Origin of the sequence: Legionella sp. 27cVA30, assembly GCF_024160945.1 — a bacterium.
GTDB lineage: Bacteria > Pseudomonadota > Gammaproteobacteria > Legionellales > Legionellaceae > Legionella_A > Legionella_A septentrionalis.
Map to the genome: position 1 here is coordinate 576,715 of NZ_JAMYXK010000001.1, position 57,671 is coordinate 634,385.

Here is a 57,671-nt window from a genome sequence, read left to right on the forward strand (position 1 = left end):
CCCGGTTGCAAAAATGGAATTAGTAGAAATAGTCAGTGGCTTGAACACTGCAGAATTGGTACAAAAACAAGCGTGCACATTTGTCGGCCAAATTGGGCGCCTGCCTTTACCGGTTAAATCGAGCCCCGGGTTTTTAGTAAACAGAGTCCTGATGCCTTATTTAATGGAGTGCGTGCAGTTATTGGATGAGGGTTACCGTGCGGAAGTCATTGACGAGGCGGCGAAATCATTTGGCATGGTTATGGGGCCTGTGGAATTGGCTGATACGGTTGGTATGGATGTGTGCCTTGCCGTCGCAGAAAACTTGACTGCGCATTTTGGAGGAACCGTTCCGCAAAAATTGCGCGACATGGTGCAAGCTGGTAAGCTGGGTCGGAAATCCGGTGAAGGGTTTTACCGTTATAAAAATGGAAAACCCGTTAAGCAGAAAATAAGCCAGTCCAGCAGTAATCAAGAAATTGCCGATCGATTAATTTTACGCATGGTGAATGAAGCTGCTGCTTGCCTACGCGAGGGTGTAGTTGCCGATGCTGATTTATTAGACGGCGGTATGATTTTTGGTGCAGGTTTTGCTCCATTTCGCGGTGGGCCCATGCATTATGCAAAACAGTTTGGGCACGATAAACTCAATGAGTTGTTTGCTAAGCTCGAAACCCAGTACGGGGATCGTTTTAAGGTAGACGTTAATTTAAATTAATACTCTATCAGGATGGGCAATCAAAGAATTGCCCATCATTCCTGTTAAGTCCCTATGAATAATTTTAACTTCAAGAAATTGTTTACGAATCTTTGCTTTATGGTTTCCCTGCTGCATTGTAAAGCAATGTTTGCACTCACTTTTATAGTCCACGATAATGAAAACGCAGTCGGGGAGATAAAGTATGTTCGTGCGCAAGCTGGAGAAACCCTTGAGGAAATAGGATTGCAGCATGACATAGGTTCTCATGAAATTGTGCGGGCAAATCCTAGGTTACTTCCCCACGCTCCCTTACAGGCAAATACTCGCATCATGATTCCCTCACGATTTGTTTTGCCTAAAATTTCCCGTCCGGCTCTGGTAATTAATTTGGCAGAGTTCAGGCTTTATTTTTTCCCGGCACAGGATAATGTTGTACTTACCTATCCAGTCGGCATAGGACGTAAAGGATGGAACACTCCTACTGGTTTAACCAAGATCATCGCCAAGGAACGTGCGCCTGCTTGGCGGCCTTCTTCCAAATTACGCGCAGAAAATGCTAAAAATGGTGTTTTACTCCCGGAAACATTTCCTCCTGGCTCTGCAAATCCCTTAGGGATGCATGTTTTACGCTTAGGTTGGCCTTCATACCTCATCCACGGCAGCAACAATCCGTATGCCATTGGAAAACGCAGTACTGCAGGTTGCATCCGCCTCCTTGCTGAAGACATGGAATATTTATTTAGCAAGGTGCCTGTAGGGACGCCGGTTAAGATAGTTAATATCCCTCGGCACAAAGCAGGATTTCAGCATAAACCGGATGCATGGGGCTGAGCTTGAGTAGACTCTTGTCACGTCTTGGACTCGCGCCTGAAGTTATGGCAAAGATAATGAAGAAAGTGAGTGATTAAGATAACAATTACAGAACCCAATAAATCGATCGGATAATGCCAGCCCAATAGGACACAGGAAAGTGACAAAAAGAAATTAATGGGTGCAAAAATATAAAATAAGATGCGCCACTCACGTAGCATATACAAGCAAAACCAAGCCCAAATGACATGAAAGGAAGGCAGCGCAATTAAGCCACCTTCCAGTGTTGATGGTTTTATATGGTGATGAATTTCCCAAAATTTCAAGCCAGTTGCTTGTTGGAATTGGTTAAAATATGGGCTTTTAAGGACGCTGGCTGGCGCTGTGGTAGGGAAGAAATAATAAAAAGTAAGGCCTATGATGGCGCTTGTTAACAAAAAAAAATAATATTCGCGAATTAGATGGTACCGTCCCGCAGCAATGATGATGAGCGGAAAAACAATCATTTGATCCAGTAAATTATAATAGAGAAAATTGAGCATGGCTTTAAAAGCAGGATGCGCACTTGTCCATGCCATCCATTCAACCAGGTTTATGCCCATCGAGGTTTCTAAAAATACAATGTACTCATCAATGGGGGGAAAGGGAGTATACTGAACTGCATTACTGGCAAACGTGAGTATTAAAATAACCAATAAGTAAAAAATGACTTCTTTAAGTTTTTTTAAGAGCCGTGTTAATCTGGTTGAATTCCCGAATTGTAAGGAAAGCCCGCTATAGACGAGTAATAAAGTTAGAAAAATAACAGGAGTATGAGGAGGGAAATAATTGTTGCCGGGGTAGCGGTAATAAAAGAAATTAACTCCCATCGCCAGCAGCGATAGAACCATGAGCAGGGCAGCCGCATACAAGGTGCATCGAGAACGTGTTATATGCATTAAAAAACATACCTACTTAAGAATTTGCACGCGTTTTATTTATTAAGTGTATTCTATAATCGCAGGTGGGACTATTCTACCGAAATTTCCCGTTGCTTTATGGCATGATAAATTTCTTCTCTGTGCACATTGATGGAGCGAGGTGCATTTACTCCAAATTTTATATTGCCATGTTCCTGCGTTTGAAAAGCAATAAGCTGTACAATTTCGCCGTCAATACAGATTATTAAGGGTTCTTCAAAAGGGATTGTGACAATACGCATACGAAAAAACCTCTTTATTTTTTAATATCTTATAACTTATTGATAACACAAATGCAAATGTAATTGTATTTTTTTCTTGCTTTTTCAGTTTAAAAAAGGGCTGATATCAGTAAATTATTGTCTTTTTTTGGTTCTATTAGAAATAAATTTGCTCTAATGTTATAATTTAATGAAAGAAAGATGACATTGAGGCCATATGCCAGACAAAGACTTAAAAGAGCGATTTAACAATTGGCGTCAGGCAAAAGCAGCAAGCGAAGAAACGGTATTTAACACAGTCGAGCTAATTGATGGTTATGTGACAAGCCATTCATTTCAAAACATGGTGAGCCTTACGGAAAAATCTTCCGTATTTATGGGAATTAATCAATATAAGGAACCTTTACGAGGGGCGGTTGCCTATGGTTTCCTGGAATTAGATAAACATGCAAATGCTTTTGCAGAAAGTAGCGAAGAACGGGCGATATTAAACAAGGTAAAAGATACTTTTACCCCACTCTATCAGAATTTAATTACCGACGGACCAAGATTAATTCCCATTCTGATTAAACAATGTAATGATTGGCTGGATAAATACGCCAATGTCAATGATGATAAAAAAGCGCTGAGATTGGAATTGTTCAAATCTCTTTTTGCGGTATTGAAATTTATAAAACTTTATATTGATTCTTTGCCGCGCTTAATCAAATGGTCTGCAGGTAAGGCGATTGATTTTAAGCAAATGGATACTTTGCTTGATCGGGTTCAAAAAATCCTGGCTGCTCAAGAACACTCGCCAAATAAGGAGCCTAAAGAGTTCATGCCGCAGGAAAGCGGTGAACAAGATGCTGGTACAAAGATCAGCATTGAAAAACAAGAATTATCAAGCCCAGAGGAAACTTTGGAGAAGCCCAAAGAGCAAGAAGTTCCTCCACTCAAGTTGTTGTCGGTTAAATTTCTCAGTCAAGACGAACTTAAAGAACAATCTACAGCGATATTAAAGCAACAAGACAAAACAATTTCGGCAAAAGCAGGCGAGATCATTACCCTGTTAAAACAAGAAAACGACAATCGAGCTAAAGTATTGGATAAGGCTAATGAGATAAAACGCCTTGAAGAAGAAAAAGCCAATATCCAGCAATTTATTAATGCCTTAAAGAATCCGTCATCAGCAGATGAAAAATACCTGAGTTGGGTTAAAGAGTTTTCTGGAAAAAATGAAGAAATAGATAAACTTAATCAGTTTAAAGCAGAGTTAAACTCTCCAAAAAATATTTATTCGTTGCTAAACGATAATGAAGAATATAGGAAAATCGCCGATTTAAAGAGAAATCAGCAATTGCATAATAAAATTATGCAGATTAAGCCAGCAGTCCAGCATGCGCCCAATAAACCCTTAATCTCACCGTCGGAAACCGCTACGACATTTTGGGGAATTTTCACCGGGATTGCTAACACCCTTGATAAAACAATGAATCAATGTGAACAATTCGTTTTTGACGCTGCCCAGACAATTGTAAATGTTTTAGTGCAGCATGATCCTGTTGAAATTGAAAAACAGTGTAGGCGAGAGCTTCTGACGATTGTCAATCAAAAGCTAGAAGCCATAGCTTGTCAATATCAGCAAGGAATAGATTCACAATTGGCACAGGCCCAATCAATGCTTGGAGAAGCCCAACATGATGCAACAGAAGCATTGGAGCAATCCATCAAAGCCAATTCACTACAGATAAACGCCTTAAATTCCTTTAAAGAATTGGCGGAAAAAATTGAGCAAAATTCGGCAAGCCTGGCAAAGGTTAAAAATCTTGATACTGAGGTTAGCCTATTTATCCAAAAACATGATACATGGCTGCTGCGGTTGCAGACCCTTTTGGTTAAGTGGCTGCCTAAATTTTGGTCCGAGGAGGTCGGCGCTTTTTACAAAATAAAGGATTTTCAGCAGGAGCTTAAAAAAGCTGAACAAAATTATAGTGAATCCTTGGCAGAGTCTTTAAATAAGCTATCCGCTATTGAAAATGATGAAATAAAGCCCGCGATTGATGAAGTACTAAAAAATGCAAGTCAGGGAATTGATGTCAAGCCTCAGCAAATATATAAGAAAGAATCCAACATCACGTTTTTTGCCCGGGTTAGTACGCAAAGCAAAGATTTTGTAAACAGTTTAGAAAAAGAAAAAAGTAATGATCCTGCCGGATTTAAACCATCCAGTTGAATAGTCATCTCAATAAAATAAGCGAGCGCCTCTTTTAGTCTATTTTCTCCCCCTCATTTTGACCAAAAAAATTGCTCCTGTGTCTTAAATAGGTTATGATTGAGCGTTTTTTTAACCTTGTCTTACCGTTAATCCATAAGCGGAAGACTTTAATCCACAAGGAGAAATCATGAGACATTATGAAATTGTGTTTCTGGTACACCCTGATCAGAGCGAGCAAGTTCCAGCGATGATTGAGCGCTATGAGGGCATTATCAAGAAGCAGGAAGGCATTATTCATCGTAAGGAAGACTGGGGCCGAAGACAATTGGCATACACCATCAATGATGTTCATAAAGCCCACTACATTTTAATGAATATCGAGTGTAATCAAGCTGCACTAGACGAACTCAAAACTGCATTTAAGTTTAACGATGCCATATTAAGATATTTGGTAATCAAGCAAAAACATGCAGTTACCACCGAGTCTGTCATGATGAAAAAAGAAAAAGAAACACGTGCAGCCTAAGGGAGAATAATTATGTCAGCCTATTTTCGTCGTAAAAAAATGAGTCGTTTTTCTGAAGATGTAAGCAATATTGATTATAAAGATATTGCCACGCTGAAGAACTACATTAGTGAAACCGGTAAAATTGTTCCCAGTCGCATTACTGGCGTGCAAACCCGCTTTCAACGGCAACTAGCTAAAGCAATAAAACACGCAAGATATATTGGTTTGTTGCCTTACTGCGATAGCCATAAATAATTAAAACTAAAATGATTCGGCTAAGTCGCTTAATACGTAATCAAGGGAAGTTTCTGCTAGAGAATTACTGGCATGCTTTGATAGCTGCAATCGCTCTTGCATTGCTTCCTTACACGGCTTGGTTATCCGTGGCTATAATAGCATTGATTACCTTAAGGCGCGGAGTGCGTGACGGCGGTTTTGTACTGATTGTTACCGTGCTTGCCTATTTTATTTCTTTAACTACGCTGTCTTATAAAAATGCTGCAATCAGTTCTTTGCTCACTTTTTTGCCTTGTTACCTGGGGGCTTGTGTCTTACGGTTAACGGCGAGCTGGCGCGCTGTTGCAGGTGCATTTTTTCTACAAGTATTTTTAGTGATGCTGCTTTTGCAAACCTGTGCACCCGATTTTATTCTGGCGCAATATCACTACATATACACAGCAATTAAGGAAATGCAAACAGAAAGCGTGCTTCTGGATTTCATTAATGATAACGACTTGAGTCCTTTGCTGCTTGCCAATTACTTATTAGGCGTGCAAGCTGTGGGGGTCTTGTTTTCAGCCGTTTTATCATTATTCCTGGCACGTTCTGTGCAATCTCAACTTTTTTATCCGGGTGGTTTTTCACGGGAAATATTAGGTTTTCGTGCGGAAAAAATAGGGCTTTTACTGCTGGCAGCCTTCTTATGGGCGGCCAGTCAGGAGAATGCTCTGGCTATGAATGTTTTGCCCGCATTGATTGTTTATTTTCTGGCTGCAGGGTTGAGTTTGGGATTTGCTTTGTTTGGCAGGAAACCAATAGGCGCTTTATTGCTAATTGTTCCTATTTTTTTGGTACCGTTGGTGATCGTGCCCGTGTTCGTTTTATTCGGATCATTGGATAGTTTGTTTAATTTCAGATTATATATATCAAATCAAGCAGATAAGAGAATATGAGAGGTTAGCGATGGAAGTAATTTTATTGGAGAAAGTTAGAAGTCTGGGTAATTTGGGCGATAAAGTTTCTGTAAAGCCCGGGTATGGTAGAAATTATCTTATTCCCCAGAATAAGGCGGTATTTGCCACAGAAAAAAACATTGAAATGTTCAAGGAGCGCCGCGCTGAGTTGGAGAAAAAAGCCCAACAAGCTTTTGCCAATGCAGAGCAACGCGCTGCAAAATTAAACGATATCACTGTGGTAATTTCGGCTCAGGCAAGCGATGAAGGTAAGTTATATGGTTCTGTAGGTGTGAATGAAATTAAAGACGCCTTAACAGAGCGATCCATTGAAGCCAGCAAACGTGAAATCGTTTTACCTGAAGGACCGCTGCATTCAGTAGGCGAATACGTTGTTGAAGTTCATTTGCACAGCGATGTCATTGCCAATTTAAAGATTGAAATTGTTGCTGCCAAGTAATAATGTATATGCCCGGTTATGCATTAAGCAGCAACCGGGTAATTTCTTACTAGTCAGGATGGTTAAAATTCCTTATCTCAGGCTTCATTAAAAAGGTTCCAAGCGGATGACCGCATAGGCTGGCTCTTCATAGGGATGTACTTCAATTAACTTCTGTACGGCCAGATGAATTAATTCATCACTGCAAAGTATTTCTACTTTGTATTCGTTCACAAAATTAAGCTCTTGCTTTTTCCCGATTGCAGGGTTGGCGTCTTCCAGAGGGCGAAACTGTCCGCGTCCCAGAGATTGCCAGCAGGTTTGCTCGTAATTCCCCAATTTTCCTACACCAAGCTCAAATAATGCCTGTTTTACTTCTTCCAGGTTTGCTTCAGGTACGTAGAAAATTAATTGATAATTCATAAAACCTCAGGATTTCCATTTAATGTTACAGCCAATGCTGGGCTTTTGTTCCGCCGACACAGATTTACCCTCAATTAAGGCGTCCAAAGCTTTGCGTATTGAATGGCCATCGACCGCAACGCCATTTCCCGGGCGGGAATCATCCAACTGGCCACGATAAACCAAAGAAAGATCGGCATCGAATACAAAAAAATCCGGAGTGCAAGCAGCATGATAAGCTTTAGCAACTTCCTGCGTTTCATCAAATAGATAAGGGAAGGGATAACCTTGCTCTTTTGCAACTCTTTGCATATTTTCCGGTGAGTCATCCGGATAACTTTCCACGTCATTGGAATTAATAGCAATAAATTTCACTTGCTTGGGGATATAATCAAATGCTAATTTCGTCAATTGTTGGTTGACGTGTTTAACAAAAGGGCAATGATTGCAAATGAACATGACGACAGTAGCAATATACTTTGAATCAACGTTTAAGTTGATTTTTTGACCGCTTGTGACATCCAATAAAGAAAAAAGCGGTGCTTGTGTTCCCAACGGTAACATAGAAGATTCTGTCCTGGCCATAACTCTCCCGATTTGATTAATGACAACAAACTAAAAAATAATCTTAAAGGCAGTACCAAAGGTAAATACCAAATTCAAAATAGCCCATAGAAGCGCGATGTGTCTACCTTGATAAACATTGTACATTGCAAATACGGCAATGCTTAGGCTGCCAAAGAAAAAAATCCAAGGATCGGCGTATGCAAAACCAATGGATAGCAAAGCGATTCCGGTAATGCCAATGAGTCTAAAAATACGCAATTCGCCACTTAATAAATAATAAACTAATAATTGCAGCGATAGCATGATGGGCAGACTAGCTTGCAGAACTGGCCCAATGCCAAGCAAGATAGCCCCGTGCCCGGCAAGAAGAATAAGCTCGAGGGCTATGTAATAGGTCAATTTAAAGTAAACTGCGGTAGTTAATAATAAACTTGCCCCTGCAACGTAATAAATCTGTGCGGCGGTAGGGGGTTGTTTAAAACCTAACAAGATAATCAGTGCACCAATGATACCTAAAAAAATAAAAAAAATTGGCTTGATTGTTTGCACACTCAAGTTACCAGCGGAGTAAAATTCCCTTGGCAGCGGCATCTTTAATCACCTGATTTTGTGGTTTGTTCGTTGAAACCCAGTAATTGCCCATATTGCTCAGGGCAAATTTAACGCGCGGATATTGGCATACTTCAAGAACATCGCTGCAATTTACCAATGAGGTATTATTCGCATCCTGGTGCGCATAACATTTAAAGTGTAAATTTTGGACATCTGAGGCAAACGCAGACCAATTTTGTGCATCAATTTTACTTTGCAGCTTTGGACTCATGAACACATCTCGTATTTCATAACGCTCCAGTTCAATTTGCATGTTGGAGCGGTTTTGAATTAAGTAAAAGGTTTGATCTCCTTTTTCATTTAAGACAAGGTAATTCGTATTAAATCCAAAACCCGTGACTTCGCATCCATGCGGAAAGGTGGCAGCGAAACCAATATCATTAAATGAAAGCAATATTAAAAAAGAAACGAATATTTTATTTATGTTGTTGCCCATTTTAAGCCTCAAATCATTGAAAGGCGCTATTTTAATTAAAATTGGAAAAAGGAAAAAGCTTTACTTGCTTAATCTTAAAAGGAATCCAAAAGTTAATCCTTATGGGCAGCAATTTTTGCCATAATCATCGGTGAGTAAGTGCGGTAGCCGCTTAATATTAAATACATGGCAACATATCCCAGGGAAATCGTCAGCCATAAAGGGTGGCTATAGGGATATTGCCACAATAGAAGAATAGAACTTATGCCAAATAACAGTGAGCAAGTGTGCATAATTATTTTTAATGTTTTGGATTCGGTTAAATAATCCAAACGCGAAGGATAGACATATTTTATAGGTACGAAAATTAAAATGCTGAGAATGAGTAAGATCAGGGTGTTGGTGTACATATTAGTATTAAAAATAAACATGTAAAACACAACAAAATTCCAATAGCAGGGGAAGCCTTTAAAAAAGTGATCCGCAGTTTTTGCATCAGCCTGACAGAATTGATAGGAAGAAGTAATCGTGACTGCCAGAACGATCCAATAAGCATAGTTTTCGGGGAGCATCCCGGGTTTAACTAACAAGAAAAAAGCTGGAGTAATTACATAATTTAAATAATCTACAATATTATCTAAAAGTGCTCCGTCTATTTGCGGCAAAATTTCCTTAACACCTACAAGCCTGGCGAAAGTTCCGTCTACTGCATCAATAAAAACGGTAATAGCCATCAGGCATAAAGCGTCAATATATTCATGCTGAAAAATCTTATAGAGAGAGAGTAAGCCTATGAACGCTGCACTTGCTGTAAATACATGCACAGACCAGGCTATGAAATGCCAAAAGTAAGAATTTTTTTTCTTATTATTCATCAGTTATCCTACTGGGATGGTTGGTATTTTTTCAGTTCCGCAAGGCAGAATCAGGAAAATCAAGGAATAGTAACAACAATCAAAAGTCATGTGCAACAATTGCAAAGCCGGTTAACAATGTGCAGCAAGTAATTTATGCTTTGATTTTTTATAAAAACCGGTTGGCTGCTGTAGTTTAATGCAAGTTATTCACTATAAGTTATCAGTTGTATAAAAATAAGGAATGCATGCTTTAAACAGCATGAAATATGCTGAGTTTATATCTAGTGTTTGCTCGGCAGCAAAATAAACTACACTTTTACCAGGCGACTAAAGGGAGTTACCATGCAAATTACGACGATGAACCCGGCAACTGAAAAACCATTGCAAAGCTATCCTTTGTTTACGGCGGATCAAGTGAACGCCTATATTGATGCTGCCCACCTTTGCTATCTCTCCTGGCGGAAAACAGATTTTGCACAGCGTAAGCAACGCATGCTGACTTTGGCTGAACTATTGCGGAAAAAGCAAGACAGTTATGCTGAATTAATGGCGAAAGAAATGGGCAAGCCCATAAGCGCAGGTAAGGCTGAGATGCAAAAATGTGCCTGGGTATGCGAGCATTTTGCCGAGCAAGCAGAATCCTACCTGGCTGCGCGTACTATTAAAACAGAGATGCAAAAAACAATAGTAAGCCATCAGCCTTTGGGTATTGTATTTGCCATCATGCCGTGGAATTTTCCATTTTGGCAGGTTTTTCGCTTTGCAGCGCCAACCATTATGGCAGGCAATGCGGCTATTTTAAAACATGCGCCGATTTCTACCGGTGCCGGAAACGCCATTGCAGATTTATTTTTGCAAGCGGGTTTTCCTGAGCATTTGTTTCAGCACTTTATATTAGACAATGACTTGGCCGCCAAAGTCATTGCTCACGAAAAAATCGTGGCAGTTACGTTAACAGGCAGCGAACAAGCGGGCAGTATCGTTGCGTCCAATGCTGGGAAACATTTAAAAAGAGTAGTCCTGGAACTTGGCGGCAATGATCCCTATCTGGTGCTCGCTGATGCAGATCTGGATTTGGCGGCGGAAAATATTGTACTTTCGCGTTTAAACAACAGTGGCCAAGTCTGTATTGCAGCAAAACGAACTATCGTCGTACACGAAGTATTCGATGCTATACTCGAAAAAATTTTGCAGCGCGTTAAAGGCTATCAAATGGGAGATCCACTGGATCCCTCTACCAATTTTGGTCCCATGGCACGCGAAGATTTGCGCAACACATTGCATCAGCAAGTGATGGAGAGCAAAGAAAAAGGTGCAAAGGTAATCGTTGGCGGTGAAATACCTCATTGCCAGGGGTTTTATTATCCCCCCACCGTGTTAACGGATGTGTGTCCAGGCATGCCGGCTTTTGACGATGAATTGTTCGGCCCTGTCATTGCTATTACCAAGGCTGAAGATGAGGCACATGCGATCCGCCTGGCCAATCAAAGCCGTTATGGGCTAGGAGCCGCTATCTTTACTCGTGACCTTAAACGCGGTGAGCGAATTGCCACTCATGAAATTGAGACGGGAAGCTGTTTTGTTAATGCTTATGTTGCTTCTGATCCTAGAGTTCCTTTCGGTGGCATTAAACGCTCTGGATATGGGCGAGAGTTATCGCAGGAGGGAATTTTGGAATTTGTTAATATTAAAACGGTTAGTATCAGGTGAAATTATTTAATAATCAACTTATCCTTATCTCGGCAAAGGAACAAGCCATGCGTTGTTATGCTGGTGATGACCTCCATAAAACCTATCCGGTATCTACGGGTAAAAATGGCTTGGGCGAACAAGAGGGAAGCGAGTGTACGCCACGCGGCTGGCACCAAATTCACAGCATTATCGGCTTGGACAATGCCGTAAACAGTGTATTCATTGCGCGCCGGTGGACAGGAGAAATATACACCCGAGAACTGGCGGCGCAATATCCGGGTCGAGATTGGATCTTGACCCGAATTTTGCAGCTGGATGGCTTGGAGCCTGGAAGAAATAAAGGAGGAAGCGTAGACAGTTTGCAACGATACATCTACATTCATGGCACTCCTGATATCACGCCTTTAGGTACACCAGGCTCCAGAGGCTGCATACGCATGAATAATGCCGATATTATCGAGTTATCCCTCTGGGTTAAAGTAGGTAGCGTAGTGTGTATTGAATAAAAAATATGCAAAAACCAGTAGAACCATTTCCGGCATTAATGCAAATAAACAAAATGCTCTTAAATATCGCAAAACCAGCTACAATGGGTATATAATTCACCACAATGAATTACTATTATCATGCTAAACGGGGTGATGCATGTCTTATAAATTTGAAGAAGGTAAAGATTTAATCATCGACGCGGTCGTTAACAAGATAAAACAAAAAATGAGTAGCGATCAAGCCAAGTTGTGCGCTGAATTTATACGGCAGTTTTTTGGTACAGTGGCCTTGGAGGATTTACAAGATTGGACCATTGACGATCTGTACGGTGCTGCAATTAATTTCTGGCCCCTCATCCAACACCGTGCGCCCGGCGAAGTAAAAATTCGCATCTATAATCCTGATTTTGAGCGCCATGGTTGGCAGACTACTCACACTGTAGTGGAAATCGCTTGTGAAGACATGCCCTTTTTGGTGGATTCTATTCGTATGGTCGTCAACCGTATGGGATTGGCTTCTCATTTGATCATGCATCTTGGTGGTTTGCGTGTAAAACGGGCAGCAAATAATGAAATAACCGCTATTTTACCGCAAAATGGCGAAACTTCGGACGATGTTCAGTTTGATTCCACCATATTGATGGAGATTGATAGGCAGACCGATCCGAAAGTTTTGGATGAACTGCACCGAAATTTTGAGCGTGTCCTTGAGGATAATCGTCTTGTGGTTGAAGACTGGTTGCCTATGCGTAAAAAAGTGAAATCCATGATTGAAGAGCTGGATAGAGCTCCTAAAAATCTGGATCCTAACGAAGTAGAAGAAACGAAAGCTTTTTTGCATTGGATTGAAGATCACCATTTCACTTTCCTGGGCATACGGGATTATGAATTAATTCATAAAGATAAAGAAACTATCCTGCAAGCCATACCGGAAACAGGTTTAGGCGTATTAAGATCAGGCTTGAGCAAGTCCAGTGCGCGCAGCATTTCAGCGATGACGCCCGAAGCCCGCGAACTTACCTTATCGCCCCGAATTTTGGTAATGTCCAAAACCAATACCCTAGCCAGTGTACACCGGGATGCATACACCGATTATATTGGAGTTAAATACTTCAATCAAAAAGGTGAAGTAGTAGGTGAGCACCGAATTATCGGGTTATATACGTCTGCTGCATACAATACCAACCCGAAACATATTCCTTTTCTACGGCATAAAGTGGCCTTGATAATGAATAATTCTTCATTAAATCCACGCAGCCATGCGGGCAAAGTATTGTTAAATATTATTGAAACTTTGCCACGCGATGATTTAATCCAGGCAACTGATGAAGAATTATTGCAAATGGCCATGGGTATTTTCCACATGCAAGAGCGTCGCCGCATCCGCATGTTTGCAAGGGTGGATGTGTACCGTCGTTTTATTTCATGCTTGGTGTTTGTACCAAGAGACCGTTTCAATACAGAGCTTAGAGAAGCAATGCAGGAAATTCTCCGCGAAAGCTTCAATGCGCAGGAAATCACTTTTTCTACCCGGTTTTCCGAATCTATTCTGGCTCGTATTCATTTTATTATTCGTATCAATCCGCACGAAAGCAAAGACTTTGATTTCAAGGCGGTCGAGAAAAAATTAATCGAAGTGGGTCGCTCCTGGACTGATGATTTGCAGCAATACTTGTACGAAGCATTCGGAGAAGAAGAAGCCAACCATCTTTATGCACGTTACAAAGATGCTTTCCCGGCAGTTTACATGACGAATTTTTCAGCCCGGACTGCAGTTTTCGACATCAAGCACACTGAGCAATTGTCGGTGGATAATTCATTGGGGATGAATTTTTATCGTCCATTGGATGAGCTTTCGGGCAGCTTTAAATTAAAAATCTATCAGCATGACACCACCATCCCATTGTCTGATGTTTTACCCATTCTTGAAAATTTAGGAATGCGCGCCATTAGCGAGCGTCCGTATTTACTTAAATTTAACGATGGAAAAATTACCTGGATTAATGATTTTGCATTGCATTATACCCGCGACAGCGAATTCAATTTTGATGATATTCGCGATTTATTCCAAAATGCATTCACCAAGATTTGGTTCGGCGATGCAGAAAACGATGGCTTTAATCAATTGGTACTGGCGGCAGGGCTTGACTGGCGGCAAGTGACGGTATTGCGCACTTATGCTCGCTATTTCAAGCAGATAGGATTTACCTTCAGCCAGAATTACATTATTTCAGCCTTAAATAATAATGCATTGATTTCTAAAAAATTGGTGCGATTATTTGAATTGCATTTCAATCCAAAAACAATAAAAGACCGGGAAAAGAAGATACACGCGCTGGTCGCTGAAATTTTGTCGGATCTGGATGCTGTGGATAATTTGGACGAAGATAAAATTATTCGCCAGTATGTGCAGGCAATTACATCGACTCTGCGCACTAATTATTACCAGTTGGATAAAAAAGGCCAGCCTAAGAATTATGTATCTATCAAGTTAAACAGCAAGACCATTGCCGGGGTGCCTCGTCCTTATCCCATGTTCGAGATTTTTATTTATTCTCCAAAATTCGAAGGCGTGCATTTGCGTTGTGGAAAAGTGGCCCGTGGTGGAATTCGTTGGTCGGATCGGAGAGAAGATTTCCGCACAGAAATCCTTGGCTTGATGAAAGCGCAACAAGTTAAAAATGCTGTGATTGTGCCAAGTGGTGCTAAAGGCGGTTTTGTGGTTAAACAATTTCCGGTTAATGCCACACGCGAGGAAATATTGGCAGAAGGCATCAATTGTTATCGTTTGTTCATCCGCGGTTTGCTGGATATTACTGATAACTATAAAGATGGTCTCATCATCAAGCCAAATGATGTAATCACTTATGATGAGGATGATCCTTACCTGGTCGTAGCAGCAGACAAAGGTACCGCTACATTCTCTGATATTGCCAATGAAATTTCGGCAGAATATGGATTCTGGCTGGGAGATGCGTTTGCATCCGGCGGCTCTATTGGTTATGACCATAAAAAAATGGGCATCACGGCAAGAGGGGCCTGGGAATCCGTAAAACGTCATTTCTACGAAATGGGCGTAGACATTCAAACTACAGATTTTACTGTGGTTGGTATTGGCGACATGTCAGGCGATGTGTTTGGAAATGGGATGTTGTTATCCAAACACATTAAATTGGTTGCTGCGTTCAACCACATGCATGTCTTTATCGATCCAGACCCTGATCCTGCACTGAGTTTTGCAGAACGCCAGCGGTTATTTAATTTACCGCGTTCAACCTGGGCGGATTATGATAAAAAACTGATTTCGAAAGGTGGTGGCGTGTTTAACCGCAATGCCAAATCAATCGTCGTCAGCAAGGAAATGAAGCAATTATTTGGCATTAAACAAGCTGCCGTTGAGCCTAATGAGTTAATACGCATTGTGCTGCAAGCGGAAGTGGACCTATTGTGGAGCGCAGGCATCGGTACATTCGTGAAAGCATGCTCCGAACCCAATGCAGAAGTTGGCGATCGCACCAATGACGCAATCCGCATCAACGGCAAACAGCTTCGTTGCAAGGTCGTTGGGGAAGGCGGCAACCTTGGCCTTACCCAATTAGGGCGGATGGAGTATGCCCTGCATGGAGGATTGATTTATACCGACTTTATCGATAACTCGGCTGGGGTCAGTTGCTCCGATAAAGAAGTAAACATCAAAATTCTGCTTAATTCGGTCGTGGCTGCGGGCGATCTTACGACGAAGCAGCGTAACGAGCTACTGGGTGAAATGACGAATGAAGTTGCGCAGCTGGTGCTCCGGGAAAATTATTTACAAACACGTGCTATCAGTTTAATGGCAACCCAAGCTGCTCGCTCGCTCGGGTTGCACAGCCGTTATATCCATGAACTGGAGCGCACAGGTAAATTGGACAGGGCGTTTGAATTTTTACCGGATGAGAAGGCGCTTGTCGAGCGAAAAGCTGCTGGCAAAGGATTAACAAGTCCTGCCATTGCAGTCTTGTTCTGCTATAGCAAAATTGTGCTGAAAGAAGCTATTTTGGCTTCCGATGTGCCTGAAGATCCTTTCTTGAAGCAACTCTTGCTGCAGTCTTTTCCCAAACCGCTGCAAGAAAACTTTAGTAAGCAAATGCAGCAGCATCCATTGAAGCGAGAAATCATTGCCACAAAATTAAGCAATATTATTCTCAATGAAATGGGCTTTAATTTCGTCTACCGTCTACAGGATGAAACCGGGGCCCCAATTTCTGCTATTGTGCGTGCCTACATGATAGCCAGAAGCGTTATTAATATGAATGCCATCTGGACGGAGATTGAAGCACTGGATGGCCGCGTTGATGCGCAAAAGCAGACTGAAATGATGATGCTTTATGTAAGATTACTGCGTCGAATTTCGCGTTGGTTCTTGCGTAATCGCCGGATGAAATTGGATATCAGCAAGACCGTCAAATTGTATGCGCCAGGTTTTGAGGAAATAAAAGCCGCTCTGCCGAAAGTTCTCGGTGAGCAGGATCGTAAATTGTATGACGATACTTATCAGAAATATTTACAATGGGGCATTTCGGAATTTCTGGCTCATGAGTTAACCATAACCAAAGGCTTGTTTGCCGTAATGGATATTATTGAGGTAGCTCATCAGCTGGATACGAGCATCACCAGAGTGGCAGAAGTCTATTTCAATATTGGTTCTTTTCTGGATTTGGAATGGATACGTTTACAAGTAATTATTCATCCAACAGAAAATCACTGGGAAGTCTTATCCAGAGAAGCCTTGCGTGACGATTTGGATTGGCAACAACGTCAGTTAACAGCCAGTATCATTCAAGCAGATAATAAGAAAGATTCTGCAAAACTGATTCAATCCTGGTCTGAAAGTCATACGGCGCTTATCGAGAGATGGCATCAAGTTTTAGCTAATTTGCGTTCATCGGGCGGACTTAACTATACCATGTTTTTCGTTGCCATACGTGAATTGTTGGATTTGACGCAAACCACTATCCAAACGTCTGAGAAAAAGCCTCTGTTGGAAGAAGCCTAATCTTGTCTGTTTCCCGGATAACTGCGCGTTAGCGGTTATCCGGGCTTACATAGGCGTGTGGCAGGGTGCAACATTGTCTAGCGCTTGGGTTTGTCTATAACCATTAAAATGAGTAAGATAAGTTCTTTTGAGTGTGTCATTATAAGGAAGTAAACGTGCTTAAACATCGAAGTAAAATTTCTCAAGACTATAGCAATCCGGAAGAATATGTTCGGTATTCAACGGGTTCAAAGTGGCTGCATTGGTTAATTGCCAGTCTCGTAATTATCTTGCTCGCGGTTAGTTTTTTCCTGGAAGATGTGCCGGAGCAATACCAGCCTGTTGCTTATATGATCCACAAATCCTTGGGTCTAACAGTATTATTTTTAATGGTGCTTCGTTTATTTTGGATTTTGTATAAAGGTAAACCGCCATTGCCGCAAACGGTTCCTGCTTGGCAAAGACTACTGGCAAGGGGCGTGCAATACAGTTTTTATGTGTTTTTATTTGCAATGCCGCTAAGCGGCTGGATTATGTCGGTTGCTGCCGGCAGAACGCCGGTGTACTTTGGTTTATTTTCAGTGCCTTTGCCTATTTCGCCCGATAAAGAATTGGCCAAAACAATGAATGGCGTTCATGAAACCATTGCGTGGGTGTTGATAGCGTTAGTGATTTTGCACGTGGCAGGTGCATTGAAACACTATTTTATTGATCGGGATAAAGTAGTACAAAGCATGTTGCCCTAGCCAATGACAACTTTCGTTGCCCTGGCCTAGGGCATGCATTTTAAGAATTCTTGGAGATGCGGCTTATCTTTTTCTGCAGCAAGATAATTGCCTAGCCGCATTATTTCCTTATCATATTCTGGTTTGGTGATGCAGCCGCGCATGAGTTCGAAGCGCAGATAAACACAATACGTGTTGAGTACATCCGTTTCGCAATAATCGCGGATGCCTTGGATGTTTCCTGCCAAATATTCTTCCCAGACTTTCTCGCCACTCATTCCCATTTTCCCGGGAAAACCCAGCATAGTGGCAATTTCATCCAAAGGGGCGCTTGCTTTCATTTGGTAAGCGGATAAAACATCCATCAAATCCAGATGGCGATAATGATAGCGGTTCAAATAATTATTCCAGCGAAATTCCTGCTGGTTGTCGCCCGCCTCCCAATACGTGGATGCAGTTATGCCATGAAACAGAGCGCGATAATGCAGAACCGGCAGATCAAAACCGCAGCCATTCCAGCTGACCAGCGTAGGCGTGTGTTTATCAAGCCCATTGAAAAAACGTTGGATCAATTCCTGCTCATCAGCATGCACATCGCCTAATGACCAGACTTTTAACTGGGAAGAATTACAAAGCACCAATGAAATCGCAATAATTTTTTGCAAATAATGCGGTAAAAAATCATGGCCTACTTTCGCGCGGCGCAATGCAAATAATGCACGGGCGGCATCGCTATCGGCAAGATTCTCCAGCCCGTAGAGTTTACGGCCGCTTTCAAGATCAGGAATGGTTTCAATGTCAAATACTAAAATGGTCATAAAGGTATGAATATGAATTTTATCGCAGTAAAAATATCACACGCTTTTAAAGAATAGTAGGAAAGTTTTCTAAGATAGCGGCCTTATTTGCTGTTGCCATTTAGTTCGTTACCATGTTAAAAATGCTGTTCACGCGTTGCAAGGAGCAATCGATGTCAGCTTCCATGGGAAAGAAGTTTCGGGATTTAGTCAATACGCAGCCACCCGTGCAAATTCTAGGGGCAATCAATGCTTATGCTGCGATGTTGGCTGAAACAGCCGGGGCGAGGGCGCTCTATCTTTCCGGTGCAGGAGTGGCAAATGCCTCTTATGGTTTGCCGGATTTAGGCATGACCGGACTTGCAGAAATACTTGAAGATGCAGGGCGCATCATTCAAGCTTGTTCGCTTCCCCTCCTCGTTGATATCGATACTGGATTCGGGCATGTATTTAATATCGCGCGCACGATTAAATTGATGGAACACGCCGGAGTGGCTGCCGTTCATATCGAAGATCAAGTGACCGCCAAACGTTGCGGCCATCGCCCCAATAAATCCATAGTGTCCATGCATGAAATGGGCGATAGAATCAAAGCAGCGGTCGATGCCCGTTTGGATGAAAATTTTGTCATCATGGCTCGGACTGACGCTTACGCAAATGAAGGTTTGCAAGCGGCCATAGAACGTGCACAATTTTATACAGAACTTGGTGCGGACATGATTTTTGCGGAGGCATTACCGAGTCTGGACGATTATCGTGAGTTCACCATGCAGGTGAAAGTTCCCATCCTTGCGAATATCACCGAATTTGGTAAAACCCCAATGTTTACAAAAGAAGAATTAAAAAATGCCGGCGTAAAGTTAATTTTGTACCCATTGAGCGCTTTCCGAGCCATGTCGTTTGCGGCATTAAACGTCTATCAAACTATTCTGGGGCAAGGGACGCAACAAGCCGTATTGAATTCAATGCAAACGCGTAATGATCTCTATCAAGTGTTAAAGTACAATGATTTTGAAAAAAAATTGGATGAGTATAAGGGAGAGCAGGATGGCAAATAAATCAGCAGGGTTGGAAGGTGTGATTGCAGGTCAATCTGCCATAGCTACTGTAGGGCAAGCAGGAGCTGGATTAAATTATCGTGGCTATTCCATTGAAGATTTGGCCGAAAATGCAACTTTTGAAGAAGTGGCTTATTTATTAATTTATGGGCAGTTACCCACCCGCACCGAATTGGCTACTTATGTGAATAAGTTAATCAGTCTGCGTTCTTTGCCTGAGCATTTAAAATCTGTTTTGAAACTGATTCCAAAACAGACGCATCCCATGGATGTTTTACGCACCGGCTGTTCCATGCTGGGGACCCTGGAACCTGAAAAGGATTTTTCCGAGCAGTATGATATAGCTGATCGTTTATTGGCTATATTTCCAGGTATGTTGTGCTATTGGTATAACTATCATCAATTCGGTAAGGAGATAAGCGGGGAAAGTGATGAAGAAAGTGTCGGTGGGCATTTTTTAGCTTTGTTGCATGGAAAAAATCCGCCTAGCTTGCATCGCGATATGATGAATGTTTCATTAATCTTATATGCCGAGCACGAATTCAATGCCTCCACCTTTGCCGCACGCGTAACTGCGGCTACCCTATCCGATTTTTATTCAGCCATCACCAGTGCCATCGGTACATTAAGAGGGCCGTTGCATGGTGGGGCCAATGAAGCCGCGATGGAGCTTATTGAGCGCTTTAAAAGCCCTGATGAAGCCGAGCAGCAGTTAATGGTGATGCTCGCCAATAAAGCTAAAATCATGGGGTTTGGGCACCGTGTTTATAAAGACTGCGACCCTCGTTCCGATATCATCAAGGAATGGGCAAGAAAATTGGCTAAATCCCAAGAAGAAATATTGCTGTTTAAAATTTCTGAACGTATTGAAGCAGTTATGCGACGTGAGAAAGATTTATTCCCGAACCTTGATTTTTATAGTGCTTCCGCTTATCACTTTTGCGGGATCCCAACCTGCCTGTTTACACCCATTTTTGTCATGTCAAGGATTACGGGGTGGTCAGCACACGTATTTGAACAACGAGCAGATAATCGCCTGATCCGGCCAACTTCAGAGTACACCGGGCCGGAAGCGCGTCCTTATATTGCCATCGATGCGAGGTAAAATTGATGCACACATTTGTAGAAGATAATATCAAACCGAATTACGACCAAGTAATGAATGACATTGCCGATTATGTGCTGCATACCCCGATTAAAAGTCACGAAGCATTTGAAACAGCACGTCTTTGTTTAATGGATTCATTAGGCTGTGGCATATTGGCCCTAAGTTTCAAGGAATGTACCAAGCTGTTAGGCCCTGTTGTACCGGGCGCATTCTTGGCGAATGGTGCGCGGGTGCCGGGAACGGATTACGAATTGGATCCGGTACAAGCTGCGTTTAATATCGGCACCATCATTCGCTGGCTTGATTTTAATGATACCTGGCTTGCAGCTGAATGGGGACACCCATCGGATAATTTGGGAGCCATCCTTGCTGTTGCCGACTACGTCAGCCGACAAAATTTAAAAAAAGGAAAACCTTCCTTGCTTATGCAAGATGTGCTGACTGCCATGATTAAGGCACATGAAATCCAGGGATGCCTGGCATTGGAAAACAGTTTTAATCGCGTGGGGCTTGATCATGTTTTCCTGGTCAAAACAGCCAGTGCTGCCGTTGCAGCTGCTTTGCTGGGTGGCGATAAAGACATGATACAGCGCACGCTCTCGCAGGTTTTTGTGGATGGTCAAAGCTTAAGGACTTATCGGCATGCCCCAAATGCAGGCTCGCGTAAATCCTGGGCCGCGGGAGATGCTACAGCTCGTGCTGTACGATTGGCTCTTATTAGTCAAACGGGTGAAATGGGTTATCCTAGCGCATTAACCGCCCCCAAATGGGGCTTTTACGATGTGCTATTTGCAGGAAAGCCGTTTAAATTTCAGCGGCCCTATGCGAGCTATGTGATGGAGCACGTCCTTTTCAAGCTTTCCTACCCTGCAGAATTTCATGCACAAACTGCAGTGGAATGTGCGGCAGCCTTACATCCTTTACTGAAAAACCGTTTGCAAGACATTGCCCGCATCGAATTAGTTACGCATGAGTCGGCTATTCGTATTATTAGCAAACAAGGGCCGCTCCATAATCCTGCAGACAGGGATCATTGTTTGCAATACATGGTCGCTGTGGCTCTTTTACATGGCGATCTGCGTGCCGAACACTACGAGGATGAAACCGCTTCTGATCCACGCATTGATCTATTGCGCGAAAAAATGACTGTATCCGAGAACAAGCAGTTTTCCAGCGATTATCATGATCCAGAAAAGCGTTCGATTGCCAACAGCATGAAAATTGTATTTAACGATGGCAGTGAGAGTGAATTGGTAACCGTGGAATATCCCATCGGGCATAGAAGGCGCCGGGAAGAAGGGATACCTGTCCTCTTGTCTAAGTTTAAACATAATGTAAGTACTCATTTTTCTGCGGCTCAAGTGGAAAAAATCATGCAAGCCATGAGCGACACCAATTCCTTGGCAGCAATGTCTGTGGTGGATTTTATGGCTATGTGGGCTTTTGCCAAGTAGAATATTTTAGCCCGGTTATTGCTGTTGCTCTAACTGGGCCTTATCTTTTCGCCAGGCATGCTGTTATTCTCAAATTTTTCGTTTAATGCCCGCCGTCGCCATGATTTTTGTGGTAATTTCTTCAATTGAATAACGGGTGGAATTGATAAAAGGAATATTTTCTTGTTTGTACATGGCTTCTACCTCAGCAATTTCACGGCGGCATTGCTCTGTGGAGGCATATTGGCTGTTGGGCCTGCGTTCCGTACGAATATGCTGCAGACGTTGCGGATCAATCGTTAAGCCAAATAATTTATGTTTATAGGGTCTTAACACATCCGGCAGGCGAAAGTCAGCCAACTCTTCTTCGGCAAAAGGATAGTTTGCAGCCAGTATACCGAATTGCAGCGCCATGTATAAACAACTTGGAGTTTTACCACAGCGGGATACTCCAATTAAAACGATATCAGCCTTGTCATAATCTTTAATTTTTATGCCATCGTCATGAGCCAGGGTATAATTTACCGCTTCAATGCGCTGGTTATAGGATTGCGTATCACTCACTCCATGCGTGCGTCCCACCGTATAAGAAGATTTGGTATTCAATTCCTGCTCCAGAGGTGCAAGAAAAGTATTAAACAAATCATATATACTGGCTTTGGAGTTTTTTATATGGGCACTGATTTCCGGGTTGACCAATGTCAAGAAGACAATGGGCTTTATACCGGTTTCCTCATAGCAATGGTTAATTTTATTTATTACCGCTTCTGCTTTTTCAATAGAGTCAACATAAGGAATGGTTTGTTTTTCAAATTGTATTTGCTCAAATTGGGTTAACAAACTGTTGCCTAAAGATTCTGCAGTGATCCCGGTGCCGTCTGACACCATAAAAATGTATCGTTTCATTTCCATTCTCGTTAAGCCTGACATGGCAATTATAGGTCTTATCTGCTATGTTGTTTAAAATCAAGTGGTTGGAGGAAATCCTTATGGAAAAAGATCGCTACCAGCAAAGTCATGGATGGTATATTACTGGCATGATATCGCTTATTTTAAGTCTTGTCTTGTTTGCATTTTGTTTTTATCTCTTGCCGTTCTTGTTGTTTGGATTTGTTTATGATGTACCCGAGTTTATTTTGTACCTGCGGGAATTTTTTGAGGATAAATACCAAATTACTACACGCGCTGCGGGCTTGATCATTTTTTTTATTTTTTTCTTACTGGCGGCCCTGGCAGCCTTTGCAGCTTATTTAGCTTCCAATCGCATTGAAAATCGTATTTTTAATATAAAGCAGGAAGGCGAGGAAGGCTCGTCGCGAATACGTCAAGAAGCCAAGGAAACGGCAAGCATTTTATCAAAGATTATAATTGTTGTTATACTTATATTTATTGGGGCGATTTTGCTGCAATGGTTAATTTATGTACCTGCAGCTACCCCAATTGATTAAGGAGCGGTGATGCTTTTTTTAACAAAATTTCAAATTAAACGCTTGATAAAAAAAATCAGGGTCTTGCAACAAAGCCGGTTGCACAATCAACCTACGGATGAAGCTTTGCAAAAAGAGGTTTCTCTATATCATACTCTGGCTGCGTTATATGAGTCATTGCAGGGTAAGAAGAAATACCCTTTTGCACGTGAACAAGCTCTGGAATGCTACCGTGCCGCCACCACAATAAATGATCCTGCCGCCCAATATATTTTGGGAAAAAACCTTTTAGAAGAGGCTAAACTGCGCGAACAACTCCAAAAAGAAGAAGTGTTTGCAAGCACCAGCAATGAAAGGCGCATGAAGCAGCTATACGAGGAAGCCCTTGCTTATTTAACAGCAGCTGAGAAGTTGCAACATATACAAGCAAAGCGTTTACATGGTTTATGTTACATCAACGGTTGGGGTGTTGAGCCTGATAAGAAAAAAGGGTTTGATTTAATTGTGGCCAGTATTGATCAGGAAAACAGTTGGGATAAAGTGCCGCAAATATTTGCATCCATGGGATTAAATAAGCCTGAGTTTTTCTCAGCACTGGCGCAGCATCGCAAATCTTAACTTTTGTGAGTTCGCGTCGTTTAGACTCTCGACCACGATATTATATTGTCGCAGCTTTGACCCAGTATGGTTGCTTTATGCCATATTAACCTCCACAATGAATAATTATCCATGCGATTATCCAGCCAATAATAAGGATTACCTGCTCACAAAATGATCTAGGTGGTATGAAGTCATTCTGGGATAGCCCACCTTTATGCTTTTACACGAGCTTCTTAGAGCTTGTCGAATACTTGAAATAAAACAGCTTTTATTTAGCCAATTCCCAGGAAATTGATAATTTTTGCGGTACTTTTTTGAATGTTTGCTCAAATTCCGATGGGCCCTATCGAGCCGGATATGCTTTTTACTTATTATTTGTCCATGATGTATAATAATTTTTATTTATTGTAAATTTTGAGCAAAGCCAATGATTCTCTCGAATGATGGTACCATTCTAATACAGATTTTGGGTGCAGACATAGAAAATGGCACCTTCGCAATTCCTAACTCGGTTACCAGGATTGGTAATGGTGCATTTTATGGCTGCAGCAGTTTAAGGGAAATCCACTTGCCAGAAGGCCTCACTCAGATTGGTGAGGGTGCATTTTATGGCTGCAGCAGTTTAAGCGAAATTCACTTGCCAGGAGGCCTCACTCATATTGGTAATAATGCATTTTCTGGCTGCCGCAGTTTAAGGGAAATTCACTTGCCAGAAGGCATTACCCAGATTGGTGGTGAGGCATTTGCTCGCTGCAGCAGTTTAAGAAGAATCTACTTACCAGAAGGCATCACCCAGATTGGTAATGAGGCATTTTATGGTTGCCAAAGCTTGGCTGATATCGTTATCAACAGTGATGATGAGAAAGAAATCGCCCGTGTCAAGTCTTTACTTCCCGGGGATCTACACCAGCACGTGGTTAGCAAAGCGTATTATGATAAGGCACAACAGAAAATAGAATCATTACTTGCAAGACCTGAATTCAATCCACTGTATCCTTTTATGGTGAATGAGAGCCTTTCTTTATTCCCGGATGCTCTTACTGTTATTGGCGGCTTTCAAAGAGAGAGCAGCCAATCCTATCAATCTGCCAAGCAGGCAATGGAAGCCCTTCCCATCCCCAAGAATGATGGGCAGATGCAGGCTTATCAAGAAAAAATAGACGATATTGCTGAACAATACTTAAGTCAAGCAGAAGAGGATGCAAGGAAGAAAGTTGAGCATCGCTACACAAAATGCAAGGATCTTTTTCCGGAGCAGACTAAAAATCTTTCTCCTGCTGCGATTAAAAAGTTCCAGGAAAAAAAATATCCATTATTAAGCGAGGAAGAGTTAGGGAAATACCTCGACGCATTTAACAAGTTCCATCAATGCTGTGCTGAATTGTCGCAAAAACATTCTGATTTTGTAACGCGTGATGAAAAAGCGGCTACCCGTGAAACGCGTGAGTTGTTAAAGACCCTGCAGCTTGCTTATATTGATTACATGAAAGATTCTAGTAAGATAAAAGAAAAAAGCGAGTTGTCTGAACGAGCGAAAGCATTCAGACAAACCTGCCAGGCTGCCATTGACAAAGCCAGACCAGAGCTTGAGAGACATAGGGGGTTAAAGAAAATTTTAACCAATCTGGCCATTGCTTTGGTGACCTTGGGCTTGGCATTTGTGGCTAATTACATAATAACCGGTCGTTTCTTTTTCCACCCGGCAACTGCTTCTGAAAAGATTCTTAACAAAACCAGCAAGGCAATTGATGAAATTGACTTCCCTGGACTCGAGCAGGGGCCAAAAAAAGGAGTATGATTTAGTAATGTCCTAAGTTTTGTTAAGCAGCATTTAATCGAAGATAGGCACAGATTTTGCCTCACATCACACTGCCTTAGCGGGGGGTGCTATTGGCAATGAGATTACCTGCTCACAAAATGAGCTAGATGGTATGAAGTCATTCTGGGGTAGCGTACCTTTATGCTTTTACACGAGCTTCTTAGAGCTTGTCGAATACTTGAAATAAAACAGCTTTTATTTAGTCAACTCCCAGGAAATTGATAATTTTTGCGGTACTTATTTGAAGGATGGTTCAAATTTAGATGCCCCCTATCGAGCGAGCCAGACATGATTTGCTCATTATATATACATGATGTATAATAACTTTTATTGATTGTAAATTGTGAGCAAAGCCAATGATTCTCTCGAATGATGGTACCGTTCTAATAAAGGTTTTGGATTCAGATATAGAAAATGGCACCTTCGCAATTCCTAACTCGGTTACCAGGATTGGTAATGATGCATTTCGTGACTGCAGCAGTTTAAGTGACATCCATTTGCCAGGAGGCCTCACTCATATTGGTGCTGGTGCATTTGATGGCTGCAGCAGTTTAAGCGAAATTCACTTGCCAGAAGGCATTACCCAGATTGGTTATTGTGCATTTTCTGGCTGCAGCAGTTTAAGCGAAATTCACTTGCCAGAAGGCATCACTCAGATTGGTGCTGGTGCATTTAAGGGCTGCAGCAGTTTAAGGGAAATCCACTTGCCAGAAGGCATTACTCATATTGGTGATTATGCATTTTCTGGCTGCAGCAGTTTAAGTGACATCCACTTGCCAGAAGGCCTCACCCAGATTGGTGATTGGTATTTTTTTGGCTGCAGCAGTTTAAGGGAAATCCACCTGCCAGAAGGCATTACCCAGATTGGTTATTTGGCATTTTATGGCTGCAGCAGTTTAAGGGAAATTCACTTGCCAGAAGGCATCACCCAGATTGGTGATGAGGCATTTTATGGTTGCAGCAGTTTGAGGGAAATCCACCTGCCAGAAGGCATTAACCAGATTGGTTCTTGGGTATTTTATGGCTGCAGCAGTTTAAGTGACATCCACTTGCCAGAAGGCATTACTCAGATTGGTGATTATGCATTTCCTCACTGCAGCAGTTTAAAGGAAATCCACTTGCCAGAAGGCATTACTCATATTGGTGATTATGCATTTTCTGGCTGCAGCAGTTTAAGCGAAATTCACTTGCCAGAAGGCATTACCCAGATTGGTTATTGTGCATTTTCTGGCTGCAGCAGTTTAAAGGAAATCCACTTGCCAGAAGGCATTACTCAGATTGGTGATTATGCATTTCCTTGCTGCAGCAGTTTAAAGGAAATCCACTTGCCAGAAGGCCTCACTCATATTGGTGTTGGTGCATTTTATGGCTGCAGCAGTTTAAAGGAAATCCACTTACCAGAAGGCATCACCCAGATTGGTAATGAGGCATTTTATGGTTGCCAAAGCTTGGCTGATATCGTTATCAACAGTGACGATGAGAAAGAAATTGCCCGCATCAAGTCTTTACTTCCCTGGTATCTACACCAGCACATGGTTAGCAAGGCGTATTATGATAAGGCACAACAGAAAATAGAATCATTACTTGCAAGACCTGAATTCAATCCACTGTATCCTTTTATGGTGAATGAGAGCCTTTCTTTATTCCCGGATGCTCTTACTGTTATTGGCGGCTTTCAAAGAGAGAGCAGCCAATCCTATCAATCTGCCAAGGAGGATATGGAAAATATTCCGATACCTGAGAACGAAGCGCAAATACAGGCTTACCAGGAAAAATTAGACGATATTGCCGAGCGATACCTGAATGAGGCCAAAAATGAGGCGAGGAAGCAAGTTGAGCATCAGTACCAAGAATCCATTAAGCTTTATCCTGAGCAAATTAAAAATTTTTCTTCTACCGATATAAAAAAAACCAGAGAAAAATATCCATTATTAAGCGAGGAAGAGTCAGGGAAATACCTCGATGCATTTAACAGGTTTCATCAATGCTGTGCTGAATTGTCAAAAAAACATTCTGATTTTGTAACACGTGATGAAAAAGCAGCTACCCGTGGAACGCATGAGCTGTTAAATACTCTACAGCTTGCTTATATGGATTACATGAAAGACGCTCGTGAGATTGAGGAAAAAAGCAAGTTGTCTGAACGAGCAAAAGCATTCAGGCAAACCTGCCAGGAAGCCATTGACAAAGCTACGCCAGAACTTGAGAAACATAGGGGGGTAAAGAAAATTTTAACCAATCTGGCCATTGCTTTGGTAACTTTGGGCACGGCGTTTGTGGTTAACTACGCATTAACTGGTCGTTTCTTTTTTCATCCAGCAACTGCTTCTGAAAAGATCCTTAATAAAGCCAGTAAGGCAATTGAGGAAATTGACATCCCTGCGCTTAAGCAAGAGCCAAAAAAAGGAACATGATTTTGGCTCTCACATAAATTTTATCTGCAAGCACAATAAATGCATCTAAATTTGACCAATGATTTCAAATAAGTACTGCAGTAAAAGGTAATCCATTTCCTTGGTAATCGAGCGATCGATGCTGTTTTTATTAATTTTGAAAATAATTAGACTTCTTTCTCAATTGAGACGTGTTTTAATTATATTTCAGCAGCTATGGGTATATCTGTTTGCTGCGAGATACAAATTGATATTTATGCAGGGTGTTACGATGCCTTTTCAATATGCATGGGATACAGTGTTTTTTAACTGGCTTAAGCAATCTCATGAATAGAATCGGTGGGCAAACGAGCGAAGTCACGAGCTAAGAGACTAAATATAGAGCTTTAAATACCATCGTATAATGTTTTCTCCATAAAATAATGAAACCAATCCAGCCAGGCAAAGAAAAGGGCCGAATGCGATGGGGGTTTCTTTAGTTTGTTTGGTCGTTTTTAAATAAATAATGCCAAAAATACCGCCTATAACGGATGAAAGGAGCAGGATAAATGGCAGTTGCATCCATCCAAACCAAGCGCCAAAAGCGGCGAACAGTTTAAAATCTCCGTGCCCCATGCCGATTTTACCCGTAAACCAATAAAAAAGTTTTATAAAAAGCCATAAACTCATATAAGCCGCGGCAGCACTTAATACCGCATCTGGTAAGGAAGTGAACAAACTTTGAGTATTTGCAATTAATCCAAGCCAGAGCAAACTCAAGCTCAATGGGTCTGGGAGTAATTGATGCTGTATATCAATAAAGCAAATGATTAATAACAACCATATAAACAACAGGGAAAAAACGAAACTTAAACTTATGCCAAAATGCCAAAATGCCAAAAAAGAAAGTAGGAGAGAGAGTAATTCAACGAGGGGGTAGCGCAAGGGAATACGGGTTTCACAGTGGCTGCATTTGCCCCTCAATACACAGTAGCTAAGTAGGGGAATATTATGCCAAAAGGGAATCGTGGTTTTGCAGCCTGGGCAAAAAGAGCGCGGTAAAAATAAATTTATTCTTGCCGTAGGCTCAGCAGGTAATTCGAGAAGGCAGCGGCATTCAGCCAACCATTCTGCTTTAAGCATCAAGGGCAGACGATATATGACCACATTTAGTAAACTGCCCACGGCCAGAAAAAATAAGGCTAAAAAAATATGGAGAGCCAGAGGAGATGCTTGAGTAATTTCATTTAACATAAAGTTACACCACGGAGCCAAGTTTGAAGATAGGCAAATACATCGCAACGACTAATCCGCCCACCAGGACTCCTAATATTGCCATGATCATCGGTTCTAATAAACTGCTTAACGAATCGACGGCATTGTCTACTTCTTCTTCATAGAAATCAGCCACCTTAGTCAGCATTTGTTCCAATGCGCCGGATTCCTCTCCGATAGCAATCATCTGCACCACCATGTTGGGAAACAATTTGGTATTTTCCATGGCTACTTGCATTTGTTGACCGCTTGAAACTTCTTCACGAATTCGATCCGTTGCATTTGCATATAAGTAATTACCTGTGGCACCTGCTACAGATTTCAAGGCTTCTACCAAGGGCAATCCTGCGGCAAAAGTAATCGACAGCGTACGTGAGAAACGGGCAATGGCTGCTTTCTCGATAATGGGACCGATAATAGGAATTTTCAATAAATAACGATCAATGGTATGCGCAAAATTTTCAGAATGATTGCGTGCATATATAAAGGCATAAATGGCAAGCCCTAACATACCAAAAATGATATACCAATAAGCTTGGAAAAATTCGGAAAGGGAAATAACCCCGCGGGTGAGGGCTGGTAAATCTGCCCCAAACCCTTTAAACAAGGATTCAAATTGTGGCACGACGAAAATTAACAGCCCTGCGGTTACCAAAAATGCAATCACCATAACAGCTATGGGATAAGTCAGCGCTTTCTTTATTTTTCTTTTTATCGTTTCAATCTTTTCTTTATAAGCGGCAATTTTTTCCAGCATGAGATCTAAAGAGCCAGATTTTTCACCGGCATCAACCAGGTTACAAAACAATTCATTAAAATAGGCTGGATGTTTGCGTAAAGACTCGGCGAGAGTTGAGCCTGATTCTACATCTTTTTTAATCGTTTCAATCAAATCTTGCATGCGTTGGTTGCTCTGCCCCTTGGCAACGATGTCAAATGCTTGAATCAAAGGGATCCCGGCTCCAATCATCGTGGCTAGTTGCCGGCTAAAAACGGCAATGTCGGCTTGTTTTATTTTCCGGTTTTTTCGGCTGAATAATGGTTTTCTTTTTTTTACAATTTTGCGTGGGATCACCCCTTGCTTGCGTAACTCTACCTTGGCGATAGTCATGCTGCGTGCCTCAATAACACCCTGCAGTTTTTCACCAGACTGGTTCACTCCTTCCCATCTGTAGCGGGTCAGTGTTTCATTACTTTTTGCCATGATCCTAATCCACCGTGACTCGGTTTACTTCTTCAATGGTTGTCACCCCTTCTTTAATTTTTTGCAGTCCCGATTGATAGATGGTAACCATGCCTTCTTTTTGGGCAATATGCAAAATATCTAAAGAGTTACCTCCGGACATAATCAAGCCCCCCAGTTCTTTAGACATGGGCATGACTTCAAATAGTCCAATCCGGCCGCGATAACCATTTGTACACTGGGAGCAGCCTTCTGCTTTATAAATATGCAGATTTTTAATGTCGGTTTCAGAAAAACCTAATTCCAAAAGACTGGAGGCGGGTATATCATCCCGGATCATTTTACATTGTTCGCATAAACGGCGTACCAGGCGCTGCGCGATGATAAGACTTACAGAGCTTGCAATATTAAAAGAAGGGATCCCCATGTTAACCAAACGGGTAAGCGATTCTGCGGCGCTGTTTGTATGCAGAGTGGACAATACCAAATGTCCGGTTTGTGCGGCTTTAATTGCAATTTCAGCGGTTTCCAGATCACGTATTTCCCCTACCATGATAATGTCTGGATCTTGGCGTAAGAAAGAACGCAAAGTGCCTGAAAAAGTCAAGCCAGCTTTAGGGTTGATGTTCACCTGATTAATGCCGGAAACTTTTATCTCTACCGGATCTTCGGCAGTGGAAATATTCCTTTCCGGCGTATTTAAAAGATTTAAAGCGGAATAAAGAGTCACCGTTTTACCGCTTCCGGTGGGACCTGTTACTAAAATCATTCCTTGCGGACGGCCAACGGCGCGTAGAAAATGTTCTTTTTGTGTTTTGCTAAATCCTAACGATTCAATTCCTAGCTTGGTGGCGCCTGGATCAAGGAGTCTCATCACTACTTTTTCGCCAGCCACAGTAGGGCAGGTGCTTACCCGAAAGTCGACCGAGCGGGTAGGGGATAATTTCAATTTAAAGCGCCCATCTTGCGGTATGCGCCGTTCCGAAATGTCAAGATTGGCCATCACCTTAATACGGGCTGCAATGCGGGAAGCTAAGCTGATAGGCGGAGCCGTTACTTCATTTAAGATGCCGTCTTGCCGGTAGCGAATGCGAAATGTGCGTTCATAGGGTTCGAAATGGATATCGGAAGCGCCTTTTTTTATGGCTTCTACTACAATGCGGTTGACGAATTTTACAATGGGTGCATCTTCGCTGGACAAGCCTAGCGTTTCCGCTTCTTTTTCTTCGTCATCCGTACTGAATTCTACGCCGTCGATTTCCTGGGATTCTTCAAAATAATGAGCTAACCCCTGGCTTTCTTTTTCGTGGAGCAGGTTATCAATGAAATCTTGTAATTTATCTGTCTCGACTACTAAGGGTGTAGGGTATAACCCTGTGTGGAATTGAATTTCTTTTAAAGATGAATGTTTACTGGGATCATCCATAGCCAAATACAATTGTTTGCCACGGTTGAACAATGGAATTAGACCGTGGCGTTTTATTAATTTGTCACTGACAATGGCTGCAGGAATGGCATCCAGATCCACACAATCTAAATCAATCAGGGGAACACCAAAATTTTGTGCCACAGAGACAGCGATTTGTTTTGCAGAAAGGATGCGATTGGCTACCAAATATTGCTGTAAACTAAGCTTGTTAGCTACAGCAGCTTTTTGATAAATTAAGGCTTTTTCTCTATCCAACAGCTTTTCTTGAACTAAAAGTTGAGCAATTCCATGTAAGTGATCTTCTTGAGCAACCGCCATAATCCTATAAATCAATTTATTAAGTATGTGATAACTATAGACAAAAAAAAACATAACTGCATTAAAATTGCCTAGATTATTACAAGGATTGAATGATCACTAGCAAATATCATCGGTAGCTTGTTTCAATGGGTGAGTGTATAGTAAAAAATACGTCTCGTTTAATTAATAGCTTAAATTGGCATTGGAAGAACAAGCATTTAAATATCGCTCGTTAGATGAGTGGTTTAACACACCGCAAGGGGCGCGCATTGGTTTGGCGTTTGCAGCGGAGCTTAATGAAATTTGTGAGCAAATCAGCGGGACGACTTTACTGCAATTAGGTAATTGCGGTGACAATAGTTGGCTTCCTGCGTTCAAGTTTCGGCATAAGTGGATCATCACCCCATATATTGATTATAAAAAAAGCAGTATTATTTCTTCTGTAAACCATTTGCCCATAGAGCGAGATAGTATTGAATGCCTGATTGCGCCATTAACTCTTGAGGCTTTTCGTGGTGATAAAAATCCTCTGGATGAACTGGATCGCATCATTAAGCCTATGGGGTATATTATATTTTTAGGTATCAATCCCTGGAGTTTTTGGGGGGCATCACTTAAATGGGGGCACCTGCATTGCTTTGCTCATGGCTCGATCTCCTTGGTTTCTTCGTTCACAATAAAACGGGCCATGTTAAATCGAGGGTATCAGCAGTGTTCGCATAACAGTTTTTATTACGTTCCCCCGGTAAAACATCATCGCTTCATACAAGCTTTAGAGTTTATGAATGCGATGGGTAAAATGATTTGGCCTTTCCCAGCCGGTTTTTATTGTTTAATCATGCAAAAATATCAGTATTGTTCGCCCGATTTACTAATAAAAAGCGAAGGCGAATTGGTGTTGCAGGGAAAATCGTCTTTGGCTACCTGATGAATTACAGTTTGGGTGAAGATGCATTTTTTATGACGATTTCACGCGCGTCTTTACACATTTTTTCAAAGGCTTTAAACGAATCGGTTCTTAGTCCAAACAGCCATGTGGTGATATCCTGTGCTGTTTTTAATGTATTGAGTTCAAATTCATAGTCTTTTTTTATTCTGGTTATTTCGCTGTCCAATTCCTGCAGGCTGCTGCTGTCTGCAATAGCAAGATTTAAGGCTTTTCTAAGATTTTTTAATATTTTCCCTTTTAATTGATCGCCTTTCTCAGGCAAATGATCAACTTCCACAATGTAGCGATGATTGCGCGGGTCTTTACCGAATTTATAATAATTTTTTACTGATGAAAGTTTCTGGTTTGTTGCAGATTTAAAGAGCGTCGGGTCATAGGGTGACGTTTTATCGGCTTTAATATTTTCAGGGTTGGATGCATTTACATTAGCTGATGGTGCTACTGATATTTTTTCCGGGTTTTTGTCCATGGGGAGCTGGGTGTCATGGCTTGGGGTTCCCATTTCCGAAATTACTTCTTTATGTGGTGCAATGCTTTGATTGTCCTGGCTTGCCACTGTAATCTTTTCCTCTACGGGCAATTTTTTATGTGGTTCGAGGTTATCTTCTGCCTGGTGGGCAGAAGTTAAGACTTCCTGGGTGTGAGGGAGCTGCAAATCCTGCAGCATTCCTTGCTCAAGGCTTGCCTTGTCTTCTTGATTTACAGGCGCTTCGACAGCAATAGTTACGGCTTTTGCCTGGGCAAGCAAGGTTTCTTTGCCAGCTTTTAACAAATCGCGAAAGCTTGGTTCCGGATTTAGATTAAGAGAGCGTGCATAACGGCGACTTTCCAAAAAATCAAAGACCAAATGGCATGCCTCTTTCTCGTTTAAACCACGGTGTTGCAAAACGGCGACCATTTCCGCAGTCGTGTAGTCCGGGTAATTGCACTGCAGCAGGCGGCGTTGGAGAGCCAGGCTAGGTTGACGTCTTCCTGCCATGGACATGGGATTTTGGGTGCCGATGAGCGTAAACCCTGGATTAAGCGCGGTGCGGTTTTGTAGATCCCGGCCCATGAGCAGGGCATTCATCAACCGTTCTAACATAACGGATGTGTTAAATTCATCGATAATGACAACTGCGCCCTCATGGAAGGCGCGATTCAAAACATTAATTTTCGCGCTGACGCTCATGCTCGCTGGCAAATAATAAAATTGCTTGCTCGCCCCATTTTTTTCAATTTCTTCTTTTTCGTCAGCCAAATTAAAAGGCTTACTGTCCTTAATGTGCTTTTCTTCATACCCTTCGGAAAGAAGCACTTGTTTCACCAGTTGGCTTTTACCAACACCAGGTTCACCTTCCAGCACAATGCCGGATATGCCGACCGGAACATCCTTAAGATTTTCTTTTTGCTTGTTTTCGCGGATTTTTATCATTTCAAACAAGCTTTGATATACCGGTTGGTGCGTTGACGTCAGTAAAAATTTATCTTCTTCCCTGGCACCAGGATGGCCCACAGTTTTAGGAAAGGCTATTTTTTCTTCGGATAATGAGCCAAAAGTTTCGTTAAACCAGTTTTGAAAAGGTACATGCTGCTCTTTATTCAAAACCGTCAAAGCAATTTGATAGGCGCTGTGTTTGGCGCGTTCGTATTCATCCTGCGGGACAGTTTTGGCTTTGAGGAGTTGTGCCATCATCAGTAATTCACGTGCACTGATTGCAGTTTCATTAAAAGTTAAAATTTTACGGTAGGTTTTCAGAAAAAGTTTGCCTGCTTTCTCTGCTTCATTCACACCGTTTAATAAAGATTTTAATACACGTTGATAAAGATATGCATCCGTCATGTTTTTAAAGGTCACGACATTCGGATGCTCAACAAAGAGGCGCGGCATGCTGCGCTCCCCGCCGTAGCTTGCGGGATTGCCGGCGAAAATAACTACATGGTTTGCAGATAAGGGATAATAAACACCCTTATGGTATATGCCTTTGGGTAGGCTGTACAAATCTTCAAAAGAAGACCAGTCCGTATGTTCTAAGTTGGCTTCGTCAATGAATAAAATTTGTAAGCCATCTTTAGCTTTTGCCCAGGTTTCAATATTCTCAAAATGAACGCTGATGTTTTTTTCAGCAGCCAGACTATTCATAAAGCTGCTCTTGCCCACGCCAGTTTTTCCTGAAAGAAAAAGAACGGGTTGTTTTTTTAAAGCAGCAAGCACTTCTTCTTTACGGGAAGCCTCAAATTGGCTTGCTTTCTCTTCGCTTAAATCGAAAACCACATCCAGAGAAGCGGGCAATTCTTCAGGAAGATGATAAAGCGGTGTTCTGAGTGCAGCAGGGTCGGCCGGCAAGCTGGTTTCGTTGGCCAGGGTTTCAAGGTAAGAGTAGGAAAATGCTTCCAATTGCTGTGGAGCATAATGCTGCAACAATCTTTCTTTTTGTTTGCTAGCCAATGCATCCAGGCGTTCTTTTAGCGAAATGTGTTTTTCAACTTTGTGAGGCGAAAAAGAAAGGAGCTCGGCTGAATCAGTTAAGAGAACCAATTTTCCCTGATAAGTTTCTATTTGCCCATTATGATAAGTACCGCCATTTTCTTTAAATAAAGGAGCCAGGCTGTCTGCAATTTCCGGTGTCAATTTTCCGGTTAAAAGAACTGACTCGCCTTGGCGCAGGGCTTGCCATATCGAACTGATTTTTTCTCTGAAAGCAAGGTTTGTTCCATTAGACTTCCCCTCTATGGCATAAAATATATCCGATTTAGTCAATTCGCTGAGGTTGATGACTTGATTAAATGACGTTTCTTTTTGCAAGATTTTTTTGCTGAGTGCCAAATCATTGCTAATAACGACTTGCGGATTGTGTGCGTTTTTTATTAATGATTTTTCCTGGAGCGGTGTTATTTTGACTCGTTTTGCCACCTCTTCCGGTAATGCTACGCCAGCGGCCAAGGTGATGTTTAACTGGCAATGTTGATGCTTGGCCGCGGTGAGTAAGCGTGCAAAAGAAGATAAAGGCAGTGCGCGGGTGAGATAAAGGTGGAGCGATTTTGGTGTTTCTTTTGTGCCTGCATGTTGCTCCAGGAAACCCGGTAAAGTGGTGAGTGTGTCTCCCTTGATTTCAAAATTTGTGAAGAAATGCTCAAAATTTCCCGGATTTAAAACGTAATCAAAGTCTTGAGCCAAGCCTTGTTTAAATTGTACGGTTTCTTCGCTGAGTAATGGCTCTAACTCATAACCACTTGCGGATTCAATAGTCACTTTGGCAGGAATATTAAATGAGCGGCCGTATAAATCCATCCGTTTTTGGCTGACGAGCGTATTTAAAGCAAAACGAAAATCAGGAAGATGCCAGGGAGCGTTTTTAAGCACTATTTTTAGGGCAGTGGGCGGTTTTTGCGCTTCCAGTGCAGCGATTAACGGGCTTGGGCTAAACTGTAAAGCATTCTCTGTTAACTGCCACTTTCCATATAAATGAGCTTGCCAGTTGGATTCATTATAAAAATCAACAGTAATCGTTTCAAACGTATCGTTTTCAGTCAAGACTGCAGGGAGAGATACTGCAGGGATATCAAGCCCAGCTGGCATTTCCATGATGTGGTGCTGGCGGGAGCTGAAATCACTGCCTGAATATAAATTCGGATCATTGATATTTTGTAGCCCCAAAACAACGGCTTTAAGCGGAACGTTAGTACCGTCAGCACGCCTTGTTTCATCAAGGATCGTATTGGCCTGGACTAATTCCTGCGGGGTGAAATTGCTCCAATTGACTACGATGATGGGCGCTTTATTTTCATGTTCATGTAAAAATTGCGATAAAGGACTGCCTTTTTCAATGTGTCCTTTTCCATTTTTATCCAGTTTGATGCGGTGGGTGGCACATTTTAAGTCATCCATGTTATTGATGATAAATAAGCCGCGGTTTTGAGCAAGGCTTGAGCTTTGTAGATGATGGATGTAGTTTTGTAAATCTACCTGACTTTGCAAATAAAGAAGAACATTTTCTTGTTGATGGCTGAATAATGATAAGTCAAGTTGTTCTAGAGACGAAATCTTTGCGGGATTTTTAGCTTCCCAGGTTTTAAAGCGGCCATGCTCGGGAAGTTTTGGTTTTTGTTTATGAGCATTGGACAGGAAAAAATCCAGATCAGTTATATTTTCCAATGTTTTTTGTGCTTTGGAAAGCTTTTGAGCGACCGGTTTTTTAGCTTCTACTCCTTGCGTTTCTTGTGCTGCTTCTACAGATTTTTTTGATACTTCTGAAGGCTTTGGCGTGATTGGTTTTCTTGCTTCTTCTGCCTGTATTTGTTTCGCTTGTTCTGCAGCAATAATTTTTTCTTCAATTTTGTGCAAAAGTGGATCTTTTTTAAAATTTTGTTCCAAATCATTCAGGTTTTGTTCAATATTTTTTTTAGGTTTTACTGGAGCATAGGCTGGAATGGTTTCCATTATATTTAAAATCAACGCTGTAAATTGCGTATTTTCCTTTTTTAAAATGCTTGCAAGTTCATTGGCTTCAGGCTCGGACAATGCTTCCAGATTTTTCTTTATTTTTGCTATAAATTCAGCCTTCAGCACCACAGCAGCTCGCTCAAGCAAGTCTAGTGTTTTTTCACGGCTTGGAGGATTTAGCAAACCCTGCTGCCAGAATGGTTTATCTTCATTGCTGAGCCAGAACAAACCTTCCAAAGCTTTTTTAGATAGATGGTTGGGGTTTATAGCTTGTAGTTTCGTTGTGTCTTTTTCCGCAAGAAGGAGATAAAAACCGCCATCTGCAATAAACGCATCGATGTGTTCGGTCTCAAGAGACCAGGTGGCTTTCGGCAATTCATGAAACGAGAGTACCCTCAAGCCATGGCCCTGAGTTTCGTAAATTTGCTTGACCAGTTTGACTATATCTTGTCGTTTAAATTGTTTGGCGGTACCTGCCTGAAAATTAGGATCAAAGAAATGCCATGTATTGTCTTTAAAAAGTAGGCACGTGCGATGCCAGGCATTGGCAATGTAAATGGGGTGGCGTGGGGGATTGGCCAATATTTGCGGCAGGTTATTAACCGGGATGGCTTGAGTTTCGGGCCAGCGAATCTGGTATTTTAAAGCATAGTGCAACAATTCTTTCAGCAACGGCTCTATCTCTCTGGGGCAAGAGCGTTTGCTCCAATCCCTTAGCTTATCTAGTTTTTTCGTCCAGGCTGCTTCATTTTCTGTTGCTACGGTATCGGCATACCACTTGGAAACAGCTTGGCAGATGCCTTTATCAAACTCAGGAAAAAGAGGGGCCAGTTCAGGATGTTTTAACTGGCAATATGCTTTTAAGCGATCAATGAGCATGGATTGAGACCAGCTATTTTTTTCCTGTTTGTCAACAGAAGGTTGTTGGGGTGCCATTGGCGGCTGAAAAACAGGGTCGCGCGGTTGCACAGGTTGTATGGTTTCACCTGCTTCAGCTTCATTCGCCGTAATCGGCACAGACGGGCGGATGCGGGGTAGCCCTTTAATTTTGGGCTCTGTTGCCAGAAAAATTTCGAACTCTTCTCGCTCACCATGTACTTCTGTTTCCGATAAATCAAATTCACAGTGCGGGGCTGCTGCGATCAGCGCCATTAGATTTTCCAGGGAAATCACGATACGAGAAAACTTTGCGCTATTTAAATAAGGTAAGCTTGGAAAATTGAGAGGGCTTGTTAAAACTAAATCGCTTATCTCTAGTTTTTTCAGATTTGGAGCATGGGCAATAAAATCTAGGAATAATTGATCCGAGCCGTAATCTAATATTAATTGATTTAAGTTGTTTAGGTTATTGAAGTTGGGGGTTTGTAATCCCCCCTTATAATTGTTCCAGTCAAAATTAGAGTTCTCTGGGTATAATAACTACCGAGGAGAATTTGATGAAGAAATCGAGATATAACGAAAGCCAAATAATTACGATTCTAAAAACCGTAGAATCAGGACGACTGGTTAAAGATGTGTGTCGTGAATACGGTGTTTCTGATGCCACATATTACAACACTTAACGGAGGTGAGAGAGATCACAGAAGCATGGATCAAAGAATATAACGAGGAACGACCGCATCAAGCTTTAAACAGCATGACGCCTGTTCAATACCGATTAAACAGAAACCCGGAAACCTCTAGTTTAGCTTGGCACTAAAAAAGGAGGGTTTACAGGTTGATGTCCAATTGCAAATTCCGTGCCCTTCTATTTTTTGCACATTGGGCAAATGATTTAACAGGTTTGATTGATTGCCATAACATTCCCTCATGATCAATTTTTCAACCGAAGGAATATCTTCCTTCAATTGTAAACTTTCATTATTTCCATGAAGGTCTATTTCTTTTAAAGATTTGCACGCAGGCAAAAATTTTGCCAGGAATGGTGATTTTGTTGTGTTGACGTATGTACCGCTAAATTTCCCTAATGAATAGTCACCTTCCAGCTCATCCCGTATTGCCAAAGTACTGGAAATTTTTAATTCGCCGTCTTGTCCTAGAAGAGAGGTAAAATTTCTCAAAGTCGAATTCGTACAAGAGCAATTTCTTAATGTAATTTCCCTAAGAGCAGGCAAAGAGAGAGTAAAATTATCAGGAAACTTTACGTTGTTGATATTTAGCGCAGTAATAGGAGCAGGTATGGCGGTGATAATGCCGCCTAGCTCTTCTTCAGAAATATCACCCGAAATGAGAGTGATTAATAACAGGCCTTGGTTATAATCAATTCTCACCACGCCTGCTTTTAAATGAAGATCAAAATGCCCCTCGGAAAATTGATTTGGATGTAATTGTTCTGCAAAGGATTGATATTGTGGTAAAGAGAGGATTATCCCATACAGGCAAAGCCGCAAGAAGGTTTTCCCCGTTGGCACCCGCCATTCCTCGGGTAACGGTTGACTGGTATTTGTAGTAACAGCCAAGTCAATAGGCAGGCTGCTGGTTTGGATGATTTTTTCATATAATTGTGCGTCGAATTCATACTCTATCCTAACGACCGATGCTCCATTTTTTTTATGAAAACTTGCCATCCCGCCTGGCTCAAACATGCAGCGGCAGGAAAAATCAAAAGGATATTGGGCAGCAGCTTCCAAAACTTTATGAAAGTTAGCATCTAAAGTATCTCCCCAATTGATCTTAAGTTCGTGTAATTTTTCGAAATTAATGTCGGGTAATAAAGATAAATCATCCAGAGTTAAAATAAATTTATTACTGTCAGCCTGAAGAATGGATTCGATTTCTTTTTTACTAAACTGTTGGGCAATATCCTTTGTGTAATCAACCCGGCTTAAACCCGTTTGTTTAGGCAATTGCAAATTAGTTTCTTGTTCAGGAGCTGCAAGTATTTGTAAATTTGTAAAATCAAATTCACGAAGCTTTGGGGCATTCAGCAGGAAGCTGAGAAAAGCAGATTTAGTCAACTGCAATTTTTCCGGGATAATAATTTGTTTTAATTCTGGCAAATTAGGAGTTGACTCTTCCCCCTTTATTTCTGAAACCCCGGTCAAATCCAGGCTTACTAAAGTAGGGGAGAGCAGGGGAGCAATCAGTTTAGGCACTACGCTGGATGGCTTCCCTAGTATTCCCAAATGCTTAAGCTTTGCCTGTGGTTTCAGGTGGGTGTCGAAAATAGATTCTAAAAAATAGGTGTTATCTATTTCTAAATGCTCCAGTTCCAAATTAGCATTTACTATCTTGATGGTATTGTTGAAGTCAGAATTGGAAATCTTCAGATGTTTTAATTTGGGCAGATCCAGGGAGCTTAATTTACCAATGATGTTTACATTGTTTAATTCCAATGCGGTTAGGTTCGGGGCATTTTCCAGGATCAATTTAAGTTGTGCCGCCGATATGACGCATGATGTTAGGGTCAATGACCTTAAATTTGCCAGGGACAGAGCATGTAAATCGGATTTAATGGAACTCCCTTGAATCATGAGGCGTTCTAAGTTTGGTGCAAATTTAAGCGCTTCATGAAAAGAAAAAACATGCTGTTGACTGGAACTTATGGTGAGTGATTTAAGCGAAGGCGCTAATGGTAAGGTGTCTGCCGGATTGGGTGAATTTCTGTTATTTTCTCTTTTTATTTCTAGCTTTTCCAATTTTTCAGGCAAAACGAGGGGCTTGAAATTTGTATCATCCGCGATATTGAGCTGCAGCGACTGTAAGGAAGCTGCATATTTTAAAAAAGTTAACCTTTCTGTATACTTCGTCAAATCCGCTGAGAATTTAATTCCCAGATGTTTAACCGGAATTAAATGGATAAAATTAGCCAATACATAAAACCATGCATCGGTTAAATGCAACTTGGTACAGTGAGGTAATTCAGGGGTTATGTTTCTTCCTATTTCTTCGTTGATCTCTGTCTGTGTCAAATCTACATAAACCAATTGCCGGCAAAAATCGGGGTTTGCCAGCAGTTTAAGGATGTGGGTTGTGTCTTCTGTAGCTGCGATGCCGGTTTGGAATGTTCCAGTACAATGCTCAACATCTAAGTTTAGTACGCAGGCGGTTTTTGGCAATAATTCAATTCTCCTTTTAAGATCTCGACTCCTTTCCAGAAAACTTGAGCTGGCTGCTATTTGTTTTGTATTCAATTCATCAGCTTCCAGGCCGCTTAGTTTGTTGACATATTCATAATCGATAATAAAGGTTTTATCGTTTTCAATTTTATGTTTGCTGAGTAACTCACTTAACTGCCGACGATTAATCCTGGGAGGGGTAGAAGATAATTGTTTGGCATTGGTTATTTTTTGCAGGCGCTCGCCCACCACTTGGTAAACTTCGAAATCGTAATTTAAAAAATGGTTAATTTCATCGGTGGGATTTTGGTTTCGTGGTATGTTTTCTGAGCTTCTCCAAACATCATAAAAAATTATTTTTTTCTTTTCTTTTCGTGCGATTGCCTCTGATGTTTGATAAAAAAAGTCGCGTTGCCCATTAATAGCCCGCTCGAGGGCAAACAAAGGAGTTGGAGTTTCACTAAAAGAAACTCCTTGAGCATTCTCTTCATAATAGAAAGATCCTGCAGCCAGCAAATTAAAGAACATACATACCTCAAGAAGGCGAAACCTGGAGTGAGCAATTTTGTAGTTATTATTATAGCAATTAGCTATATTTTTGTCCTTAAAAATCTTATTTTTGCCTTGGCGTGTATTAAAAAAACAAATAGGACATTTATAAATTTCTCATTTATAAAAATGGGCAAGTCTTAGCATTATATTATTTGAACATGCTACTTGTTTTTGTATACTAGCGTTCTTTCTTATTGGGTATGTTTTATGGCTAACAAAACGCTGTATCGCATCATGTTTTCCTATGCCGAGGCAGTGTACGAAATTTACGCACGGCAAGTCCAGGAAAGCAGTATGTTTGGCTTTCTCGAAGTCGAAGAGTTTGTGTTCGGCGAAAACACTTCTCTGGTTGTCGATCCTTCCGAGGAGCGATTAAAGTTGGAATTTAATAATGTTAAACGCACCTATATTCCTGTGTACTCTATTCTTCGCATTGACGAAGTCAGTAAGCAGGGAGTTGCTAAAGTTCGTGATAAAACCCCACCAGAGACAAGTAAGGTAAGCATGTTTCCCGTTCCCAGCAAATCTAGAGATTGAGAAAATAATGACAATTCCAAGTAAAATTCAAGAAGTTTATGAGAAATCCACCCGCCTTTTCACTACGAAAGAAGTTGAAGCGGCACTGGATAGAATGGCCATCAACATCCATCAACGGCTGCATGATAAAAATCCGGTTATTATCTGTGTCATGATCGGCGGATTGGTGCCTATGGGGAATTTATTGCCGCGCCTTGATTTTCCTCTGGAAGTTGATTACGTGCATGCAACGCGCTACTGTGGGGAAATAAAAGGCGGCGAATTACATTGGAAAGTCAAGCCCAGTCTGGACTTGCGTGGCCGTACTGTTTTAGTGGTGGATGACATACTGGATGGTGGCGTAACATTAGCCGCTATTTTGGCTGAGGTCAAAGCAATGGGAGCAGCAGAAGTTTTAAGCGCAGTACTGGTAGACAAACATCATAAGCGCGTGGAAAACGGTTTGGAAAATGCCGATTTTGTTGGCTTGCAAGTAGATGATCATTATATTTTTGGCTATGGCATGGATTACGAAGAGTATTTACGCAATGCTCCCGGAATATTCGTAGTTGCTCCAGAGCACGAATAAAGTTCACCATAATGGTAATCTGGTTTGCGCAAAATACAACCAGATTACTATTCTTGCATGCTTTTGTATTCCAAGGCTTAATAAAAACGTATTACTGCAGCATCAGAATATGGCATTAACTGACCTTGGGCACGGGAAATTGATGCAAAGCCATGGATATTTCTTTATAAAGCTCTGGCAACCAGCGCGGCTGCGCAAAATTGGTTGTTGCTGGCTTTTCTTTCCTAAGATCATTCGGCGCAATGATGACTTTAACGTGATTTAAGCCTACTCTTCTTGCCAATAAAAATAATTGATCAATGGCTTTATCGCCGACGGCAAGACAGCCAACGGATGAAGCTTTACCATGCAGGAAAATATTGCCACCCAACTGCTTCCGGCCATCTTTAATCGCCTGCAATCTATCGAAATGATTTGGATAATTGATCATCATGGATAAATGGTGCGAGCTAAATGGATTAAATGAAGTTAAACGATAAACGCCTTCCGGGATCTGGTAGTCGTGCTCTTTGAGTTTAGGGCCCAGCCGGCCACTAAATGCTGTCAAAGGATAGGTGTGAATATATCGCCAGGAAGTATTGGCATCCTTTGCCCATAGTTGTATATGCCTTTCTTTCTTAAAGGCGAGCAGGGCAATTTCTTTAGGAGGGTAGGATATCTGTGCTTTGGCAAACATCCGTTTAAGTTGTGGTTCAAAATGCAACCCGTAGCGTTTGATTGCATTGTCAATGGCTTTGTCGAGACTAACTTTGGGCGCCATGGCATGCACAGCCATATGGTGCAACAATAATAAGCATAAAATGATAGATCGCATAGCAGTATAAGACTTAATTTTTACCGATAGTAGCAAAATTAAAGCAATGGAACAATTTATAAGCAGCACATTTTAGTTTTTATCCTTCTTGGGCGTTAGTTTTTCAATTTCAACTGGCCGGTTTAGTTGACGAATAATAAATTCCGGAGGGGTGTCCAAATTCCCCACGGATGGAATTAACCCGTAATGGTTTGGACATAAATAACTTACCTTACCATTAGAACCTATTTTGTAAAATACAAAACGGTTATTACAATATTCCGCTGGGGTAAAGGTAACAACTTCCATGAGTGCGGTACCAGGAAGGCGGCTTTCCACGAAACGGGCATTTATCCACAAGTTGATGAGCAATAAAGCACTACCGGTAATGACCAAGGCTGCAATAAATCCAATGAGATAGCGAACATATTTTCCCTGGAAGGAGGAAACGTTGAAGCAAACATATAAAAAGGCAATGACTGCAATCACTATATTTAAGGAATATAAGAGGGCATTTTTATAATTAAAGTAAGTGCCGAAAATTTCACCACCAGCTCCATGGTAGGAAATTAGCAAAGCCACTAATGAAAGCCAGAGTGCAATCAGGATGTAATTAAGAAGATTTTTACTTAAGCCTAAGAGCAGAAAAACCAAGCATAAAAAGGGTAATAAATAATTAATTACACCAGTTAGTACAATCATCGCAAATCCTTGCTCCTTAAGATGCATTCATTTTATCCTAGAAAAAACAAGTTGTCGCTACTCTTTGGATAAGGATTGTTTGATAAGCAGTATTGTTGTAGGTTGTACTTGTTTGCCTGTTTTTAATTGTTCCTTATTTAATGAAACCCAATTAAAGCTGAAACCGGAAAGTGCGGAAGTAAGGAGATGAAAATCTTGCAAACTTCCCTCTGAAGAAATTTTATTATGATTTGCAGGCTCGATGCTACCAAGCCATATTGGTTGTTTGTAATGGTTTAAATAATAATTCGAACGCCAGAATTGTATGATCCACAAGGATGAGCCGCCATGGCTCCCATAGGTCATAATTAATGCGGGTTTTTTATTACGATAAAACTGAGTCACCAGGGGCTTGGCATTGCTGCGCTGGCCTTGTGCACGTAATAAAATTTTAAGAAAAAAAGAGCTGGATTGTTTTTTCCACCCCTGTTGCTCAAGCTTTTTTTCCAGTGCTTTAATTGAACCTGAATACTGAAGATTAAAGGTACCCGCCGGCTGCCCGGTGCGATTTGTTGTAAAAAGGGGAAGCAGGGGGTATTGCTGTTTCCACCAGGTTTCTTCGGTTAACAAGTGTGGCTTAAGATATGGATAATCTGTATCAATGATTTTTTTAAAACAAAAACCATACATCAGGCTTGCAGTAAGCACCAAAACAAGGCAAGAAAAAACAATAGGTGATTGTGAGCGGTGGCTGCTTAATTGTGCTTGCCGGTAAAAAATCCAATGTCCGAGACAAAGGGTAAAACCAATAAAATAAGCACCCAGCACGCTCGAAAACCAGTTATTTCCTAAATAGATTTCACTGATGCCCGCAAGAAGTAAAATCACCAGTAAAAAAATGCGGATACCAAGCGTTAAAATGGTTTTATAACGCGTAATGTAGAAAATTAAAAAACTGAATAAAGAGGTGGCAAGCGTAAGATTAGTAGCCGGATAAGTTAAATGTTTTTTATATTCTATTAATCCTCCATGCAAGCTGGGTACGCTTATAAATTCCGAAAATAAAAAGACAAGAATGGTGCAAAAGAAACTGATGCTCAACCAATAGCGCAACATGCGCCAATCTTTATAGTAAACGGAATAAACAGTGATGGAAATTATGAGGGCCAATAAAACAAAAGCACTGGTGAAAAGGCTTATGGCAATGAAAAAAAGGTCAAAAGGCTGCGTGCGTATGCTTTGTAGAAAAAGGTACACAGTATCATCCAGCGAGTGAATGAAACTGCTTATGGCGACCAGAGCGGTCAGGACAATGGAAAAAAGGAGGGTGAGGAAAAATAATAAAATCAGAATGACTGTAGCATAGTGATTCGTTTCGGTTTCCGGCGTCAGCAATGTAAAATAATAACTCATGCGCGGATGTTCTCTAGACCATAACCAAAATTGATGCAGATTTGTTTTCAAGAGAGAATTAATGCGCTGAAAAAGCCATTTCATGCCTATTGTAAGCAGCCAGGCTAACAACAGTAAAATGATAATCAAGAGAAACAGTTTGCTGGCGCCTTCGGCTGATAATTCGCTGCTGGCTGCGCCGACTAAAACACCCGGCATCACATAGAGGATAGCCCAGCCAATTGCGGAAATGATATTGGCTATTAAAAAATGCCAAGCATTCATGTGCATCATTCCGGCAATAACCGGGATAATCGAACGGAGCGGGCCTATGAACCGGCCAATTAAAACGCTTTTCCCACCATGTTTGGCAAAGTATTCCCTGCCATAATTGAGCCAATGCGGATAACGATAAAAAGGCCAGATGTTTGGTAAACTATGCCTGAATTTATATCCCAAAGCGTAGCTGACACCGTCGCCCGCTATTGCACCCAGTGTCGCTGCAAGCAGCGTCAAATCAATACGCATGACGCCTGAGCCTGCCAAAATTCCAATAGCGGTCATGGTGACAGAGCCTGGGATAATACTGCCTATAATAGCCAGGGATTCACTAAAAGAAATTAAAAAAGTGAAAATTAGCGCCCAATGGGGATGGGTATATAACCAAGTGTGTAAGGGCTGCAAATAATCCGTTAGAAATTGCATAATATTAGCGTTCAAATAAAGTTAAGAATTCTTGAACAAACTGCTGATTAACCTGCTCTATATTAATATTCGGAACAAAATCTCGCATTTGAGTCATCTCCAGCTTTGCATATCCACAAGGATTGATTCCATGGAAAGGATTTAAATCCATAGCCACGTTTAATGCAATACCGTGATAAGTGCAGCCATTTTTTACACGCAAGCCAATGGATGCAATTTTTTTATTATCAACGTAAACGCCTGGAGCACCACAGCGGGTAGCGGCTGAAATTTGCCATTTCTTTAGCAATAAAATGAGAACTTGCTCCAATTGTGTCACTAAAGTTCTAATCCCAATTTTGCGCCGGCGCAGATCCATAAGTACATAGGCAACCAATTGCCCCGGGCCATGGTAAGTTACTTGCCCACCACGGTCGCTTTGTACAATCGGGATCCCCTGAGGATTGAGGATGTGCTCCGGTTTACCCGCTTGCCCCTGCGTATAAACCGGGGGATGTTGTAATAGCCAAAGCTCATCATCCGTCTGCTCCATACGCAGAGTGGTGAATTTTTTCATTTCTTCCCACACGGTTTCATAAGGCTGTACGTCGAGGTGGCGGATAGCTATCATTCAAAGCACCATCTTTATATCAGGGTGCTGGGTTAATTCTATGTATAGTGCGTCGAGAGTGGACTGATCTTCGGCATAGACGATGATGCTGATCGCTAAATAATTCCCTTGTTGACTGGGCTGTGCCTTCATTTCACTGTCTTTAAGCGAAGGATAGTGCCTACGGGCGATATCCATAATTTCAGCAGTAAATTTCTCATCATTTTTTCCTATAATTTTAATTTGAAAATTACAGGGGAATTTCATCAGCGTTTGCTCAGTCATTATAAATAAGCCTCATCCTAAAATACTGTATAAATTTTTTTAATTAATAATAGCTTGTTATAAGGTTTTAATCAGATTTTGATATTGATTATCCAGTATTTCCCAATATTTTCCGCCCTTACCCTCGCCAACTGGTTTATCATCCAATTGGGTTATGGGGTAAATTTCCTTGGTAGTGCTGGTAATCCACACTTCTTGTGCGTCCAACAGATTGCTTTTGCTAATCATGCTTTCCTTAAAAGGCATGTGCAGCGCAGTAATTAACTCGATAGTGAGCTGACGAGTTATTCCAGGCAAGCATAAATTCGTTTGTGGCGGCGTGTGAATTACTCCCGCTTTATCCACCATAAACACGTTGCTTGCACTGCCTTCGGTTAAAAATCCGTCCCGAATTAATAAGGCTGTATTAGCGCCGGAAACAACCGCTTCGTCGTTAAGAAGAATATTGGCCAGCATGGACGTCGTTTTTATATTACAACGCAACCAGCGATTATCTTCCACAAGTTTTGCGCGCAATCCTTTTTTTTTGTCAGCAAAGCTGGGATAGGAATTATGTATGGTGAATAAAACTACAGTCGGGGTTAGATTATTGGGAATATCATGGGTACGCTTGTTTTGAGTGCCGCGGGTAATTTGCAGGTAGATCTGCATATCGCCGCTGTTATTCAGTGTCACCAATTCCTGGAATAAAGAAGGGAAATCAAGATTGGGCATGGTCATTTTTATGGCCGCCAAGCTTGCCTGAAGCCTGCTTAAATGGCGATCGATAAAATAAGCGTTTCCCTTATAAACCGGAATAACTTCATAAACGCTATCAGCAAATAAAAAGCCGCGATCAAAAATGGAGATTTTTGCATCTTCGGCTTTTATAAATTCGCCATTTAAATAGACCATGCGTTGCATTGGCGCTGGCCGTAGTTAAGAACCAAACCAGCGTCTGAATGTTAAACGGATGCCATCCTTAATACAGGTAAAAAAACCACCTTTAGGAACGCTTTCCAGAGCATACAAGGGCTTGGTAGCAATGATGTTATTATCAAATTGCACCAACAATTCCCCAATTTGCTCTCCTTTATTAATAGGAGCCTGTAGCAGTTTAGGGATTTTTGTATTGATGGTTAAGCGCTGATATTGCCCGCTTGGGATTGTTACAAATTCATCTTCTTGTAAACCTACAGGAATAGTTTTCGCTTTGCCTTTATATAAAGCAAGTTCAGTAATTGGCTTGCCTGCTTTATATAACTCATGCGTTTCAAAAAAACGGAAACCATAGTTCAGTAAACGTTCGCTGTCATCGGCACGCGCGGTTTCTGTTGGCGAACCCATTACGACCGCAATCAGGCGCATGTTATTGCGTTTCGCAGAAGAAACCAGGCAAAAACCTGCGTCCTGCGTATGGCCTGTTTTAATGCCATCGACCTGATTATCACGCCATAATAAACGGTTGCGGTTAGGCTGACGTATGCCGTTAAAGGTAAACCATTTTTGTTTATACCAGTGGTAGTATTGCGGAAAATTCTTAACCAGTGCACGCCCTAAAATAGCTAAATCTTGAGCTGTGGTATAAAGCTCTGCATCGGGCAACCCGGTGCTGTCAGTGAAATGGCTGTTTTGCATGCCAAGATTACGGGCCTGCTGATTCATGATATCAGCAAATGCATTTTCACTGCCGCCCAAATGTTCGGCCATGGCAACACAGGCGTCATTCCCGGAGTCCACGATGATGCCTTTTAATAAATCTTCCACATTGACTTGCTGACCTTCTTTGACAAACATGCGGGAACCGCCGGTTTTCCATGCTCGCTCGCTAATTCGTACGCTATCTGTTAAGCGGATTTGCTGGTTTTGCAATGCGCTTGAGACCACGTACAAGGTCATCATTTTGGTAAGGCTTGCAGGAGGTAGTTTTTCATTGCTGTTTTTTTCAGCAATAATCTTACCGCTGTCTGCATCAATCAGAATATATGCTTTGGCATTTAAAACCGGAGGGGCGGGAGTAATTAGAGGATTGTTATTGGTAACAGGAGAGGGGGGGATAATGCCCGAAGGTGCAGCTGGTTCAGCGGCATAAAATGTGCCAGCTTTTACCAGCAAGGTAATGAATAACAAAAAATTTGGTAAAAAAAAGGCTTGTTTGTTCATGTTGTTATCCAGTATAAAAAAATTGAATTTATCTTATCACAGCATTTGCCCGCCAACCAAATGACAACAGGGTAATTTTAAGTATATATTTAGCAATCCGAACTATTTCTCAGAACAGATTATGTGGCTTGTATGGTTAATTGCAGGAACATTGTTGCTGGCAGGCTGTCAGCAAAGTGCTTTGGTACGGCAAGATCCGCCTAAAAAGAAAATGGTTTTTACCGCTCGAGTTCTTGATAAAACTCCGGCGAAAAAAAGTATCCCCCCAAAACTGCCGCCGAAAAAGTCTTCTGAGCCTAGTAAAGATGGGGCACCTGCCGGGCCCTTGCCTGTTTCTTTTAAAAAAATAGTCCCCATCTCTGAACCTCTAAGCCGCTACGGCAATCCGGCTGCGTATCACGTAAATGGTAAAACTTATGAAGTCATGACATCTTCCAGCGGCTATCGAGCACGTGGGCTGGCTTCATGGTATGGCACAAAGTTTCATCAAAAGCGTACTTCAAGCGGCGAAGATTATGATTTATATGAATTGACTGCCGCCCATAAAACACTACCCTTGCCTACCTATGTAAGAGTTAAAAATCTGGAAAATGGACGGGAAGCTATCGTCAAGGTAAACGATAGGGGCCCTTTTCACAAAGACCGCATCATAGACTTATCTTATGGCGCTGCAGTAAAACTGGGGGTTTGGCCTACTGGTACTGCCCGGGTGGAAATTGAAGCATTGACCACCCACGGCCCGCATGCTGCTCACTATTATGTACAAGCCGGAGCCTTCTCTTCCCAAAGTTTGGCGCAGGCATTGCGTGGCAAACTTGCCAAACTGACTCCGTCCCCTGTATTTATCGAAAAATATCAGCAGTTTTTTGTGGTAAAAGTCGGTCCATTTGCTGACAAGAAAATGACTGAGGTACTGAAAAAAGCATTGGCACAGCATGGAGTGACGGGAGCTTTTTCTTTATTGCAATAGCAGGCAAGATATAAATCAACCCTCTACGGATTCGACAATTACCCGGGTTCCCCTCACTCCATCTTCAGGGACTTCAACAAATTCCTCATTCAACCAGCGTGCGTCTTCAACAAACATACGTACGCAGCCATGACTGGCCCGGTATCCAGGAACGGTATCGCTGCCGTGTAACGCATAACCGCGGAAAAAATGCATGCAATAAGGCATTTCCGCTCCGCCATTGTTACCATCCGCACGCATTGGAAAAGTGGTAGAAATACAGCTTATATCTTGTTTTCTAATGACCCGGAAAGAGCCTGAGGGAGTTTTGCAATTTCCCTCTATGTTCCGGCAAGTACCGGAACCAGAAGAGAGAGGCCCCCACCAAACCAATTCTCCCTGTTCATCGTAGGCCCCCCATGCCAGCTGTTTTTGGCTGACGAAAATTGTTTTTTCACCGTCGGATTCAATGTAGCGGGGAAAAGGGGATACATCATAAATGGTGAGGCGATCAATATTCTTGGGTACTGCAATGGTCATTCCCTTACGCAAGCCAATATTCATGCGGTTAATTCGTTTCACAATGTCGCGTTCTTCAATGTTGGGGAATAGCATTTCCCAAGTTTCTCCCGATTTTACTTTGATGCAGAAATAATCTTCAGATGAACAAAGTGTTTCCCCGAAACGTTGTTGGGATGCGCCTAGAGCATGTTGGGCTAAAAAGAGGGATAGAACAGCTATCGCTGCAGCTAACAGTTTCATAGCAACCTCCCAGGCCATTCTCTTTAATGGGTTAACGGCAATGTTGCAAAAAACTTAATAAAAAATGCCATTGCCAAGTAAAAAACAAGCTCTTCTATAATTTTCAGGATATAATATTGTGTTTTCTTGACTAGTACGGATTTATGCTATGAGTTGGCTAAAGAAATTGTTGCCTTCAAAAATTAGAACAGAAACCTCACAAAAGAAGGGTGTGCCTGAAGGTTTATGGGTTAAGTGCGCAGGGTGCAATGAAGTCCTCTATCGTACGGAACTTGAAAAAAACCTTTCCGTTTGTCCGAAATGTAACCATCATCACCGCTTATCTGCCCGCGATCGCCTGGCTCAATTTTTGGATGAAACCGGTTGGGAAGAAATTGCAGCAAACCTGGAGCCTATCGACCGTTTGAAATTCCGCGATTCAAAAAAATATAAAGATCGCATCAGCCAAGCGCAAAAAAGTACCGGCGAAAAAGAAGCTTTGGTGGTTTTAAAAGGTACCTTATTGCAACAGCGCGTTGTTGCCAGTGCTTTTGAATTTAATTTTATGGGGGGCTCCATGGGAGCCACCGTAGGGGAAAAATTTGTTCGTGCCGTGACTTTAGCCACAGCTGAAAAGCGTCCTTATATCTGTTTTACAGCCAGCGGAGGCGCAAGAATGCAGGAAGGCTTATTTTCTCTCATGCAAATGGCAAAAACTTCAGCGGCTCTGGCGCGTTACGCAGAAACTGGCTTGCCTTTCATTGTGATCTTGACCGATCCAACTATGGGCGGTGTATCGGCAAGCTTTGCTAGCCTTGGGGACATCATCATTGCAGAACCCAATGCCCTTATTGGCTTTGCCGGCCCCAGAGTCATTGAACAGACAGTACGGCAAACATTGCCTGAAGGGTTCCAGCGCAGTGAGTTTTTATTGGAACATGGGCATGTAGATATGATTGTAGAGCGTAAGGCATTGCGTAATACAATTGGAGAATTGGTCGCTAAATTGACTCAGCAAACCCTTTATTCAGGAAATGAATAATTTCGTCCATTATACCCTTGCTGATTGGCTGCAATATCTTGAGGAGCGCCATCAGCAAGAGATCCAGTTAGGTTTGGCACGTGTTTTAAATGTTGCCAGAAAGTTGGATCTTCATCGCTTTACTGTCCCGGTCATTACTGTTGCAGGCACTAACGGCAAAGGTTCCACTGTCGCCGCTTTGGAAGCCATTTATGGCAGCGCCGGGTATCGGACTGGAGTTTATACTTCTCCACACCTCTTGATGTTTAACGAACGCATACGAGTCAATCAACAGGCAATTTCAGATGAGGATTTGTGTGCAGCATTATCTGTTATTGAACAAGCGCGAGGAAATATCCACCTTACTTATTTTGAAGTGGCGACTTTGGCTGCCCTTTTGCACTTTAAGCAATCCGGTTTGGATCTTATTATCCTTGAAGTCGGTATGGGGGGACGGGCGGATGCTACCAATGTCGTGGATGCTGATTTAGCAATCATTACCACCATAGCTTGGGATCATTGCGAATATTTAGGCGATACCTTGGAGCAAATTGGTTATGAAAAAGCAGGTATTTTAAGAAAAAACAAATTTTTCATCTATGCTGATGATAACCCGCCAAGTAGTGTCATCGAGGAAGCTAAGCGGCAACATACAATAAGCTGTTTTTTAAATTTGGATTATCGTTTCGAAGAAATAGACCGATCGTTTCAAATCCACCAAGGTTTGCAATGCCTTCCATTATTGCCAGTACCTGGCATTAATTTAAAAGCGGCCGCAGCAGCAATAATGGCAGTTCGCTGCCTGCATGAGCGTTTGCCTGTAGAGGATGCCAATCTTTACGATGCCATGCAAAATGTATTTATTCCTTGCAGGCAACAGATTATAAAAAACAAAGCGACTGTCATTCTGGATGTGGCACATAATTCACAATCTGTTGATTTATTAGCCGGTTTTGTTGCAAAATATGCACAGGGTAGAAATGTATATGCTGTATTTTCAGCATTGAAAGATAAAGATCTTTGCGGTTTAATTGAGCCTATGCGTCTTTTAATAAAAGCATGGTATCCGGCTCTACTGCAGAATAAACGCGCGGCTGATGTTAAGATGCTTAACCATGCATTTCGCAAAATAATTGCGTATGAACCTAAGTGCTATGAGCATCCTTGCAAAGCTTATCAAGCCATTTATGAGCAAGCCGGGGTTGAGGATGTCATTGTTGTGTATGGCTCTTTCCATACGGTTGGCCCCATTTGGGATAAATTAAAAACAAGCTCACACCCGATTAACTGCACGCAACAGAATAACCATAGGAGAAGCTAGATGAAATTTGCATTGGATGAGCGGCTCAAGCATCGATTAATTGGTGCAGTTGTCATTATTTCTGTTGCAGCCGTTTTTTTGCCTGCCCTTATGAAACAATCCAATTATCGTTTTGATGACAAAGTCAGTGTATCCATTCGTTTGCCTGAGAAACCAACGGCACCTAAAGTGGCGGTTCCTGATGAACATGCTATGTTTCAATCAGTCAAAGTGGCGCATGTGGATATTTCAAATGCCAGTGAGATAGCGCGTATACCGCAAACTGCAAAAGCCGAGCCGCTTAGCATCGTTCCTGCAGCCAGCAATCGAACTCCTGCACTGGCTAAAGCAGATTCTTTCACAAAGCCAGCCATAGCCCAGGTTGCGAAAAAACCTGCTTTGCTGCCTGTCGCTAAAAAAGAGGTAGTTCTTAAGGGTGTATATGGAGTACAAATTGCTTCTTTTACACAAAAAAGCAATGCCCAATCCTTGGTGGAGCGTCTGCGCAGCAAAGGTTATAAAGCCAGCTATAGTAAGTTTGCAGGTAAAAATGGCGATTTTTATAAAGTGATCGTCGGGCAAATGAAGCAAAAAGATGAAGCGATAAATTTACAAAAACAATTGGCTGAAAGCATGCGTTTAAATGGCTTTATTGTAAAAACAGGGGTTAGCTAAAGATGGTTGGAAATTGGGTAGACTATTTTATTATAGGCGCCATTGGCTTATCCGCCGTCACCGGATTATTCCGCGGGTTTGTAAAAGAGTTAATCGCCTTGTGTGTCTGGGTCGTCGCAATTTGGCTTTCTTTTCGCTACTCTCCACAGGTTGAGCTTTGGCTGCAACCATATTTACATGAGAAAAGTATACGAACAGTTGCCGCTGTGATTGCAATATTTCTTACTGCCTTAATTGCAGGTGGTTTATTTAATGCTTTGCTGAGTTTTATTTTGAATCGCTCTGGCCTTAGCGGTACCGACCGCATTCTCGGCATGGGGTTTGGTATAGTGCGCGGTGTGTTTATTGTGGCCTTAATTGCTTTGGTAATAAAAATGACGTCGATACCGTTTGAGACTTATACTCGGCAATCATTGTTATATGCCAAATTTGATCCGGTGGTAAACTGGATATCTCAATTTGTGCCCGAGTTTATCAAGCAGGTCAAAGTCTTTGATGGCGATGACAAAGAAATTATTGATATAACCCCTGCGCCTTAATGTATTCCGCTATTCCGCCAGGAAGGTAACTGCTCACATCATTGCCTTTCTTGATTTGTTCGCGCAGCCAAGATGATGAAACGGGATAGAACCCCGCATTATAAAGATAAATTTTTCCTGCAGCGCAATTTAATAAATCTTTTTTGTTTAAGGTTTGGTGTTTTTGCAGCACTTTTTTTAATGCATCTGGACTATTTTCAATTGTATCCGTGGGGCGCTCCATTACCAGAATATTGGCAAGTCCAATAATTTTTTGCCATTGATACCATTGTGGAAGCTGTAAAAAAGTATCCATTCCCACCAGTAAATTAATAGCGGTACATTCACCACATTCCTTGCGGAAGCTTTTTAAAGTCTCCACCATATACGAAGGCCCTTCACGTTCGATTTCTCTTAAATCAATTTTAAAGGCGGGGTAGGGGAATACTGCCTGTTGCAACATTTGCATCCGCTGTTTGGCAGAAGCTTTAGTTGCCTCTTTTAATAAAGGGATTTTACATGGTAAAAAAATAAAAGATTCAAAATTAAACTCATTTTGTACTTGCAGCGCGGTTTTTAAATGACCATTATGAATCGGGTCAAAACTGCCTCCATAAATAATTATATTGTGCATTTATTATCCTTATGGAGTTATTGTTAATCCAGTCTTAATATTTGACTGCATATAATATGGCATTTGGGTTTATCTTTATGCAAGAAATTACTCGCGAAAAATTTATTGAAATTTGTAATGAAGCAATCCATAAAACTTGCCAAGATGTTGTTCCTGGTAATCAGTTAAGTGGCTATATCCAATTTCATAATGCTATTAAAAATGATTTCATTGATAAAGTGTTGCGTCCCGCACTCTTTAAGACCCAAGTGGATGATTATGCCTTAAGGCATGCAATTATTAAGAAAGCAGGCGTTGGAAATTGTTATGAACGTGCTTATTATTTAGCTGTTGAACTGACGCGACGTCTCACCCAGGCAGGAACACAAGCTGTAATTTTCCTGGTGGCATCCAAGACAGTTGATCATGTGTTCAACCGGGTTGAAATTAAATTGCAAGGAGAGCTTAAGCCTTCTCTTTGGGAAGTTGATGCTTGGGATCCACGCATAATTGATATCACACAAAGGCCAAACAAGACGAGAAAAAATGCGGAATTTTTAAAATATGGCGAAGAAGTAAACATTAAACGATTTTTCTCTACTGCAGATTTCCAGGAGATAACGCCTGCTCAAGCCATTCCAGCAATTAAGCCTCCCGAAAAGGGGCGGGCCTTGCGTTCGCCTACCCCTGAGCCAGACATGCTTGCAAAACATGATTGGCTTTACAGCGATCAAACGGTAAAGGCAGCCTATAAAGCGCATTCTTTGTGTACCCCAGCAAAAATGCATTACATGCAGAAAATTTCTCTTTGGCAAAAAGATACACCGGATACAGGAGAGTGCTCAAGCTCCACCTTTAATTGCATGTGAAATTTAATTTTACTATAATTTCATATGAAATAAGGGGGATCTAGCGATGAGAACGAGCTCTATAAATAACCCTGCCAGTGCTAATCAGGACGCTATACTAACCAAAGCTATCCTTAAAATGGCCAATTTTTATGGGTTAAATGGCAAAGAGTTAAGTGAAATTCTCGGCATAAGTGAAGCAACCGCCACACGCTTGCATCAAGGCAAGAAACAACTAGCTGCGGATACAAAAGAAGGAGAGATGGCTCTCTTATTGTTAAGATTATATCGTAGTTTGAATGCATTGGTAGGAAACAATCACGAAAAAGCCAAGGCTTGGCTGCGCAGTGACAATTACTATTTTCACAAAAAACCATTAGAACAAATTAAAACCATAGCCGGCTTGGTTGCAGTTGTAAATTATTTAGATGCTATGCGTGGAAAAATATGAACATTTGGATGTTATGTGCAGGTGAAAAACAATTACAGCCTATACAGACGGAGCCATGGCGTGTTGTTGAAGCACAACATATTTTAAGCGTCAGGGATTTGGTTGATACGCCGGAAGAGCACGATATCCTTGAAGAGCTAATAGAACAAACCAAACCTTATGTAGCTAAGGATAAGGATTATTTAATTTTTACGCCGTTTCGCTATCCTCCTTTAAAATATGGCTCCCGCTTTGGTCGCACATTCGAACCCTCTTTATGGTATGGCTCGCTTGAGCTTGAAACTGCTTTTGCGGAAGTTGCTTACTACCGTTTAATGTTTTTA

53 protein-coding genes and 1 pseudogene (2 of these 54 only partly in view) are annotated in these 57,671 nt (G+C 41.6%); 31 read left to right on the forward strand and 23 right to left on the reverse strand.

The window, feature by feature from the left end:
- Together NKV53_RS02580 and NKV53_RS02585 are read left to right on the forward strand one after the other, a co-directional pair.
- A protein-coding gene (locus NKV53_RS02580) for a 3-hydroxyacyl-CoA dehydrogenase NAD-binding domain-containing protein (protein WP_127033245.1) crosses the window boundary here: on the forward strand, positions 1-697 show its final stretch. 1,328 nt of this gene lie to the left of the window's left edge; 697 of the gene's 2,025 nt are visible here — the last part of the coding sequence; its start codon lies beyond the left edge, outside the window; the stop codon is at positions 695-697.
- Between the two features lie 54 nt (positions 698-751).
- Positions 752-1,510: a L,D-transpeptidase family protein gene (locus tag NKV53_RS02585; protein WP_126954881.1), complete on the forward strand. Its 759-nt coding sequence runs from the start codon at positions 752-754 to the stop codon at positions 1,508-1,510.
- Between the two features lie 17 nt (positions 1,511-1,527).
- Here NKV53_RS02585 and NKV53_RS02590 read toward each other — a convergent pair whose 3' ends face one another.
- Together NKV53_RS02590 and NKV53_RS02595 are read right to left on the reverse strand one after the other, a co-directional pair.
- A complete protein-coding gene (locus NKV53_RS02590; RefSeq protein ID WP_127033241.1) occupies positions 1,528-2,427 on the reverse strand; it encodes a phosphatase PAP2 family protein in 900 nt (299 codons plus the stop codon).
- A 71-nt stretch (positions 2,428-2,498) separates the two neighbouring features.
- Entirely contained in the window at positions 2,499-2,690 is a 192-nt protein-coding gene (locus tag NKV53_RS02595) for a carbon storage regulator (protein ID WP_126954879.1), read from the reverse strand.
- A gap of 196 nt (positions 2,691-2,886) precedes the next feature.
- On the opposite strand from NKV53_RS02595, the gene NKV53_RS02600 reads away from it, so the two are divergent.
- The 5 genes from NKV53_RS02600 (at position 2,887) to rplI (ending at position 7,006) form a co-directional block, all read left to right on the forward strand.
- Positions 2,887-4,884, forward strand: a complete 1,998-nt coding sequence (locus NKV53_RS02600) for a hypothetical protein (protein WP_253350648.1) — start codon at positions 2,887-2,889, stop codon at positions 4,882-4,884.
- Between the two features lie 169 nt (positions 4,885-5,053).
- Positions 5,054-5,392 carry a 30S ribosomal protein S6 gene (gene rpsF / locus NKV53_RS02605; protein ID WP_126954877.1) on the forward strand — a complete coding sequence of 113 codons (339 nt, stop codon included), beginning with the start codon at positions 5,054-5,056 and terminating at the stop codon, positions 5,390-5,392.
- A gap of 12 nt (positions 5,393-5,404) precedes the next feature.
- Complete coding sequence (rpsR, locus tag NKV53_RS02610) at positions 5,405-5,629, forward strand: 30S ribosomal protein S18 (RefSeq protein ID WP_126954876.1); 225 nt, start codon at positions 5,405-5,407, stop codon at positions 5,627-5,629.
- A gap of 11 nt (positions 5,630-5,640) precedes the next feature.
- On the forward strand, positions 5,641-6,546 hold the full coding sequence (locus NKV53_RS02615; RefSeq protein ID WP_253350649.1) for a hypothetical protein: 906 nt from the start codon (positions 5,641-5,643) through the stop codon (positions 6,544-6,546).
- A gap of 10 nt (positions 6,547-6,556) precedes the next feature.
- The gene (rplI, locus tag NKV53_RS02620; RefSeq protein ID WP_126954874.1) at positions 6,557-7,006 is read left to right on the forward strand and encodes a 50S ribosomal protein L9; all 450 of its coding nucleotides are present in this window, start codon (positions 6,557-6,559) and stop codon (positions 7,004-7,006) included.
- 87 nt (positions 7,007-7,093) lie between these two features.
- On the opposite strand, the gene NKV53_RS02625 is transcribed toward rplI, so the two are convergent.
- The 5 genes from NKV53_RS02625 to pcsA all read right to left on the reverse strand — a co-directional run bounded on the left by NKV53_RS02625 (position 7,094) and on the right by pcsA (position 9,856).
- Positions 7,094-7,408, reverse strand: a complete 315-nt coding sequence (locus NKV53_RS02625; protein WP_126954871.1) for a P-II family nitrogen regulator — start codon at positions 7,406-7,408, stop codon at positions 7,094-7,096.
- 6 nt (positions 7,409-7,414) lie between these two features.
- Positions 7,415-7,972, reverse strand: a complete 558-nt coding sequence (locus NKV53_RS02630; protein WP_126954870.1) for a thioredoxin family protein — start codon at positions 7,970-7,972, stop codon at positions 7,415-7,417.
- Positions 7,973-8,002: 30 nt separating this feature from the next.
- A complete protein-coding gene (locus tag NKV53_RS02635) occupies positions 8,003-8,545 on the reverse strand; it encodes a hypothetical protein (RefSeq protein ID WP_253350650.1) in 543 nt (180 codons plus the stop codon).
- A complete protein-coding gene (locus NKV53_RS02640; protein ID WP_126954869.1) occupies positions 8,511-9,002 on the reverse strand; it encodes an enhanced entry protein EnhB in 492 nt (163 codons plus the stop codon). The genes NKV53_RS02635 and NKV53_RS02640 overlap by 35 nt, the downstream gene beginning before the upstream one ends.
- A 92-nt stretch (positions 9,003-9,094) precedes the next feature.
- Positions 9,095-9,856 carry a phosphatidylcholine synthase gene (pcsA, locus tag NKV53_RS02645; RefSeq protein WP_126954868.1) on the reverse strand — a complete coding sequence of 254 codons (762 nt, stop codon included), beginning with the start codon at positions 9,854-9,856 and terminating at the stop codon, positions 9,095-9,097.
- Positions 9,857-10,180: 324 nt separating this feature from the next.
- On the opposite strand from pcsA, the gene NKV53_RS02650 reads away from it, so the two are divergent.
- The 4 genes from NKV53_RS02650 (at position 10,181) to NKV53_RS02665 (ending at position 17,778) form a co-directional block, all read left to right on the forward strand.
- Entirely contained in the window at positions 10,181-11,548 is a 1,368-nt protein-coding gene (locus tag NKV53_RS02650) for an NAD-dependent succinate-semialdehyde dehydrogenase (RefSeq protein ID WP_127057362.1), read from the forward strand.
- Positions 11,545-12,036 (forward strand): L,D-transpeptidase, encoded by a 492-nt coding sequence (locus NKV53_RS02655; RefSeq protein ID WP_267900238.1) that lies wholly within the window; start codon positions 11,545-11,547, stop codon positions 12,034-12,036. Before NKV53_RS02650 ends, NKV53_RS02655 begins: the two co-directional genes overlap by 4 nt.
- A 139-nt stretch (positions 12,037-12,175) precedes the next feature.
- A complete protein-coding gene (locus NKV53_RS02660) occupies positions 12,176-17,053 on the forward strand; it encodes an NAD-glutamate dehydrogenase (protein WP_253350652.1) in 4,878 nt (1,625 codons plus the stop codon).
- A 155-nt stretch (positions 17,054-17,208) separates the two neighbouring features.
- The gene (locus NKV53_RS02665; protein WP_233579789.1) at positions 17,209-17,778 is read left to right on the forward strand and encodes a cytochrome b; all 570 of its coding nucleotides are present in this window, start codon (positions 17,209-17,211) and stop codon (positions 17,776-17,778) included.
- 26 nt (positions 17,779-17,804) lie between these two features.
- Here the strand turns inward: NKV53_RS02665 and NKV53_RS02670 are convergent, their stop codons facing one another.
- Positions 17,805-18,575: a 3'-5' exonuclease gene (locus NKV53_RS02670; protein ID WP_126954864.1), complete on the reverse strand. Its 771-nt coding sequence runs from the start codon at positions 18,573-18,575 to the stop codon at positions 17,805-17,807.
- Positions 18,576-18,727: 152 nt separating this feature from the next.
- Between NKV53_RS02670 and prpB the strand changes: the two genes are divergently transcribed.
- Genes prpB through NKV53_RS02685 form a run of 3 tightly spaced genes read left to right on the forward strand, consistent with a single transcriptional unit; the run spans position 18,728 to position 22,174 of the window.
- Positions 18,728-19,612 carry a methylisocitrate lyase gene (prpB, locus tag NKV53_RS02675; RefSeq protein WP_127057359.1) on the forward strand — a complete coding sequence of 295 codons (885 nt, stop codon included), beginning with the start codon at positions 18,728-18,730 and terminating at the stop codon, positions 19,610-19,612.
- On the forward strand, positions 19,602-20,717 hold the full coding sequence (gene prpC, locus NKV53_RS02680; RefSeq protein WP_126954862.1) for a 2-methylcitrate synthase: 1,116 nt from the start codon (positions 19,602-19,604) through the stop codon (positions 20,715-20,717). Before prpB ends, prpC begins: the two co-directional genes overlap by 11 nt.
- 5 nt (positions 20,718-20,722) lie before the next feature.
- On the forward strand, positions 20,723-22,174 hold the full coding sequence (locus tag NKV53_RS02685; protein WP_126954861.1) for a bifunctional 2-methylcitrate dehydratase/aconitate hydratase: 1,452 nt from the start codon (positions 20,723-20,725) through the stop codon (positions 22,172-22,174).
- A gap of 69 nt (positions 22,175-22,243) precedes the next feature.
- On the opposite strand, the gene NKV53_RS02690 is transcribed toward NKV53_RS02685, so the two are convergent.
- Positions 22,244-23,059, reverse strand: a complete 816-nt coding sequence (locus NKV53_RS02690) for a pyruvate, water dikinase regulatory protein (RefSeq protein ID WP_126954860.1) — start codon at positions 23,057-23,059, stop codon at positions 22,244-22,246.
- 83 nt (positions 23,060-23,142) lie between these two features.
- On the opposite strand from NKV53_RS02690, the gene NKV53_RS02695 reads away from it, so the two are divergent.
- The 4 genes from NKV53_RS02695 to NKV53_RS02710 all read left to right on the forward strand — a co-directional run bounded on the left by NKV53_RS02695 (position 23,143) and on the right by NKV53_RS02710 (position 28,413).
- Positions 23,143-23,601, forward strand: coding sequence for a hypothetical protein (locus tag NKV53_RS02695; RefSeq protein WP_126954859.1), 459 nt, complete (start codon positions 23,143-23,145; stop codon positions 23,599-23,601).
- Between the two features lie 9 nt (positions 23,602-23,610).
- A complete protein-coding gene (locus tag NKV53_RS02700) occupies positions 23,611-24,198 on the forward strand; it encodes a sel1 repeat family protein (RefSeq protein ID WP_127057358.1) in 588 nt (195 codons plus the stop codon).
- A 409-nt stretch (positions 24,199-24,607) separates the two neighbouring features.
- Positions 24,608-25,978 (forward strand): leucine-rich repeat domain-containing protein, encoded by a 1,371-nt coding sequence (locus tag NKV53_RS02705; protein ID WP_253350654.1) that lies wholly within the window; start codon positions 24,608-24,610, stop codon positions 25,976-25,978.
- A gap of 377 nt (positions 25,979-26,355) precedes the next feature.
- The gene (locus tag NKV53_RS02710; protein WP_253350655.1) at positions 26,356-28,413 is read left to right on the forward strand and encodes a leucine-rich repeat domain-containing protein; all 2,058 of its coding nucleotides are present in this window, start codon (positions 26,356-26,358) and stop codon (positions 28,411-28,413) included.
- 351 nt (positions 28,414-28,764) lie between these two features.
- On the opposite strand, the gene NKV53_RS02715 is transcribed toward NKV53_RS02710, so the two are convergent.
- The 3 genes from NKV53_RS02715 to pilB are packed head-to-tail and all read right to left on the reverse strand — an operon-like array spanning position 28,765 to position 32,576.
- The gene (locus NKV53_RS02715) at positions 28,765-29,625 is read right to left on the reverse strand and encodes an A24 family peptidase (RefSeq protein ID WP_126954916.1); all 861 of its coding nucleotides are present in this window, start codon (positions 29,623-29,625) and stop codon (positions 28,765-28,767) included.
- Positions 29,626-29,629: 4 nt separating this feature from the next.
- Positions 29,630-30,850 carry a type II secretion system F family protein gene (locus NKV53_RS02720; protein WP_127057353.1) on the reverse strand — a complete coding sequence of 407 codons (1,221 nt, stop codon included), beginning with the start codon at positions 30,848-30,850 and terminating at the stop codon, positions 29,630-29,632.
- A gap of 4 nt (positions 30,851-30,854) precedes the next feature.
- The gene (gene pilB, locus NKV53_RS02725) at positions 30,855-32,576 is read right to left on the reverse strand and encodes a type IV-A pilus assembly ATPase PilB (protein WP_126954918.1); all 1,722 of its coding nucleotides are present in this window, start codon (positions 32,574-32,576) and stop codon (positions 30,855-30,857) included.
- A gap of 184 nt (positions 32,577-32,760) precedes the next feature.
- On the opposite strand from pilB, the gene NKV53_RS02730 reads away from it, so the two are divergent.
- Positions 32,761-33,486, forward strand: coding sequence for a methyltransferase (locus NKV53_RS02730; RefSeq protein ID WP_158616425.1), 726 nt, complete (start codon positions 32,761-32,763; stop codon positions 33,484-33,486).
- Between the two features lie 4 nt (positions 33,487-33,490).
- On the opposite strand, the gene NKV53_RS02735 is transcribed toward NKV53_RS02730, so the two are convergent.
- Positions 33,491-39,082, reverse strand: a complete 5,592-nt coding sequence (locus NKV53_RS02735; protein WP_127057352.1) for a hypothetical protein — start codon at positions 39,080-39,082, stop codon at positions 33,491-33,493.
- 284 nt (positions 39,083-39,366) lie between these two features.
- On the opposite strand from NKV53_RS02735, the pseudogene NKV53_RS02740 reads away from it, so the two are divergent.
- Positions 39,367-39,486 (forward strand): annotated as a pseudogene (locus NKV53_RS02740) (transposase); the annotation flags it as partial.
- An 11-nt stretch (positions 39,487-39,497) separates the two neighbouring features.
- Entirely contained in the window at positions 39,498-39,629 is a 132-nt protein-coding gene (locus NKV53_RS11930) for an integrase core domain-containing protein (RefSeq protein ID WP_371923151.1), read from the forward strand.
- On the opposite strand, the gene NKV53_RS02745 is transcribed toward NKV53_RS11930, so the two are convergent.
- Positions 39,610-42,516, reverse strand: coding sequence for a hypothetical protein (locus NKV53_RS02745; protein ID WP_253350656.1), 2,907 nt, complete (start codon positions 42,514-42,516; stop codon positions 39,610-39,612). The genes NKV53_RS11930 and NKV53_RS02745 overlap by 20 nt on opposite strands.
- Positions 42,517-42,747: 231 nt before the next feature.
- Here NKV53_RS02745 and NKV53_RS02750 point away from each other — a divergent pair, with 231 nt between their 5' ends.
- Both NKV53_RS02750 and NKV53_RS02755 read left to right on the forward strand, forming a co-directional pair.
- Positions 42,748-43,077: a DUF1820 family protein gene (locus NKV53_RS02750; protein ID WP_126954921.1), complete on the forward strand. Its 330-nt coding sequence runs from the start codon at positions 42,748-42,750 to the stop codon at positions 43,075-43,077.
- A gap of 7 nt (positions 43,078-43,084) precedes the next feature.
- Entirely contained in the window at positions 43,085-43,645 is a 561-nt protein-coding gene (locus tag NKV53_RS02755; RefSeq protein WP_126954922.1) for a hypoxanthine-guanine phosphoribosyltransferase, read from the forward strand.
- 115 nt (positions 43,646-43,760) lie between these two features.
- Here NKV53_RS02755 and NKV53_RS02760 read toward each other — a convergent pair whose 3' ends face one another.
- From NKV53_RS02760 to NKV53_RS02790, 7 genes are all read right to left on the reverse strand, one after another.
- Entirely contained in the window at positions 43,761-44,459 is a 699-nt protein-coding gene (locus NKV53_RS02760; protein WP_126954923.1) for a murein L,D-transpeptidase family protein, read from the reverse strand.
- Positions 44,460-44,531: 72 nt separating this feature from the next.
- Positions 44,532-45,140 carry a type I secretion system protein LssZ gene (locus tag NKV53_RS02765; protein WP_126954924.1) on the reverse strand — a complete coding sequence of 203 codons (609 nt, stop codon included), beginning with the start codon at positions 45,138-45,140 and terminating at the stop codon, positions 44,532-44,534.
- Positions 45,141-45,197: 57 nt separating this feature from the next.
- Positions 45,198-47,216: a VTT domain-containing protein gene (locus NKV53_RS02770; protein ID WP_126954925.1), complete on the reverse strand. Its 2,019-nt coding sequence runs from the start codon at positions 47,214-47,216 to the stop codon at positions 45,198-45,200.
- Positions 47,217-47,220: 4 nt separating this feature from the next.
- Complete coding sequence (gene lipB, locus NKV53_RS02775) at positions 47,221-47,826, reverse strand: lipoyl(octanoyl) transferase LipB (RefSeq protein ID WP_256478731.1); 606 nt, start codon at positions 47,824-47,826, stop codon at positions 47,221-47,223.
- Positions 47,827-48,090: a YbeD family protein gene (locus NKV53_RS02780; RefSeq protein WP_127111315.1), complete on the reverse strand. Its 264-nt coding sequence runs from the start codon at positions 48,088-48,090 to the stop codon at positions 47,827-47,829.
- A gap of 57 nt (positions 48,091-48,147) precedes the next feature.
- The gene (locus NKV53_RS02785) at positions 48,148-48,984 is read right to left on the reverse strand and encodes a D-amino acid aminotransferase (RefSeq protein ID WP_126954935.1); all 837 of its coding nucleotides are present in this window, start codon (positions 48,982-48,984) and stop codon (positions 48,148-48,150) included.
- A gap of 24 nt (positions 48,985-49,008) precedes the next feature.
- Positions 49,009-50,232 (reverse strand): D-alanyl-D-alanine carboxypeptidase family protein, encoded by a 1,224-nt coding sequence (locus tag NKV53_RS02790; protein ID WP_126954926.1) that lies wholly within the window; start codon positions 50,230-50,232, stop codon positions 49,009-49,011.
- Between the two features lie 121 nt (positions 50,233-50,353).
- Here NKV53_RS02790 and NKV53_RS02795 point away from each other — a divergent pair, with 121 nt between their 5' ends.
- Complete coding sequence (locus tag NKV53_RS02795) at positions 50,354-51,202, forward strand: septal ring lytic transglycosylase RlpA family protein (RefSeq protein ID WP_199737790.1); 849 nt, start codon at positions 50,354-50,356, stop codon at positions 51,200-51,202.
- Between the two features lie 15 nt (positions 51,203-51,217).
- Here the strand turns inward: NKV53_RS02795 and NKV53_RS02800 are convergent, their stop codons facing one another.
- Positions 51,218-51,943 carry a L,D-transpeptidase gene (locus NKV53_RS02800; RefSeq protein ID WP_127032689.1) on the reverse strand — a complete coding sequence of 242 codons (726 nt, stop codon included), beginning with the start codon at positions 51,941-51,943 and terminating at the stop codon, positions 51,218-51,220.
- A gap of 148 nt (positions 51,944-52,091) precedes the next feature.
- On the opposite strand from NKV53_RS02800, the gene accD reads away from it, so the two are divergent.
- The 4 genes from accD to NKV53_RS02820 are packed head-to-tail and all read left to right on the forward strand — an operon-like array spanning position 52,092 to position 55,457.
- Complete coding sequence (gene accD / locus NKV53_RS02805) at positions 52,092-52,964, forward strand: acetyl-CoA carboxylase, carboxyltransferase subunit beta (protein WP_126954928.1); 873 nt, start codon at positions 52,092-52,094, stop codon at positions 52,962-52,964.
- Positions 52,957-54,264: a bifunctional tetrahydrofolate synthase/dihydrofolate synthase gene (folC, locus tag NKV53_RS02810; RefSeq protein WP_253350657.1), complete on the forward strand. Its 1,308-nt coding sequence runs from the start codon at positions 52,957-52,959 to the stop codon at positions 54,262-54,264. The genes accD and folC overlap by 8 nt, the downstream gene beginning before the upstream one ends.
- On the forward strand, positions 54,265-54,918 hold the full coding sequence (locus NKV53_RS02815; RefSeq protein WP_126954930.1) for an SPOR domain-containing protein: 654 nt from the start codon (positions 54,265-54,267) through the stop codon (positions 54,916-54,918).
- Between the two features lie 2 nt (positions 54,919-54,920).
- Positions 54,921-55,457 (forward strand): CvpA family protein, encoded by a 537-nt coding sequence (locus tag NKV53_RS02820; protein ID WP_126954931.1) that lies wholly within the window; start codon positions 54,921-54,923, stop codon positions 55,455-55,457.
- Here the strand turns inward: NKV53_RS02820 and nadD are convergent.
- The gene (nadD, locus tag NKV53_RS02825; protein ID WP_127057370.1) at positions 55,432-56,070 is read right to left on the reverse strand and encodes a nicotinate-nucleotide adenylyltransferase; all 639 of its coding nucleotides are present in this window, start codon (positions 56,068-56,070) and stop codon (positions 55,432-55,434) included. The genes NKV53_RS02820 and nadD overlap by 26 nt on opposite strands.
- 77 nt (positions 56,071-56,147) lie before the next feature.
- Here nadD and NKV53_RS02830 point away from each other — a divergent pair, with 77 nt between their 5' ends.
- The 3 genes in view from NKV53_RS02830 to NKV53_RS02840 are tightly spaced (at most 46 nt apart) and all read left to right on the forward strand, a layout consistent with a single transcriptional unit that may run on beyond the window.
- Positions 56,148-56,918 (forward strand): hypothetical protein, encoded by a 771-nt coding sequence (locus NKV53_RS02830; RefSeq protein WP_253350658.1) that lies wholly within the window; start codon positions 56,148-56,150, stop codon positions 56,916-56,918.
- A gap of 46 nt (positions 56,919-56,964) precedes the next feature.
- The gene (locus tag NKV53_RS02835; RefSeq protein WP_127032691.1) at positions 56,965-57,348 is read left to right on the forward strand and encodes an antitoxin Xre/MbcA/ParS toxin-binding domain-containing protein; all 384 of its coding nucleotides are present in this window, start codon (positions 56,965-56,967) and stop codon (positions 57,346-57,348) included.
- On the forward strand, positions 57,345-57,671 hold the 5' portion of the coding sequence (locus tag NKV53_RS02840; protein WP_127057372.1) for an RES family NAD+ phosphorylase. Its footprint extends 426 nt past the window's final position; the window shows 327 of its 753 coding nt (coding positions 1-327); its start codon is at positions 57,345-57,347; its stop codon lies off the right edge, out of view. Before NKV53_RS02835 ends, NKV53_RS02840 begins: the two co-directional genes overlap by 4 nt.

What these genes read in the sequence shown, in the direction of transcription:
- NKV53_RS02585 (WP_126954881.1), top strand. Translation starts at nt 752, where the DNA reads ATGAATAATTTTAACTTCAAGAAATTGTTTACGAATCTTTGCTTTATG.
- NKV53_RS02590 (WP_127033241.1), bottom strand. Translation starts at nt 2,427, where the DNA reads ATGCATATAACACGTTCTCGATGCACCTTGTATGCGGCTGCCCTGCTC.
- NKV53_RS02595 (WP_126954879.1), bottom strand. Translation starts at nt 2,690, where the DNA reads ATGCGTATTGTCACAATCCCTTTTGAAGAACCCTTAATAATCTGTATT.
- NKV53_RS02600 (WP_253350648.1), top strand. Translation starts at nt 2,887, where the DNA reads ATGCCAGACAAAGACTTAAAAGAGCGATTTAACAATTGGCGTCAGGCA.
- rpsF (WP_126954877.1), top strand. Translation starts at nt 5,054, where the DNA reads ATGAGACATTATGAAATTGTGTTTCTGGTACACCCTGATCAGAGCGAG.
- rpsR (WP_126954876.1), top strand. Translation starts at nt 5,405, where the DNA reads ATGTCAGCCTATTTTCGTCGTAAAAAAATGAGTCGTTTTTCTGAAGAT.
- NKV53_RS02615 (WP_253350649.1), top strand. Translation starts at nt 5,641, where the DNA reads ATGATTCGGCTAAGTCGCTTAATACGTAATCAAGGGAAGTTTCTGCTA.
- rplI (WP_126954874.1), top strand. Translation starts at nt 6,557, where the DNA reads ATGGAAGTAATTTTATTGGAGAAAGTTAGAAGTCTGGGTAATTTGGGC.
- NKV53_RS02625 (WP_126954871.1), bottom strand. Translation starts at nt 7,408, where the DNA reads ATGAATTATCAATTAATTTTCTACGTACCTGAAGCAAACCTGGAAGAA.
- NKV53_RS02630 (WP_126954870.1), bottom strand. Translation starts at nt 7,972, where the DNA reads ATGGCCAGGACAGAATCTTCTATGTTACCGTTGGGAACACAAGCACCG.
- NKV53_RS02635 (WP_253350650.1), bottom strand. Translation starts at nt 8,545, where the DNA reads ATGCCGCTGCCAAGGGAATTTTACTCCGCTGGTAACTTGAGTGTGCAA.
- NKV53_RS02640 (WP_126954869.1), bottom strand. Translation starts at nt 9,002, where the DNA reads ATGGGCAACAACATAAATAAAATATTCGTTTCTTTTTTAATATTGCTT.
- pcsA (WP_126954868.1), bottom strand. Translation starts at nt 9,856, where the DNA reads ATGAATAATAAGAAAAAAAATTCTTACTTTTGGCATTTCATAGCCTGG.
- NKV53_RS02650 (WP_127057362.1), top strand. Translation starts at nt 10,181, where the DNA reads ATGCAAATTACGACGATGAACCCGGCAACTGAAAAACCATTGCAAAGC.
- NKV53_RS02660 (WP_253350652.1), top strand. Translation starts at nt 12,176, where the DNA reads ATGTCTTATAAATTTGAAGAAGGTAAAGATTTAATCATCGACGCGGTC.
- NKV53_RS02670 (WP_126954864.1), bottom strand. Translation starts at nt 18,575, where the DNA reads ATGACCATTTTAGTATTTGACATTGAAACCATTCCTGATCTTGAAAGC.
- prpB (WP_127057359.1), top strand. Translation starts at nt 18,728, where the DNA reads ATGTCAGCTTCCATGGGAAAGAAGTTTCGGGATTTAGTCAATACGCAG.
- prpC (WP_126954862.1), top strand. Translation starts at nt 19,602, where the DNA reads ATGGCAAATAAATCAGCAGGGTTGGAAGGTGTGATTGCAGGTCAATCT.
- NKV53_RS02685 (WP_126954861.1), top strand. Translation starts at nt 20,723, where the DNA reads ATGCACACATTTGTAGAAGATAATATCAAACCGAATTACGACCAAGTA.
- NKV53_RS02690 (WP_126954860.1), bottom strand. Translation starts at nt 23,059, where the DNA reads ATGAAACGATACATTTTTATGGTGTCAGACGGCACCGGGATCACTGCA.
- NKV53_RS02695 (WP_126954859.1), top strand. Translation starts at nt 23,143, where the DNA reads ATGGAAAAAGATCGCTACCAGCAAAGTCATGGATGGTATATTACTGGC.
- NKV53_RS02700 (WP_127057358.1), top strand. Translation starts at nt 23,611, where the DNA reads ATGCTTTTTTTAACAAAATTTCAAATTAAACGCTTGATAAAAAAAATC.
- NKV53_RS02705 (WP_253350654.1), top strand. Translation starts at nt 24,608, where the DNA reads ATGATTCTCTCGAATGATGGTACCATTCTAATACAGATTTTGGGTGCA.
- NKV53_RS02710 (WP_253350655.1), top strand. Translation starts at nt 26,356, where the DNA reads ATGATTCTCTCGAATGATGGTACCGTTCTAATAAAGGTTTTGGATTCA.
- NKV53_RS02715 (WP_126954916.1), bottom strand. Translation starts at nt 29,625, where the DNA reads ATGTTAAATGAAATTACTCAAGCATCTCCTCTGGCTCTCCATATTTTT.
- NKV53_RS02720 (WP_127057353.1), bottom strand. Translation starts at nt 30,850, where the DNA reads ATGGCAAAAAGTAATGAAACACTGACCCGCTACAGATGGGAAGGAGTG.
- pilB (WP_126954918.1), bottom strand. Translation starts at nt 32,576, where the DNA reads ATGGCGGTTGCTCAAGAAGATCACTTACATGGAATTGCTCAACTTTTA.
- NKV53_RS02735 (WP_127057352.1), bottom strand. Translation starts at nt 39,082, where the DNA reads ATGGCGCTGATCGCAGCAGCCCCGCACTGTGAATTTGATTTATCGGAA.
- NKV53_RS02745 (WP_253350656.1), bottom strand. Translation starts at nt 42,516, where the DNA reads ATGTTCTTTAATTTGCTGGCTGCAGGATCTTTCTATTATGAAGAGAAT.
- NKV53_RS02750 (WP_126954921.1), top strand. Translation starts at nt 42,748, where the DNA reads ATGGCTAACAAAACGCTGTATCGCATCATGTTTTCCTATGCCGAGGCA.
- NKV53_RS02755 (WP_126954922.1), top strand. Translation starts at nt 43,085, where the DNA reads ATGACAATTCCAAGTAAAATTCAAGAAGTTTATGAGAAATCCACCCGC.
- NKV53_RS02760 (WP_126954923.1), bottom strand. Translation starts at nt 44,459, where the DNA reads ATGCGATCTATCATTTTATGCTTATTATTGTTGCACCATATGGCTGTG.
- NKV53_RS02765 (WP_126954924.1), bottom strand. Translation starts at nt 45,140, where the DNA reads ATGATTGTACTAACTGGTGTAATTAATTATTTATTACCCTTTTTATGC.
- NKV53_RS02770 (WP_126954925.1), bottom strand. Translation starts at nt 47,216, where the DNA reads ATGCAATTTCTAACGGATTATTTGCAGCCCTTACACACTTGGTTATAT.
- lipB (WP_256478731.1), bottom strand. Translation starts at nt 47,826, where the DNA reads ATGATAGCTATCCGCCACCTCGACGTACAGCCTTATGAAACCGTGTGG.
- NKV53_RS02780 (WP_127111315.1), bottom strand. Translation starts at nt 48,090, where the DNA reads ATGACTGAGCAAACGCTGATGAAATTCCCCTGTAATTTTCAAATTAAA.
- NKV53_RS02785 (WP_126954935.1), bottom strand. Translation starts at nt 48,984, where the DNA reads ATGGTCTATTTAAATGGCGAATTTATAAAAGCCGAAGATGCAAAAATC.
- NKV53_RS02790 (WP_126954926.1), bottom strand. Translation starts at nt 50,232, where the DNA reads ATGAACAAACAAGCCTTTTTTTTACCAAATTTTTTGTTATTCATTACC.
- NKV53_RS02795 (WP_199737790.1), top strand. Translation starts at nt 50,354, where the DNA reads ATGTGGCTTGTATGGTTAATTGCAGGAACATTGTTGCTGGCAGGCTGT.
- NKV53_RS02800 (WP_127032689.1), bottom strand. Translation starts at nt 51,943, where the DNA reads ATGAAACTGTTAGCTGCAGCGATAGCTGTTCTATCCCTCTTTTTAGCC.
- accD (WP_126954928.1), top strand. Translation starts at nt 52,092, where the DNA reads ATGAGTTGGCTAAAGAAATTGTTGCCTTCAAAAATTAGAACAGAAACC.
- folC (WP_253350657.1), top strand. Translation starts at nt 52,957, where the DNA reads ATGAATAATTTCGTCCATTATACCCTTGCTGATTGGCTGCAATATCTT.
- NKV53_RS02815 (WP_126954930.1), top strand. Translation starts at nt 54,265, where the DNA reads ATGAAATTTGCATTGGATGAGCGGCTCAAGCATCGATTAATTGGTGCA.
- NKV53_RS02820 (WP_126954931.1), top strand. Translation starts at nt 54,921, where the DNA reads ATGGTTGGAAATTGGGTAGACTATTTTATTATAGGCGCCATTGGCTTA.
- nadD (WP_127057370.1), bottom strand. Translation starts at nt 56,070, where the DNA reads ATGCACAATATAATTATTTATGGAGGCAGTTTTGACCCGATTCATAAT.
- NKV53_RS02830 (WP_253350658.1), top strand. Translation starts at nt 56,148, where the DNA reads ATGCAAGAAATTACTCGCGAAAAATTTATTGAAATTTGTAATGAAGCA.
- NKV53_RS02835 (WP_127032691.1), top strand. Translation starts at nt 56,965, where the DNA reads ATGAGAACGAGCTCTATAAATAACCCTGCCAGTGCTAATCAGGACGCT.